This is a genomic window from Bradyrhizobium sp. SZCCHNR1002 (genome assembly GCF_032381435.1).
GTDB classification, from domain to species: Bacteria; Pseudomonadota; Alphaproteobacteria; order Rhizobiales; family Xanthobacteraceae; genus Bradyrhizobium; species Bradyrhizobium aeschynomenes.
In genome coordinates this window covers 2,424,942-2,478,314 of sequence record NZ_JAUHIS010000001.1, presented here as the reverse complement: position 1 = coordinate 2,478,314, position 53,373 = coordinate 2,424,942, and the positions used below count along the sequence as shown (strand labels likewise).

At 65.1% G+C, this 53,373-nt stretch carries 65 protein-coding genes (2 of these 65 running past the window's edge); 39 read left to right on the top strand and 26 right to left on the bottom strand.

Going from position 1 to position 53,373, the window contains the following annotated elements; genetic code table 11:
• The 3 genes in view from QX108_RS11170 to QX108_RS11160 are tightly spaced (at most 25 nt apart) and all read right to left on the bottom strand, a layout consistent with a single transcriptional unit that may run on beyond the window.
• A protein-coding gene (locus QX108_RS11170) for a transporter substrate-binding domain-containing protein (protein ID WP_315721368.1) crosses the window boundary here: on the bottom strand, nt 1–654 show its 5' portion. 282 nt of this gene lie to the left of the window's left edge; only the first 654 of its 936 coding nucleotides appear in the window; its start codon is at nt 652–654; its stop codon lies off the left edge, out of view.
• Entirely contained in the window at nt 654–995 is a 342-nt protein-coding gene (locus QX108_RS11165; protein ID WP_315781868.1) for a cytochrome c, read from the bottom strand. Before QX108_RS11165 ends, QX108_RS11170 begins: the two co-directional genes overlap by 1 nt.
• 25 nt (nt 996–1,020) lie before the next feature.
• Nucleotides 1,021–2,685, bottom strand: coding sequence for a methanol/ethanol family PQQ-dependent dehydrogenase (locus tag QX108_RS11160; RefSeq protein ID WP_172181721.1), 1,665 nt, complete (start codon nt 2,683–2,685; stop codon nt 1,021–1,023).
• Nucleotides 2,686–3,066: 381 nt separating this feature from the next.
• Here QX108_RS11160 and QX108_RS11155 point away from each other — a divergent pair, with 381 nt between their 5' ends.
• On the top strand, nt 3,067–3,339 hold the full coding sequence (locus QX108_RS11155) for a hypothetical protein (protein ID WP_315781866.1): 273 nt from the start codon (nt 3,067–3,069) through the stop codon (nt 3,337–3,339).
• A 224-nt stretch (nt 3,340–3,563) separates the two neighbouring features.
• Complete coding sequence (pqqA, locus tag QX108_RS11150) at nt 3,564–3,644, top strand: pyrroloquinoline quinone precursor peptide PqqA (RefSeq protein ID WP_009031067.1); 81 nt, start codon at nt 3,564–3,566, stop codon at nt 3,642–3,644.
• A gap of 135 nt (nt 3,645–3,779) precedes the next feature.
• Here pqqA and QX108_RS11145 read toward each other — a convergent pair whose 3' ends face one another.
• Nucleotides 3,780–4,088 (bottom strand): EthD family reductase, encoded by a 309-nt coding sequence (locus tag QX108_RS11145; protein ID WP_315721365.1) that lies wholly within the window; start codon nt 4,086–4,088, stop codon nt 3,780–3,782.
• 216 nt (nt 4,089–4,304) lie between these two features.
• Between QX108_RS11145 and QX108_RS11140 the strand changes: the two genes are divergently transcribed.
• Nucleotides 4,305–4,517, top strand: a complete 213-nt coding sequence (locus QX108_RS11140; RefSeq protein ID WP_315721364.1) for a hypothetical protein — start codon at nt 4,305–4,307, stop codon at nt 4,515–4,517.
• A gap of 13 nt (nt 4,518–4,530) precedes the next feature.
• Here the strand turns inward: QX108_RS11140 and QX108_RS11135 are convergent, their stop codons facing one another.
• From QX108_RS11135 to QX108_RS11120, 4 genes are read right to left on the bottom strand one after another with little or no spacing between them, the layout of a single operon-like run.
• Nucleotides 4,531–4,878: a hypothetical protein gene (locus tag QX108_RS11135; RefSeq protein ID WP_315781864.1), complete on the bottom strand. Its 348-nt coding sequence runs from the start codon at nt 4,876–4,878 to the stop codon at nt 4,531–4,533.
• Nucleotides 4,879–4,917: 39 nt separating this feature from the next.
• Complete coding sequence (locus tag QX108_RS11130) at nt 4,918–5,628, bottom strand: ABC transporter ATP-binding protein (RefSeq protein ID WP_315781862.1); 711 nt, start codon at nt 5,626–5,628, stop codon at nt 4,918–4,920.
• Nucleotides 5,618–6,355 (bottom strand): ABC transporter permease, encoded by a 738-nt coding sequence (locus tag QX108_RS11125; protein WP_315781860.1) that lies wholly within the window; start codon nt 6,353–6,355, stop codon nt 5,618–5,620. Before QX108_RS11125 ends, QX108_RS11130 begins: the two co-directional genes overlap by 11 nt.
• Nucleotides 6,355–7,335 (bottom strand): ABC transporter substrate-binding protein, encoded by a 981-nt coding sequence (locus QX108_RS11120; protein WP_315781858.1) that lies wholly within the window; start codon nt 7,333–7,335, stop codon nt 6,355–6,357. The genes QX108_RS11125 and QX108_RS11120 overlap by 1 nt, the downstream gene beginning before the upstream one ends.
• Nucleotides 7,336–7,421: 86 nt before the next feature.
• On the opposite strand from QX108_RS11120, the gene QX108_RS11115 reads away from it, so the two are divergent.
• Nucleotides 7,422–7,781: a hypothetical protein gene (locus QX108_RS11115; protein WP_315781856.1), complete on the top strand. Its 360-nt coding sequence runs from the start codon at nt 7,422–7,424 to the stop codon at nt 7,779–7,781.
• Nucleotides 7,782–7,804: 23 nt separating this feature from the next.
• Here the strand turns inward: QX108_RS11115 and QX108_RS11110 are convergent, their stop codons facing one another.
• The gene (locus QX108_RS11110; protein WP_315781854.1) at nt 7,805–8,626 is read right to left on the bottom strand and encodes a quinoprotein dehydrogenase-associated SoxYZ-like carrier; all 822 of its coding nucleotides are present in this window, start codon (nt 8,624–8,626) and stop codon (nt 7,805–7,807) included.
• 56 nt (nt 8,627–8,682) lie between these two features.
• Nucleotides 8,683–9,609, bottom strand: a complete 927-nt coding sequence (locus QX108_RS11105; protein WP_315781852.1) for a quinoprotein relay system zinc metallohydrolase 2 — start codon at nt 9,607–9,609, stop codon at nt 8,683–8,685.
• A gap of 152 nt (nt 9,610–9,761) precedes the next feature.
• Here QX108_RS11105 and QX108_RS11100 point away from each other — a divergent pair, with 152 nt between their 5' ends.
• Both QX108_RS11100 and QX108_RS11095 read left to right on the top strand, forming a co-directional pair.
• A complete protein-coding gene (locus QX108_RS11100; RefSeq protein ID WP_315721356.1) occupies nt 9,762–10,631 on the top strand; it encodes a substrate-binding domain-containing protein in 870 nt (289 codons plus the stop codon).
• A 5-nt stretch (nt 10,632–10,636) separates the two neighbouring features.
• Nucleotides 10,637–11,200: a PQQ-dependent catabolism-associated CXXCW motif protein gene (locus QX108_RS11095; protein ID WP_315781850.1), complete on the top strand. Its 564-nt coding sequence runs from the start codon at nt 10,637–10,639 to the stop codon at nt 11,198–11,200.
• Nucleotides 11,201–11,232: 32 nt separating this feature from the next.
• On the opposite strand, the gene QX108_RS11090 is transcribed toward QX108_RS11095, so the two are convergent.
• The 5 genes from QX108_RS11090 to QX108_RS11070 all read right to left on the bottom strand — a co-directional run bounded on the left by QX108_RS11090 (nt 11,233) and on the right by QX108_RS11070 (nt 15,956).
• A complete protein-coding gene (locus tag QX108_RS11090; RefSeq protein ID WP_315781848.1) occupies nt 11,233–11,844 on the bottom strand; it encodes a hypothetical protein in 612 nt (203 codons plus the stop codon).
• Entirely contained in the window at nt 11,841–12,695 is an 855-nt protein-coding gene (locus QX108_RS11085) for an ABC transporter permease (protein ID WP_315781846.1), read from the bottom strand. The genes QX108_RS11090 and QX108_RS11085 overlap by 4 nt, the downstream gene beginning before the upstream one ends.
• The gene (locus QX108_RS11080; RefSeq protein ID WP_409998506.1) at nt 12,692–13,519 is read right to left on the bottom strand and encodes an ABC transporter ATP-binding protein; all 828 of its coding nucleotides are present in this window, start codon (nt 13,517–13,519) and stop codon (nt 12,692–12,694) included. The genes QX108_RS11085 and QX108_RS11080 overlap by 4 nt, the downstream gene beginning before the upstream one ends.
• Entirely contained in the window at nt 13,519–14,484 is a 966-nt protein-coding gene (locus tag QX108_RS11075; RefSeq protein ID WP_315781842.1) for a YVTN family beta-propeller repeat protein, read from the bottom strand. Before QX108_RS11075 ends, QX108_RS11080 begins: the two co-directional genes overlap by 1 nt.
• Before the next feature lie 263 nt (nt 14,485–14,747).
• Entirely contained in the window at nt 14,748–15,956 is a 1,209-nt protein-coding gene (locus tag QX108_RS11070; protein ID WP_315781840.1) for an ABC transporter substrate-binding protein, read from the bottom strand.
• 106 nt (nt 15,957–16,062) lie between these two features.
• On the opposite strand from QX108_RS11070, the gene QX108_RS11065 reads away from it, so the two are divergent.
• The gene (locus tag QX108_RS11065) at nt 16,063–16,578 is read left to right on the top strand and encodes a DUF3280 domain-containing protein (RefSeq protein WP_315781838.1); all 516 of its coding nucleotides are present in this window, start codon (nt 16,063–16,065) and stop codon (nt 16,576–16,578) included.
• Between the two features lie 633 nt (nt 16,579–17,211).
• Here the strand turns inward: QX108_RS11065 and fghA are convergent.
• Entirely contained in the window at nt 17,212–18,057 is an 846-nt protein-coding gene (gene fghA, locus QX108_RS11060) for an S-formylglutathione hydrolase (protein ID WP_315721349.1), read from the bottom strand.
• Nucleotides 18,058–18,143: 86 nt separating this feature from the next.
• Nucleotides 18,144–18,764, bottom strand: a complete 621-nt coding sequence (locus QX108_RS11055) for a response regulator transcription factor (RefSeq protein ID WP_315781836.1) — start codon at nt 18,762–18,764, stop codon at nt 18,144–18,146.
• 153 nt (nt 18,765–18,917) lie between these two features.
• Between QX108_RS11055 and QX108_RS11050 the strand changes: the two genes are divergently transcribed.
• From QX108_RS11050 to QX108_RS11035, 4 genes are all read left to right on the top strand, one after another.
• Nucleotides 18,918–20,267, top strand: coding sequence for a histidine kinase (locus QX108_RS11050; RefSeq protein ID WP_315781834.1), 1,350 nt, complete (start codon nt 18,918–18,920; stop codon nt 20,265–20,267).
• A gap of 125 nt (nt 20,268–20,392) precedes the next feature.
• The gene (locus tag QX108_RS11045; protein WP_315782252.1) at nt 20,393–20,737 is read left to right on the top strand and encodes a hypothetical protein; all 345 of its coding nucleotides are present in this window, start codon (nt 20,393–20,395) and stop codon (nt 20,735–20,737) included.
• A 175-nt stretch (nt 20,738–20,912) separates the two neighbouring features.
• Nucleotides 20,913–21,101: a DUF2934 domain-containing protein gene (locus QX108_RS11040; protein ID WP_315781833.1), complete on the top strand. Its 189-nt coding sequence runs from the start codon at nt 20,913–20,915 to the stop codon at nt 21,099–21,101.
• Between the two features lie 30 nt (nt 21,102–21,131).
• Nucleotides 21,132–21,287 (top strand): hypothetical protein, encoded by a 156-nt coding sequence (locus QX108_RS11035; RefSeq protein WP_008961662.1) that lies wholly within the window; start codon nt 21,132–21,134, stop codon nt 21,285–21,287.
• Nucleotides 21,288–21,671: 384 nt separating this feature from the next.
• Here QX108_RS11035 and QX108_RS11030 read toward each other — a convergent pair whose 3' ends face one another.
• Complete coding sequence (locus QX108_RS11030) at nt 21,672–21,842, bottom strand: hypothetical protein (RefSeq protein ID WP_172114179.1); 171 nt, start codon at nt 21,840–21,842, stop codon at nt 21,672–21,674.
• Between the two features lie 130 nt (nt 21,843–21,972).
• On the opposite strand from QX108_RS11030, the gene QX108_RS11025 reads away from it, so the two are divergent.
• Nucleotides 21,973–22,833 carry an SDR family oxidoreductase gene (locus tag QX108_RS11025; RefSeq protein ID WP_172133588.1) on the top strand — a complete coding sequence of 287 codons (861 nt, stop codon included), beginning with the start codon at nt 21,973–21,975 and terminating at the stop codon, nt 22,831–22,833.
• Between the two features lie 160 nt (nt 22,834–22,993).
• Here the strand turns inward: QX108_RS11025 and QX108_RS11020 are convergent, their stop codons facing one another.
• Complete coding sequence (locus QX108_RS11020; protein ID WP_172114181.1) at nt 22,994–23,236, bottom strand: bacterioferritin-associated ferredoxin; 243 nt, start codon at nt 23,234–23,236, stop codon at nt 22,994–22,996.
• A gap of 105 nt (nt 23,237–23,341) precedes the next feature.
• Complete coding sequence (locus QX108_RS11015; protein ID WP_315781829.1) at nt 23,342–24,175, bottom strand: xanthine dehydrogenase; 834 nt, start codon at nt 24,173–24,175, stop codon at nt 23,342–23,344.
• 362 nt (nt 24,176–24,537) lie between these two features.
• Here QX108_RS11015 and QX108_RS11010 point away from each other — a divergent pair, with 362 nt between their 5' ends.
• The 7 genes from QX108_RS11010 to QX108_RS10980 all read left to right on the top strand — a co-directional run bounded on the left by QX108_RS11010 (nt 24,538) and on the right by QX108_RS10980 (nt 33,191).
• Nucleotides 24,538–25,389: an SDR family oxidoreductase gene (locus tag QX108_RS11010; protein WP_315781827.1), complete on the top strand. Its 852-nt coding sequence runs from the start codon at nt 24,538–24,540 to the stop codon at nt 25,387–25,389.
• Between the two features lie 435 nt (nt 25,390–25,824).
• Nucleotides 25,825–27,564, top strand: coding sequence for a nif-specific transcriptional activator NifA (gene nifA / locus QX108_RS11005; protein ID WP_315721340.1), 1,740 nt, complete (start codon nt 25,825–25,827; stop codon nt 27,562–27,564).
• 488 nt (nt 27,565–28,052) lie between these two features.
• Nucleotides 28,053–28,247 (top strand): 4Fe-4S dicluster domain-containing protein, encoded by a 195-nt coding sequence (locus QX108_RS11000; protein ID WP_006609648.1) that lies wholly within the window; start codon nt 28,053–28,055, stop codon nt 28,245–28,247.
• A gap of 38 nt (nt 28,248–28,285) precedes the next feature.
• Nucleotides 28,286–29,803, top strand: coding sequence for a Fe-S cluster assembly protein SufB (gene sufB / locus QX108_RS10995; protein WP_315781824.1), 1,518 nt, complete (start codon nt 28,286–28,288; stop codon nt 29,801–29,803).
• A 38-nt stretch (nt 29,804–29,841) separates the two neighbouring features.
• Nucleotides 29,842–30,603: a Fe-S cluster assembly ATPase SufC gene (gene sufC / locus QX108_RS10990; protein ID WP_315781822.1), complete on the top strand. Its 762-nt coding sequence runs from the start codon at nt 29,842–29,844 to the stop codon at nt 30,601–30,603.
• Nucleotides 30,604–30,620: 17 nt separating this feature from the next.
• The gene (sufD, locus tag QX108_RS10985; protein WP_315781820.1) at nt 30,621–31,946 is read left to right on the top strand and encodes a Fe-S cluster assembly protein SufD; all 1,326 of its coding nucleotides are present in this window, start codon (nt 30,621–30,623) and stop codon (nt 31,944–31,946) included.
• Between the two features lie 3 nt (nt 31,947–31,949).
• Nucleotides 31,950–33,191 carry a cysteine desulfurase gene (locus QX108_RS10980; protein ID WP_315781818.1) on the top strand — a complete coding sequence of 414 codons (1,242 nt, stop codon included), beginning with the start codon at nt 31,950–31,952 and terminating at the stop codon, nt 33,189–33,191.
• A 265-nt stretch (nt 33,192–33,456) separates the two neighbouring features.
• On the opposite strand, the gene QX108_RS10975 is transcribed toward QX108_RS10980, so the two are convergent.
• A complete protein-coding gene (locus tag QX108_RS10975; protein WP_315781816.1) occupies nt 33,457–33,915 on the bottom strand; it encodes a SufE family protein in 459 nt (152 codons plus the stop codon).
• 13 nt (nt 33,916–33,928) lie between these two features.
• On the bottom strand, nt 33,929–34,345 hold the full coding sequence (locus QX108_RS10970; protein ID WP_315721334.1) for a response regulator: 417 nt from the start codon (nt 34,343–34,345) through the stop codon (nt 33,929–33,931).
• Between the two features lie 448 nt (nt 34,346–34,793).
• Between QX108_RS10970 and nifH the strand changes: the two genes are divergently transcribed.
• The 10 genes from nifH (at nt 34,794) to hspQ (ending at nt 43,891) form a co-directional block, all read left to right on the top strand.
• Entirely contained in the window at nt 34,794–35,681 is an 888-nt protein-coding gene (gene nifH / locus QX108_RS10965) for a nitrogenase iron protein (protein WP_006609655.1), read from the top strand.
• A gap of 72 nt (nt 35,682–35,753) precedes the next feature.
• A complete protein-coding gene (nifD, locus tag QX108_RS10960) occupies nt 35,754–37,256 on the top strand; it encodes a nitrogenase molybdenum-iron protein alpha chain (protein ID WP_315721333.1) in 1,503 nt (500 codons plus the stop codon).
• An 83-nt stretch (nt 37,257–37,339) separates the two neighbouring features.
• Nucleotides 37,340–38,899, top strand: a complete 1,560-nt coding sequence (gene nifK, locus QX108_RS10955; RefSeq protein ID WP_315781814.1) for a nitrogenase molybdenum-iron protein subunit beta — start codon at nt 37,340–37,342, stop codon at nt 38,897–38,899.
• A 134-nt stretch (nt 38,900–39,033) separates the two neighbouring features.
• A complete protein-coding gene (nifE, locus tag QX108_RS10950) occupies nt 39,034–40,707 on the top strand; it encodes a nitrogenase iron-molybdenum cofactor biosynthesis protein NifE (protein ID WP_315781812.1) in 1,674 nt (557 codons plus the stop codon).
• 10 nt (nt 40,708–40,717) lie between these two features.
• Complete coding sequence (nifN, locus tag QX108_RS10945; protein WP_315781810.1) at nt 40,718–42,115, top strand: nitrogenase iron-molybdenum cofactor biosynthesis protein NifN; 1,398 nt, start codon at nt 40,718–40,720, stop codon at nt 42,113–42,115.
• Nucleotides 42,116–42,140: 25 nt separating this feature from the next.
• Complete coding sequence (nifX, locus tag QX108_RS10940; RefSeq protein ID WP_172115371.1) at nt 42,141–42,536, top strand: nitrogen fixation protein NifX; 396 nt, start codon at nt 42,141–42,143, stop codon at nt 42,534–42,536.
• 10 nt (nt 42,537–42,546) lie between these two features.
• A complete protein-coding gene (locus QX108_RS10935) occupies nt 42,547–43,017 on the top strand; it encodes a NifX-associated nitrogen fixation protein (RefSeq protein ID WP_315781808.1) in 471 nt (156 codons plus the stop codon).
• Between the two features lie 16 nt (nt 43,018–43,033).
• Nucleotides 43,034–43,234 (top strand): CCE_0567 family metalloprotein, encoded by a 201-nt coding sequence (locus QX108_RS10930; RefSeq protein ID WP_009032148.1) that lies wholly within the window; start codon nt 43,034–43,036, stop codon nt 43,232–43,234.
• Between the two features lie 23 nt (nt 43,235–43,257).
• Complete coding sequence (gene fdxB, locus QX108_RS10925; protein ID WP_315721329.1) at nt 43,258–43,545, top strand: ferredoxin III, nif-specific; 288 nt, start codon at nt 43,258–43,260, stop codon at nt 43,543–43,545.
• A gap of 19 nt (nt 43,546–43,564) precedes the next feature.
• Nucleotides 43,565–43,891, top strand: coding sequence for a heat shock protein HspQ (gene hspQ / locus QX108_RS10920; protein WP_315721328.1), 327 nt, complete (start codon nt 43,565–43,567; stop codon nt 43,889–43,891).
• Between the two features lie 323 nt (nt 43,892–44,214).
• Here hspQ and QX108_RS10915 read toward each other — a convergent pair whose 3' ends face one another.
• From QX108_RS10915 to QX108_RS10905, 3 genes are read right to left on the bottom strand one after another with little or no spacing between them, the layout of a single operon-like run.
• A complete protein-coding gene (locus QX108_RS10915) occupies nt 44,215–44,532 on the bottom strand; it encodes a hypothetical protein (RefSeq protein WP_008965769.1) in 318 nt (105 codons plus the stop codon).
• 30 nt (nt 44,533–44,562) lie between these two features.
• On the bottom strand, nt 44,563–45,414 hold the full coding sequence (locus tag QX108_RS10910; RefSeq protein ID WP_315781804.1) for a sulfurtransferase: 852 nt from the start codon (nt 45,412–45,414) through the stop codon (nt 44,563–44,565).
• Between the two features lie 48 nt (nt 45,415–45,462).
• A complete protein-coding gene (locus QX108_RS10905) occupies nt 45,463–45,921 on the bottom strand; it encodes a hypothetical protein (RefSeq protein WP_315721326.1) in 459 nt (152 codons plus the stop codon).
• Between the two features lie 198 nt (nt 45,922–46,119).
• On the opposite strand from QX108_RS10905, the gene QX108_RS10900 reads away from it, so the two are divergent.
• Complete coding sequence (locus QX108_RS10900; protein ID WP_035654868.1) at nt 46,120–46,542, top strand: Rieske (2Fe-2S) protein; 423 nt, start codon at nt 46,120–46,122, stop codon at nt 46,540–46,542.
• 215 nt (nt 46,543–46,757) lie between these two features.
• Here the strand turns inward: QX108_RS10900 and QX108_RS10895 are convergent, their stop codons facing one another.
• Complete coding sequence (locus QX108_RS10895) at nt 46,758–47,366, bottom strand: hypothetical protein (RefSeq protein ID WP_315781801.1); 609 nt, start codon at nt 47,364–47,366, stop codon at nt 46,758–46,760.
• Between the two features lie 325 nt (nt 47,367–47,691).
• On the opposite strand from QX108_RS10895, the gene QX108_RS10890 reads away from it, so the two are divergent.
• From QX108_RS10890 to QX108_RS10850, 9 genes are all read left to right on the top strand, one after another.
• Nucleotides 47,692–48,012 carry a HesB/IscA family protein gene (locus tag QX108_RS10890; protein ID WP_008960276.1) on the top strand — a complete coding sequence of 107 codons (321 nt, stop codon included), beginning with the start codon at nt 47,692–47,694 and terminating at the stop codon, nt 48,010–48,012.
• 39 nt (nt 48,013–48,051) lie between these two features.
• The gene (locus tag QX108_RS10885) at nt 48,052–48,342 is read left to right on the top strand and encodes a NifU family protein (RefSeq protein ID WP_315781799.1); all 291 of its coding nucleotides are present in this window, start codon (nt 48,052–48,054) and stop codon (nt 48,340–48,342) included.
• Nucleotides 48,343–48,351: 9 nt separating this feature from the next.
• The gene (nifS, locus tag QX108_RS10880) at nt 48,352–49,566 is read left to right on the top strand and encodes a cysteine desulfurase NifS (RefSeq protein WP_315781797.1); all 1,215 of its coding nucleotides are present in this window, start codon (nt 48,352–48,354) and stop codon (nt 49,564–49,566) included.
• On the top strand, nt 49,563–49,784 hold the full coding sequence (gene nifT, locus QX108_RS10875) for a putative nitrogen fixation protein NifT (RefSeq protein WP_006609673.1): 222 nt from the start codon (nt 49,563–49,565) through the stop codon (nt 49,782–49,784). Before nifS ends, nifT begins: the two co-directional genes overlap by 4 nt.
• Nucleotides 49,784–50,650: an SIR2 family protein gene (locus QX108_RS10870; RefSeq protein ID WP_315721321.1), complete on the top strand. Its 867-nt coding sequence runs from the start codon at nt 49,784–49,786 to the stop codon at nt 50,648–50,650. Before nifT ends, QX108_RS10870 begins: the two co-directional genes overlap by 1 nt.
• A 259-nt stretch (nt 50,651–50,909) precedes the next feature.
• The gene (gene nifB, locus QX108_RS10865; RefSeq protein ID WP_008960281.1) at nt 50,910–52,472 is read left to right on the top strand and encodes a nitrogenase cofactor biosynthesis protein NifB; all 1,563 of its coding nucleotides are present in this window, start codon (nt 50,910–50,912) and stop codon (nt 52,470–52,472) included.
• Nucleotides 52,473–52,527: 55 nt separating this feature from the next.
• Nucleotides 52,528–52,752 (top strand): YfhL family 4Fe-4S dicluster ferredoxin, encoded by a 225-nt coding sequence (locus QX108_RS10860; protein WP_006609676.1) that lies wholly within the window; start codon nt 52,528–52,530, stop codon nt 52,750–52,752.
• Between the two features lie 10 nt (nt 52,753–52,762).
• Entirely contained in the window at nt 52,763–53,092 is a 330-nt protein-coding gene (locus tag QX108_RS10855) for an iron-sulfur cluster assembly accessory protein (protein WP_315721320.1), read from the top strand.
• Nucleotides 53,093–53,103: 11 nt separating this feature from the next.
• Nucleotides 53,104–53,373 carry the 5' portion of a hypothetical protein gene (locus QX108_RS10850; protein ID WP_315781793.1) on the top strand. 264 nt of this gene lie beyond the right edge of the window, so the window shows 270 of its 534 coding nt (coding positions 1–270); the start codon lies at nt 53,104–53,106; its stop codon lies beyond the right edge, outside the window.

The window sequence follows — 53,373 nt, the reverse complement described above, 5'->3', positions numbered from 1 at the left end:
CGTTGCTTCGAACTTTCCCTGTTCCAGAGCGCCGAGCAGATCATCCCGCGTCGGAATCAGATGAGTGATGTCGTCGATCAGGCGGCCCTTGTCGAACGTCATCAGGATCGCGTCCGCCAACGTGCCGCTTTCGATCGCGAGCCGCAGCCCGGCCAGATCGCCGATATCACTGATCCGACGCGCTTTGGCGGCCGGGCCGAGAACGACGGTCAAGCTCGAGAACAGGTAAGGCCTGCTCGGCATCAGCTTGTCGAGCGCAACGCGGCGCCGGCGATCGTCGCGCGTCGCGCCATCGAAATCCGGTAACTTCGCCGTTTTGACCCCAGGCGCGACCAGCCCGTCCTGCGTGAAGGGATAGCTCCCCAGCAGTGAACAGCGTCCGTCCGACAGCAGCGCGTTCGCTTCCAGTGCCGGAGATGAGTCCTCGTCCAGCTTGCTCTCGAACCACTGGATTTCGAGCGTCCTGCCGAGACGGTCAGCGATTGCCTGGCCCAGCAGGACGTCAAAGCCGCTGCCGGGTTTGCCGCGATGATGGAGCGACAGCGGCGGAAGATTTTCGTCGAGGCAGAGTCGGAGGACATCGTCAGTGGCCTTGGCCGCTGTCGATGCCGTCAACATCATGAATGCCGCCACGCAATAGACGAGACGGTGCATCACTGCGCTCTCCGGCTCGAGACATAGGCCCAAAGCGCGGTGATCTCGTCATCGCTGAGAATGTCACCCCAGGGGGGCATGCGGCCGTTCTTGCCTTGCTTTACCGTGGTGACGAAACGCGGCTGATCGTCGGGAAAGCGGCGCAGGTCGGGAGTGACCGTGCCGGAGGTCACCATGTTCGGGCCATGGCAATGCGAGCATTTCTGCGCGAATGTCGTCTTGCCGAGGTCGATCGGGCTGTGAGCGGCGGTGCCGTCCTGCTGCTGAGCGAAGGCGGCCGCGGAAAGCACGGCCGACGTCGCCACGACGGCGGCGAAGGTCGCCGCCGTTCTCATGAACATGTTCTGTCTCACGGGCAATCCGCACTCAGTTCTTGACCGCGAAGACCCAGAGCGAGCCGCCAGCGGGAACGTTGGCGAGGCGCTCGTCACCTGAGAACAGCGAGTATACGCCGCCATAGCCGGAGGTCACGGCGACATATTGAACGCCGTCCTGCTGCCAGGTGACGGGCTGGCCTTCGATGCCGGAGCCGGTCTGGAACTGCCAGAGCTTCTTGCCGCTGTCGGCGTCGAACGCCTCGAACTCGCCGGTCAGCTTGCCCGAGAACACCACGCCGCCCGCGGTCGACAGCACACCGGAGAAGCGCGGGATGTCGCTCGGCTGCTCCCATTTGGTCTTGCCGGTCATCGGATCGATGGCCTTGAGCTGACCGCGCGGACCTTCCGGCCAATCCCAGAGGTCAGTCAGATCCATGCCGAGGTACCACTCGCCGGCCTTATAGGTCGCCGGCTCGGTCTTGTAGTGGCCGCCGAACACCAGCGTGTTGGCGTAAGCCAAGCCGGTCTGCGGATTGAACGACATCGGCTCCCAGTTCTTGCCGCCGAGAATCGAGGGGTAAACGGTGACCTTCTTGCCCTCGCGCGCATCACGCGTGACATCGGTCTCGACCGGCTTGCCGGTCTTCATGTCGATGCTGGAGGCCCAGTTCACCTTCACATAGGGGTTGGCGGCGAGCAGCTTGCCGTTGGTGCGATCGAGCACGTAGAAGAAGCCGTTACGGTTGGCGTTCATCAGCACCTTGGTCGGCTTGCCTTCGACGTTCATGTCGGCAAGCACCATCTCGGCGACGGCGTCATAGTCGAACGGATTGTTCGGCGAGAACTGGAAGTGCCATTTGATCTTGCCGGTCTTCGGATCGAGCGCGAGCACCGAGCAGGTGTAGAGATTGTCGCCCGGGCGCACTGCCGCGTTGAATGGGCCGGGGTTGCCGACGCCCCAGAACACGGTGTTCTGCTCGGGGTCGTACGATCCCGTGATCCAGGTCGAGCCGCCACCGAGCTTCCAGGTGTCGCCCTTCCAGGTGTCGCCGCCGGGCTCGTCCGGGCTCGGAACGGTGTGGGTTCGCCACAGATGCTTGCCGGTCGCCGGATCCCAGCCATCGATGAAGCCACGCGTGCCGAACTCGGCGCCAGAGATGCCGGTCAGCACGACGCCATTGGCGACGAGCGGCGCGACCGTCATCGAATAGCCTTCCTTGATATCCGCGGCCTTCTGTCGCCACAGCTCCTTGCCGGTCTTGGCATCGAGCGCGATCACGTTGGCATCGAGCGTCGTTCGGAACAGCTTACCGTCGTACAGCGCGGCGCCACGGTTGATGATGCCGCAGCAGACCACGCGCGGCGTCTCTGCCGGATATTCGATCTTGCTCTTCCAGATCTGCTTGCCGGTCTTGGCGTCGACCGCCATCGTCGCATTGTGGGTCGTGACGTAGAGCACGCCCTGGTACACCAGCGGCTGCGATTCCTCACTGCGGTCATCGGCAAAGCTGTAGTTCCAGACCGGAACGAGATTCTTGGCGTTGTCCTTGTTGATCTGCGTGAGCGAGCTGAACCGCTGCAGATTGTAGCCCATGCCGTAATTGAGGACGTTCGCCGTATCAGTTGCACCCTTGATCAACTGATCGGCACTCTGCGCGCTTGCACCATGTGATGCAAAAATGGCGAGGCCTGCGGCCAGCGCGATCCGCTTCATTCATTTCCTCCAAGATTTTTATGCGCGCCTATCCTGACGCTGCGGGAACAACACTCCGCTCGAAATCGGGAAGCGTCAATACGAAAAGCTGGCAGTCAGCACCGCTCGATCGGGACATCATCCCAGTCAGCCCGAGCTGGGCAGTCAGGCCATTGTGCCTGCAGCGCGCTTGCGAGCTGCAGGATCTCATCTCGTTCATGCTGCTTTGCGGCATGAACATTGCTTCGTTGCAGCATGCCGGGCTAACATGAGGAGTGGCGGATGACACGAACCATCCTTTGGCTCGGCATGCTTTGTTGCCTCTGGGTGAGTGCGAGTGCGCGTGATGTCGGGCAATGGGGAGCAGCCGATCCGGCGTTGCGCCAATGGTACGAAGCCCTGATGCAGCCCGACGCGCCGACGTCGTCGTGTTGCGGTGAGGCTGACGCGTATTTTGCCGACGAGATCCATGTGCGGGATGGCAAGACCTATGTGGTCATCACCGATGACAGGCCCGATGCACCACGTGGGCGTCCGCACGTCGATATCGGCACCGAAATCGAGGTCCCTGATCACAAGCTGAAATGGGACAAGGGAAATCCCACAGGTCACGGCATCATCTTCCTGAGCCGCAACCGATATGTGTTCTGCTACGTGCAGCCGGGCGGCGCGTGAGCGGCAGAAACCCTGACAGGGCGGGGATTGTCGCGATCTCGTGTGAGAAATGAGGCGGAACGCCGTCACGTCCGGCCGTGGGCGTTCGCTTCGTTCAAGCAAGCGACTAGCAACCGGACGCGCTCCGGGCCGTCGAGCCTTGCGTTCTCTCGGACGCGGTCCTAGCTTCGGCGTTGGCGCGAGCGAAGCGCCAGTCAATGATAGTCTGAATTTGGGAGCTCGAAATGGCCTGGAAGACACCGAAGATCGTCGAAGTGCCGGTGGGCATGGAAATCAACATGTATGCCTGCGCGGCGCGCAAGTAGCGACTAGCGATCTGCCAAGCCACCCGAGCGACGTCTGCTTCGGGCTGGCTTGGCGGATCCATTGTCGGGGCCGACCGGCGCATCGGCCGATCGGACGTAACGGCGAGCCGTCGAACGAATGCGATCGTCGATCGCTCAGACGTCCTGCGTGTCGAAGATATAGAGGTCCACGCCGCCGTCGGCGAAATTGGGCAGATCCCCCGCTGCCGCCTTGCCCTCGGCCGAGCCCATCCCCGCCTGCAGCGCCTGCATCGAGTCAAACACCAGGGTGGCGACGAGGTGGATGTTGGTGGGACCTGCCGGCCCATTCACCGGGCCGCGGCTGATGTCGTAGCTCTTCAGGCCCGGAATCTTCTTTGCCAAGGGGACATGGACATTCATGTAGTGCTTGTCGAACGCCTCGGCGCTCTTCGGCGTCTTGTAGAGTACGAGAACCTTGGGCATCTGCTTCCTCCGCATGCGCTTTTTTAAAGGTCGATCGACCACGGACATTGCAGCCGATCTGCCGGTCCGGATCAAGCGTCTGGACTCGATGGGCCGGATGATGGTCGTTTCCGACCGGTTCCACCATAATCTGGTGTGGACCGGGAAACCGATGCAGCCCGTCGTCGTAGTTTGAGATAGTCTGTCGTCGTCAGGCTTATCGAAGGACACTGAGCCATGAGCCCCATCGATCTCGTCATCACCGTCTGCGCGGTCCTGTCGCCATCCAACTGCGAAGAGCGGCATCTCGTTTTCGCCGATGGCGGAGCTTCATTGCAGCAATGTGCGATGAAGGCGCCGCCCTATATCGCCCGATGGGTCGGCGAGCACCCGAAATGGACGGCGGTGCGGTGGCGCTGCGAGTACCCCCATAGCAACGACAAGGCCTGAGTCGCTTCGCGGCTTAGTTCGTGCACTCCTTGAGGTCCTTGTCCGCGACCTGGATGATGGCGTCGGGCTTGACGTCGAGGTCGCGGACGATGCATTGGCGGTCGCCGGAATAGCTCACTTTGGCATCGTAGCGTCCGGGCTCGATCCCGGTCAGCTTCAACCGCTCGTCGTGATCGAGCTCCTTGTCCTTGTCGTTCAAGGTCTGGTTCGGTCCCCAATTGTTCTGGCCGGCCGGCGACAGCTGGAAGCCGGTCATCGTCGCGGTGGTCAGATTCCACAGCCGGATGCCTTTGCCCTGCGCGAAGCTGGTGGTCGGCAGGGCCGACAGAAGGATGGCCGTCACGGCAAAGGCGAGTCTCATGGCATGTCCCGAGCGTCCGATGTCCATCGATTGCCATGACTATGACACGGAAAAATCCAATCGCGCCAGATCGGCCTTGAGCGCAGCGACATCCGCGTTGCTGCGCTGCGCGCGCGGCACGTCGATCGTGACCGCGTGAAGCAGGCGGGCAGGGCGCGAGGACAACAGGAAGATGCGATCCCCGAGCCGCACGGCGTCGTCCATGCTGTGCGTGACGAGGAGCGTGATCATCGGCCGCGAAGCGACCAGCGTCGCGATCTCCTCGCGCAGCCGCGCGGCCAGCGCGTCGTCGAGCGAAGCCAGTGGCTCATCCAGGATGAGGAAGTCCGGCTCGACGGCAAAGGCCCGCGCCAGAGCCACGCGGCGGGCGAGGCCGAGCGACAGCTCTCCTGGAAAATGCGTGCGGTGGGCTCCGAGCTCGAGCACGCCGAAGATCGCGGCCAGCCGGTCCTCCGCCACATCGGGCGCCGCGAGCCTGACGTTGTCCTCCACGGATCGCCACGGCAACAATCGCGGCTCCTGAAACACCATCGCCAGCCGCGCGCCGGCGGGTTGCGACACCTGGCCTTGATAGTCGAGGTCGAGCCCGGCAAGGATTCGCAGCATCGTGCTCTTGCCGCAGCCGGACGGGCCGACGACGACGCCGACCTCGCCCCTTTGCAGCGCAAACGCGATGCCGCTGATCACCTCCTGGCGCTTGCCATTGGCGCTGGTGTAGCTCTTCGATCTGATATCGACCTCAAGCCGCACGGAGCCGCCACCTTGATGCGCGCTGCTCGAACGGCTGGACGATGACGGCTTCGATCACGAGCACCACGGCGGCGAAGCTGAGCGAGTAGGCGAGCAGCAGCGGGATGTCGAACAGCTGGAAAGCGACGCCGATCTCGAAGCCGATGCCGTTGGGCCGACCAAGCAGTTCGGCCACCAGCACGATCTTCCAGACCAGCGACAGGCCCGAACGCGCGGCAGCCGCGATATAAGGCGCAAGCTGCGGCAGCAGGACATGGCGCAGGATTCGGCCGCGCGGGAAGGCGAACACCTTCGCCATCTCATCCAGCGACGGATCGAGCGCGCGGGCGCCCTCGCGCAAGGTCACGACGGCCGTCGGCAGCTTGTTGATCGCGATCGCGGCGATGGCGGCGACCTCGGTGAGGCCGGCCCAGATATAAGCGAGCACGATCACCACCAGCGCCGGCAGATTGAGCAGCAGGATCAGCCAGGGATCGCCGAGGCGGTTGGCGAGCCGGCTGCGCCCCATCCAGTAGCCGAGCGCCGACCCGATCGCCATCGAGAGCGTGAAGGCCAGCGCGACACGGGCGAGCGTGGCGCCGAGATGCAGAAACAGCGCGCCAGACCTGGCCTCCGCCACTGCAACCGCCAGCACGGCCGAGGGGGGCGGCAGCTTGGTGCTGCCGGCGACGGTCGCGGCCACCCACCAGGTGGCCAGCAGAAGCGCAAAGGACAACAGCCGCAGCACTAATCCCTCGCATTCGCCCTGTAATAGGTGCCGGGGCTGAGCTCAGCGGCGGGGCCGACCAGATCGCGACCGCCGATCGCGGCGAGCACGCCATAGAGAATGCGGGCGTCGGCCTCTTCCTCCGCAACTGAGCGGCGCGGAATGCCCTCGCGGTACCGATTGCGATAGGCGCGCAATGTGGCCTCGTCCGGCGCGCCGGTCAGAGGCGCGATGGTCTGCCAGTCGGCGTCCGACTTGGCCAGGATCTCCTTGGCCTTGGCCGTGACGGACAGAAAGCGTGCAACGAGATCGCGATGTTTGCCGGCCCAGTCCTCGTCGAACACGTAGCCGATCATCGCCGTGCGGCCCTTGGCGCCGAACGGCGGCAGCAGATCCTCGACACCAGCGAGGCGGCGGAAGCCCTTGGCCTCGAGCGCCGCGCAGAAATTCCAGTAGTTCAAGCCGGCGTCCATTTCGCCGTCGGCGAGCTTGGCGGCGAGCAGCGGCGGCGCGCCATAGGTGATAGTCGCCTGCGACTTCAATTCGACGCCGTCGCGCTTCAGAGCGGCTTGCAGCAACAGCCAGCTCTTGTCCAGCGGGCCGCCGGCCACTGCGAGCTTGCGTCCCTTGAGATCGGCGAGTGTCTTGAGCGGCGAATTGGCCGGCACCATCACGGCGCCGAGCGCGCTCGAATAGGGGAAGAAGGTCAGCTTGGCGCCGAGCGTGCGCTCGCGCGAGACCCAGAGCCAGTCCGACACCATGATGTCGGCATTGCCGGCGCGCAACGCGATCTTGCCGGCCTCGGGACTTGCGAGCTCGACCGCATCGATCGCGATATCCGCCTGCTTGTCGAGCTGGTGCGCGCGGATGACAGCCAGTTCCCAGGCGAATGTGCCGGTCTTCTGCACTGCAACCCGGACGGTCTCGGCGGCGCAGCATGCCGAAACCGGCAGCACGGCGCAGGCGAATAGTGCGATCAACAAGCGACCGATCCGCATCATGAGCCCGTCTGCGTTTCCTCGAGGAGTGTTCTTTTCAGCCTCATTCCCTTAGCATAGCTTCGGCTGCGATGCCGCGGAGGACTGTGATGCGTTGTGCTGTTTCGGTAGGACCGATTGTCGCCTTTTGTGTCGCCATGATCGGCACGAGTGCTCCGTCTCGTGCCGAGGATCTCAACGACTATCCGACCTCGGCCCGGGCCGAATATGTGTTCGGCTGCATGAAGGCGAATGGCGAGTCCCGCCAGTCGATCGCGCGATGCTCCTGCTCGATCGACGTGATCGCCTCGATCATTCCCTATGAGCGCTATGTCACGGCTGAGACCGTGCTCAGCATGTCCCAGGTGAAGAGCAATCTCGGCACCCAGTTCCGCACCTCCGAGCAGGCCGCCAACGCGCTGAACGATCTCCGCCGCGCGCAGGCCGAGGCCGAAGTGAGATGCTTCTGATGCCGTTCGGCCTTGCCCCTCCATCAGGTGCCTGAACCCTCCGCCGGCCACTCGCGCTCGAACACGTGGCCCTGCGTATCCCGGGCCTCGGCACGGAAGTGCTTGGCGCCGTTGGATACATAGGTGAAGCGGATGTTCGGATCCTCCGAGATCGAAATGCCGCCCTCGACCGACAGCACGAGGCTGCCGTCCTGCGACAGCGTCAGCTGATCGACGAAGAAGGCGGGGATGTACAGCTGCGTCAACTGGTCCATCTGCAGTCCGGAATTGTTCGGATGGCCAACCATCACCTGCGCTTCACGCATGCCGCTGGTGGCGCCTTCGCCGGCTTGCGCGAACTGCCTGTAACGCATCTGGCCGATCCGCGCCTTGGCCTCGTCCGGATTCTTCGCCGCCGGCGCCGAGCAGCCGCCGGAGGCCTTCACGAACGTCTTCACGACGTAGAGCTGGCCGTCGGTCAGCTCGGCCACGGCATGGACATCCGTGTAGTTGTTGACGCGGACGCGGGTCGAGATCGCGCTCACGTTGGCATCGGGGCCGAGCGTGAACTTGGCCGCCATCGGCGCCGGATTCTGGTCGATCACCAGCGTGATGGTCCTGATGCGGCGCCCGTCGGCCGGCGACAGCTTGCTGCGCAGGGTGACCGGAACCACCGAGGCATCCTCGGCGCGCGTCGGCATCTCGATCGACAGCACATTGGCGCCGTCCTGCATCGCCTTGTTGTTGAAGATGTCCTGGACCAGTCCCGGCCAGGGATCGTAGCCATCGGCGGCTTTCGCAGGTGCGAAGGCGAATGCGAGGCATACCCCGAGAAGCAATGTGGACGGCAGGCGGAGCCGGATCATGGCGCAGTCCTCCAAAAGCGTTCTGGCAGGTTGAAGATCATAGCGCGTCCCCGAGGTCATTCCCATTCCAATTCCGAGAATGCCGCCGTGGCGTTGCGCGCATTATAGTCGCCAAACAGCTCCCATTTGTCCCGTTCCGACCTGGCGGCTCCCGCCGCATCCGCAATTGGCTTGCCCGCCTTGATCAGCTCGCGAACGTCGCTGGCCAATGTGTCGAGGTAGCGCTGCTCATCGCTGAGCGCCAGGGGCCATTCGCTGACGGGTCCATGACCCGGCACCACGCGCGCGGCGGGGATCGTCGCGAGCCCCGCAAGGTCCGCAATCCAGCCACGCAGGCTGCCATCCATCACGGGGATGTGGCGCAGGAACACGAGATCGCCGGCAAACAGAGTCTGGCTCCGGTCATCATAGACGGTGAGATCGCAGTCGCTATGTGCGGTGCTCCAGGCCTTCAGCGTGAGCGCGCGGCCGCCCAGGTCGAGCACCGTCTGGTCATCGACGAGGATCGCGGGGGCGACGAGGCGCACCTCGTCGATCAACTCGGCGCCCATCAGCCGTCGGAACGCCTCGATATAATGTGGTCCGCGCACGGCGAGCGCGCGGGGCAGGTTCTTGGCGCCGACGAAGCTTGCTCCCTCGCCCTCGAAGGCGGCGTTCCCGAACACGTGATCCGGGTGAGCATGGGTGTTGATGACATAGCGGACCGGCTTGGTGGTGCGGGCGCGGATCGCGGCGAGCAGAGCGCGTCCTTCCCGGACGCTGCCGCCGGTGTCGATGACGGCGACCGCGTCGTTGCCGATGACGAAGCCCACATTGGCGATGGCGCCTTCGTTCTCTGCGTTCATCAGCGCCGTCTGGCCGATATGCACGAACACGCCGGGCGCAATCTCGCTGACCTCGAGTTGTGACGCCCCCGCATCGGCCGAGCTGCCGATCGCAACGGCGCCCCATGCGGCGATGGCGAGAATGAGTTGCTTCATCATCGGCTCGCCTTGCTCATGTGCGACAACCCGCAGGCGCTGCGGCGCAACAGACGGTCAACTCTTCGCGATGACAGCAGCTGTTGCGCCCGCGAGGCAGGCGGCCTAGCATTTTCAAAAATACCTCGATGCGCTCCATAGGGATGGAAATAAGAATGACGAAGCGTCGCACTGTTGTCTGCTCGCTGGCCGTTGCCGCGGGGCTTAGTCTGCTCGGACCGGCCGCCTGTTACGCCCAGAGCAATGACGGCCTGGACCTGTCGATCGAGCTGGTCGATCCCAAGGTGCTGAGGGTCTGCGCCGACCCCCGCAACCTGCCGTTCTCCAACGAGAAGGGCGAGGGCTTCGAGAACAAGCTGGCCGATTTCCTGGCCGCCAAGCTGCAGAAGAAGGTCGACTATACGTTCTTTCCGCAGGCCACCGGCTTCGTGCGCATGACGCTCGGGTCGCATCGCTGTGACGTCATCATGGGCTTCCCGCAAGGGGACGATCTGGTGCAGAGCACGAGTCCCTACTACCGGACGGCCTACGCGATCGTGACGAAGCCGGGCTCCGAGCTTGCCGACGTGACGACCTTGGAGGACGCGAAGCTCAAGGGCAAGCACATCGGTATCGTGGCGGGGACGCCGCCCGCGACCAACATGGCGCTCGCCGGGCTGATGCCGACGGCGAAGCCCTATCCCCTGATGGTCGATACGCGCGTGGATTCCTCGGCCGAGGCGATGATCAACGATCTGAAGTCCGGCGAGATCGATGCCGGCGTGCTGTGGGGGCCGATGGCCGGCTACTATGCGAAACAGGCGAGCCCGCAACTCCGCGTGACGCCGCTGGTCAAGGAGACGTCGGGGCCGAAGCTGATCTACCGGATCGCGATGGGCGTGCGCGGCGCGGACCAGAACTGGCGCCGGCAACTCAACAAGCTGATCCAGGAGAACCAGAGCGAGATCAACAAGATCCTGCTCGACTACGGCGTGCCGCTGCTGGATGAGAGCAATCATCTGATCACCGCGGAGGCTGCCAAGTAGGCATCATGCTCGTTCGGCTCACCGCAGCTGTCCTGGCCGGCGTGCTGCTGCTGATCGCGGCGGCCGCGTGGGCTGATGAGCTCGTGGTCGAGCCGGACAGCTATCGGACCGAGAACTACCGCGCGCCGGTGCCGACCACGCTGGCCGGCGCGCGTGTGCTGTCGACGCAGGAGACCGAAGCCATCTGGCACGCCAGGTCCGCAGCCTTCATCGACGTGCTGCCGCGGCCGCCCAAGCCGAAGAACCTGCCGGCCGGAACGGTGTGGCGCGAGCAGCCGCGCCTCGACATTCCCGGCAGCATCTGGCTGCCTGACACCGGCTATGGCGTGCTGGCGGCGCCGACGGAGGACTACCTGAAGCGAGGACTGGCACGCGCGTCCGACGGCGATCTGGGTCGCTTGCTCGTGTTCTACTGCCTCGAAGACTGCTGGATGTCGTGGAACGCCGCCAAGCGCGCGCTGACCTACGGCTACCGCAACGTCGCCTGGTACCCCGACGGCACTGATGGCTGGGCTCGCGCCGACCTGCCGCTGCAGCAGACGCAGCCAGAGCCGCGGCCGGAGGAGTGAGCGATCGGGTCGCGGGTAGGACATCCGCAGAGCTACTCCATGTCCTGCTGGATCTCGCGGGCGAGCGCGAAGAGGCGCTGGTCGATCGCGGTCGGGACCTCGCAGACGAACTTCATCACGCTCCGGCGGTCCTCGAAGATCCGCGTCTCCCAGTTCAGCTGGTTGGTCATCTCCTCGATCTTGGCCTGATCCGGCGAGGCGCTGCTGTGCATTCCCTGGAGCGCGATGGTGTCGCCGCGCACCTTGTCGACGGCCTCGCGCTGCTTGCGCATCACACGTTCGAGCCCATTCATGACCGAGGTCCGCTGGGCGTTGAGGGTGTCGAACAGGCCGGCGAACAGCAGCTTGCCCTTGCGGGTCTTCTCGTCGGCCGTGCCGGTGAGGAAATCGGCGACGTCCTTCTGCGCCTGCTCCAGCGGGATGCGGCGTGCGGCGAGCTTCGCGACGAGCGCGGCAATCTTGGCATCGTCCTTCCAGCTCGTGCCGACATCGTCGATCGGGGGGCCGGCCCAGACCGCTGCAATCGAGATCTCCGGCACCTTGGCCTGCGGGCAGGGCCAGTCGGGATAGCGCGGATCGGCCGCTTGCGCGGTGGCGGCCGATGCGATCAGGCCGATGGCCAGCAAACTCGATCTCACCCTCATGCCTCGCCTCCGGGACCCCGCCTGACAAACCCGCGCGACGGATCGTAGGCCAGAATCGCGCCGATCATGAACACGGCGGTGCAGCCGCCGACCACCGCGAGCGACACCCAGTTCAGCTTGCCGTACAGCGCAAACCGAATGAGCTCGACCGCGTGGGTGAAGGGATTGGCTTCGCAGAGATACGCAAGCCACGGGCTGCCTTCCTCGACGCGCCACAAGGGGTAGAGCGCCGACGAGGCGAAGAACATCGGGAAGATCACGAAGTTCATGACGCCGGCAAAGTTCTCCAGCTGCTTGATGCCGGAGGAGATCAGCATGCCCAGCGCGCCGAGCATCAAGCCGGACAGGATCAGGGCCGGCAGCACGGTGAGATAGCCCATCGGCGGCGGCGTGATGTCCCAGAACCAGGCGATGACCAGGAAGGCGTAGACCTGGAGCACGGAGACGGCGGTGCCGGCGAGGAGCTTGCAGAACAGCAGATAGCCGCGCGGCAGCGGGCTCACCAAGAGGGTGCGCATGTTGCCCATCTCGCGGTCGTAGACCATCGACAGCGACGACTGCATGCCGTTGAACAGCTGGATCATCGCCATCAGGCCGGGCGCGATATAGACCTCGTAGAGAATGTAGGTCTCGTAGGGCGGGATGATCGAGATGCCTAGCACCTGGCGGAAGCCGGCGGCGAAGATGAACAGCCACACCAGCGGCCGCACCAGCGCCGACACGAAGCGTTCGCGCTGATGCAGGAAGCGCAGCCCCTCGCGCCAGACGATGCCGATGAGGCAGGTGATGTATTCGCCGGCCGAGAAGCCGCTTCGTGCGGGCGCGGGTGAGTGGACGGTCGTGACGGTCATGACTCTGCGCTCCGCAGTGGAGAAGCGCTGGACTGGCTGGGCTGTGTCGTCAACCGCGCAAACGCGGCATTCACGTCGGAGGCGCCGGCCTCGGCGATCACCTGCGGCACGAGACCGCGCGCCAGCACGCGGCCCTGATGCAGGACCACGAGATCATCCGTCGCGGCGATCTCGTCGAACAGATGCGTCGCCCAGAGTACGCCGATGCCCTGCTCGGTGACGAGCTGGCGGACATGACCGACGATGTCGGCACGGGCCTTGACGTCGAGCCCGACGGTGGCCTCGTCGAGCAGCAGCAGGCGCGGCCGGTGCAGCAGCGCGCGGGCGATCTCCAGGCGGCGCATCTGGCCGCCCGACAGGTCGCGCACCTTGTTGCCGGCGCGGTCGGCAAGGCCGATGCGGGCCAGCAGCTCCTCGCTCCGGGCAAGCGCCTCGCGGCGCGCAATGCCGTGCAGCGCGGCGTGGTAGAGCAGGTTCTGCCGCAGCGACAGATCGAGATCGACCGTACGCGGCTGGAACACGACGCCGAGCAGCCGCAGCGCCTCGCCCGGCGTGCGGCCGATGTCATGGCCGAAGATGTTGATCTGTCCGGACTGAACTGCGAACAGCCGCGTGATCAGCGAGAACAGCGTGCTCTTGCCGGCGCCGTTGAGGCCGAGCAGGGCGGTGAAGCTCGCGGGCTTCACGGTGAAGCTGACGTCTTTGAGCGCCTTGCGTGCGCCATAGGAATGGCTGACGCCGGCAACCGAGAGCGCCGGCACCTGATCGGACGCCGGCTGCGGCCTTGGGCCCGTCGCGTCGAGGGCGGGTGCGTTCTGCGTCATCATGGCTGTGCAATCGTGATGCCCCAGGGCAGCTCGCCGACCTGGATCGTCTTGATCACCTTCTGCGCGGCGACGTCGATCACCGAGACGTCGTTGGAGACGCCGTTGGTGACGAGCAGATATTTCTCATCCGGCGTGAACTCCATGTGCCAGACGCGCTGTCCGACCAGCAGATATTTCTTCACCTCGTGGGTCGTTCCGTCGACGACGGCGACCCGGTTGGCCGGGCCGAGCGCGACGAAGCCGGTCTTGCCGTCCTTGGTCAGGGCGATGCCGACGGGCTGGATGGCCTCGCTGCGCAGGCCGGGCACGGCGAACTTGATCTTGCCGGTCACCTCGCGCTTGGCGGGATCGATGATCGAGACGGTGCCGCCGATCTCGGCCGACACCCACAGCTCGGAGCCGTCGGTCTTGAACTCGGCGTAGCGCGGCCGCGCATCGACCAGCACATTCGCCACGATCTTTCGCGTCGCCGTGTCGATGAAATGCGCCATATTGGTGGTCTCGGACGTGCATATCAGGATCTTGCCGTCGGGGCTCAGCATCATGCCCTCCGGCTCGACGCCCACCTGGACGTCGCCGATACGGATGCGCTTCTCGAGGTCGAGCACGGTGACAGTGTTGTCGTTCTCATTGGCGACATAGAGCGTCTTGCCCTGGGCATCCTGCGCGAACAGCTCGGGATCGGGGCCGGAGGGCAGGGTGTCGACCACCTCCATCTTCTTGGCATCGATCACCTGGATGGTGTCGTCGTCGCCGACCGCCACCATCACGAACTTGCCGTCCCGGGTGAACGCAATCCCGCGTGGGCGCTGGCCGACCTTGATGGTCTTGGTCACGGTCCAGCTGTCGGTGTCGATGACGGAGACCGTGTTGCCCTTTTCGTTCGAGACGAAGGCGACGTAGGCGGAGGCGGGGGCGATGGTGGCCAGCGAGAGTGCGGCGGTGAGCAGTAATGCTGCCATGCCGACACACCTGCGAAGCTGCGGCCGTCCTTCGAGACGCCCGCCTTTGGCGGGCTCCTCAGGACGAGGGTGGTGTATGTGGCGAAATCCGGGACTTCCTTCGTCGCCCCGTTCGCGCTCAAGACCCTCACGGTGAGGAGCGCCGTAGGCGCGTTCAGGCGCTGCGTTCGCATCGCCTCGAGAACCATGAGGCCACGGAGCTGCTACCGCTTTGGCCTGATCTGTCGGACCAACCATCTCCATCAACATCATCCAATCCGACATCATTGCAGCTTGCACTTGGTTTCGGGGCGGTCGACACCGAGCGTGTCGAGCTCGGAGACCTGGTGCAGGAAACCCTCCTGCGGGGAGACCGAGACGATCATGCGGCCGTCGGCGAGCAGGATCGGCTGGCGGAGTTGCAGGTTCCAGTCGCGCAAGGAGAGCCGCGTGCCCTTGAAGGCGGCGATGGTGAAGTTCGGGCCCTTGAGATAGTCGCTCATCGCCTTGGCGTCGCCGGAGTTGGTGCGGGAGGCGGCTTCGCCGACCATGCGCACGGCCATCCAGGCCTGCATGTCCAAAGCGTCCATCCGGCGTGAGGCCAGCTTCATGAAGCGGTTCTGCAACTGCGTGGCGCCCCATTGGTCCTGTGCCGGGTCCCAGCTCGTCGGCCGCAGGCCTGCGGAGCCCGCGACGGGACGCGCATCCCAGGTGCGATAGGGCAGATAGTTGGCGAACACCTCGCTCTCGTCGGCCGCGACCAGCACATCGTAGGCCGGCGCCTTTTGCGTGAACACCGGCATCTGCCGCTGGATCAAGGTCACGCCGGAGTCGGTGCGGCGCGCCCCGCCGGTGTCCTCGAAGGTGCGCTCCTCCACGATCTTGGCACCGAAGCGCGTCGCGGCGCGGCGCAGCGCATCGGCGAACAGCTTGTCCTTGTCATGCGAGCCGGTGACGAGCAGCCAGCGCTTCCACTGCTTCCACACCAGATATTGCGCGAGGCCGTCGGCGAGCATCGAGCGCGTTGGGGCGACGTGGATGACATTGGCGCGGCAGTCCTGCTCGCGCAGCCGGTCGTCGGTGGCGCCGACGTTGAGCAGCGTGATGCCACGGCCGCGCAGGCTGTCGGCGACCTTCAGCAACGCATCCGCCGGCAGATCCGCCAGGATGAAGCCCGTCTTTGCGGCGAGCTCGTTGGCGGCCTGGGCTGCGTCCTCATCGTCCTTGACCTTGCGGTCGATCAGCGTGAAGCGCTGGTTGAGGAATTTGCCGGTGGTGTTGTTGTCCTCGATCGCGAGCTTCGCGCCGGCCACGCCGTCATCGGCCGCCGGCTGGTCGAGCGGCGACAAGGTCTGCGGCACGCCCGCACGGCCGAGATAGCCGATCGCAATGTCGATCGGCTCCGCGGCGCGGCCTGCTGTTGCGGCGGCCACGAGGCCGACCGCGCCGATCAGGGATCGGGCCAGAACTCCAAGGACCACATGTCCTCCCATTGTTCCCTCGTCGTTTTTCGGCGAGGTTTCATCTTGCAAGATGAACGAATTGGCCTAGCTTTCAACCCCACTTTTGGCCGCTGCGGCGTCATTTCGGATCACGACCTTGAAAGCTGCTGTTCTCCTCGCGTTCCTCATCCTGACGTTGACGACATCTGCACGCGCCGAGCCGCCCAAGGTGGCGGTGTTCGATTTCGAGCTGATCGACACCAGCCTGCAAGGCGAGGTGCAGGGCCCGCGCAAGGACGAACAGGCCCGGCTGATGCACGCCGCCGAGCAGCTGCGGTCGGCGCTGCAGGAGTCCGGCAGATTTCGCGTGCTCGACATCGCGCCTGTCAACGATGCGGCGCACCACAGCAATCTGCAGGCCTGCGGCGGCTGCGACGTCAAGCTGGCTGGCGACATCGGCGCCGATCTCGCCATCACCGGGACCGTGCAGAAAGTCTCCAATCTCATCCTCAACATGAACATCTATCTGCGCGACGCCCACACCGGAAAGCCGGTCGCGGCGATGACCGCGGACATGCGCGGCAACACCGACGAGTCCTGGACCCGCACCATGGCCTGGCTGATCCGCAACCGCCTGCTGGCGCCGAACTACGGCGCTCCGCAGGCGCAGTAGTTGTCGAGACATGATAGTGCACTCTCGCGGCCGCTGACGCCCGAGCTTTGCGTGTCGATGGCCTCTCGGAAAACACAAGAGGCGCAGGGAAGGCCGGGAGCCTGCCGCCCCCATGGCCCGCCTGCAGAAGAAAATGCAGGCGGCAGGTACCACAGGTTCGGCTGGGACATCCCGGCCCTCCCTGCGCGATGGTTTTCACGGTTGCTTCGCGTTCTCCCCGGTGCGCCGGGCTTTCTGGTCACCGTGCGCAACGACACGCTTCTCGCGCGCCGCCGCGGGGGCATCGGCATCGGGATGCCAGGACCACGCGACTTGGCCGTACGCCGTGACGCGTTCGTCGGCACACTCTCACGAGCATGCTGCGCGCCGCCGGCGTCCACCGCACCCCACCTCCACGTTCGTGACGACCGCGATACGCCCTCTCGACGAGGCGGGATGGGGCTACTCAATCACAAGTTCTGGAAAAGAGAAACGAGATTCTTTTTCGCGCCGGGACTGGACAGGGGTGATGGCCTTGCGCCGTCAGCGGAAATCGGTCCGCGCGCGCACGCTATGACCGGACCGTGGCGACGGCGACATCGCCGCCGCATGGGCGTCATCGCGCCCGCCGGGCAAATCAGGCTGCGGCTGACGTCAGCGTCCCAGACGCGCGGCGTGCCAGCGCAGATGATCGGCCATGTAGGTGGAGATGAAGTAGTAGCTGTGGTCGTAGCCGTCCTGCTTGCGCAGCAGCAGCGGGATGTTGGCCTTCTCGCAGGCGGCCTTGAGCAGCTCCGGCCGCAGCTGTTGCGTCAGGAACTGGTCGGCGGTTCCGACATCGACCAGCAGGTCGGAGACCCGGGCGCCGTCCTCGATCAGCGCCACCGCATCGTGCTTGCGCCAGGCCGCCTTGTCGGAACCGAGATAGCCGCCCAATGCCTTCTCGCCCCACGGCACCTGCGACGGCGCCACGATCGGCGAGAACGCGCTGGCCGCGCGATAGCGGTCCGGGTTGCGCAGCGCCACCGTGAGCGCGCCATGGCCGCCCATCGAATGGCCCATCACCGACTGCCGGCGCGGGTCGACCGGGAAGTTCGCCGCCACTACGCTCGGCAGCTCCTCGGTGACATAGCTCCACATCCGGTAGTTCTTTGCGAATGGTGCCTCGGTCGCATCGACATAGAAGCCGGCGCCGAGGCCGAAATCATAGGCATTGTTGGGATCGCCGGGCACGCCGTCGCCGCGCGGCGAGGTGTCGGGCGCGACGAAGACGAGGCCGAGCTCGGCGCAGGCGGCGCGGAACTCGCCCTTCTCGGTGACATTGGCGTGGGTGCAGGTGAGGCCCGACAGATACCAGACGACCGGCAGCTTGGCGCCGTCGGCATGCGGCGGCACGAACACCGAGAACGTCATCTCGGTCTTGGTCTCCTGGCTGGCGTGGCGATAGACGCCCTGGACGCCGCCATGGGACTTGTTCTGCGAGACGGTCGTGAGCGTCATGGGATCACCTGTGCGGCAATGATGTCTGGGCGGTCGGCGAACGTGTCGCCAACGTGCTCTACGCTGCGTCGTTCAGTCAACGCCAATCAGGCCACGCCGTTCTCGATCGCCAGACGCACCAGCTCGCCGGACGTTCGCACGCCGAGCTTCTGGCGGATGATCGAGGAGGTGTTGGCGACGGTCTTGTAGGACGAGTGGATCAGCCAGGCAATCTCGGACAGGCTCTTGCCGGCGCTGAGCAGCCGGAGGATCTCCAGCTCGCGCGACGTCAGTTTCGCCAGCGGGCTCTGCGCCACCGCGGAGCCGGCGAAGGCGATGCTGCGGGCGATCGCCGGCGGCAGGTAGCTGCCGCCGCGCGCGACCTCGCGGATCGCCTCGGCGAGATCGTTCGGATCGCCGCTCTTCGACACATAGCCCTTGGCGCCGATGTCGATGGCGCGCGCTGCGAACACCGGGTCGTCGTTCATGCTGAACATGATCAGCCGGGCATTGGCATCGCGGCCGAGGATGCGGCGCGCCAGCTCGAAACCGGACACGGTCGGCAGGTTGATGTCGACGACGCAGACGTCCGGCCGGCGCGCGATGAAGCTCGCTTCACCGCTCTCGGCATCCGCCGCCTCGATCAGCTCCAGCTCCGGGTCGGTCGAGAGCAGGGCCCGGCAGCCGGATGCCACAATGGGATGGTCATCGACGATCAGAACGCGCATGCCTTGGGGTCCCGGACTTCCATCTCGCGTCATTATTGCAATGCATCATGGATGCGAGCAGCGCGATGTTGCATCATGTTGCAATTAGATCGCTGGCGGATTTGTCTGTCAATGTAAGTGCGCGTGAAACACGGTGGCTTTGAGGCGGAGATAATGTGGCAGAATTGGTCGTTGCGCAGGCGCATCAACGTGCTGCTCGCGCTGGTGCTGACGCTGGGTCTCGCCGTCAACATCGGCCGGCTGGTGCTCGAGGCGGCGCCGCGCGTGCTGGCCGAGGATCAGAGCGTGATCCGCCTCGCGCGTGCCTTCGTCGAGACCATCATGGACGAGGTCAATGACGCGCCGGACCCGGAGTCCCGCCTGAACCGCATCGTCAGCGATCTCGGGCAGCTGCGGCATGTCAGCGTCGTCAGGCAGGCCCTGCCGGCTCAGCGCGAGCGGTCGTCCAGCGCCGGGGACCGGGCCGCGCCGGGGTGGTTCATCGCGCTCGTGCATCCGGACAAGACGTCGGTCAGCATGCCCGTGGTCGTGGCGGGCAAGCCCGATACGCTGGTGATCACGTCGCATCCCGACGACGAGATCGCCGAGATCTGGGACGGCATCGTCACCCAGCTCGTCGTCGGCTCGGCGATTGCGATGGCGATTTTCGGGATCACCATGCTCGTCGTCGGCCGCGCGCTGGCGCCGCTGGCAGATTTGTCCGAGGCGATGAGCCGGATCGAGGCCGGCGCCTATGACGCCCGGGTCAAGCCGGGCGGCGCGCCCGAGCTTGCCGCGCTCTGCGCCAAGCTCAATCATCTCGCCGGCGCGCTCGGCGAGGCCGTAGAGGAGAAGCGCCGTCTGGCGGAGCGCACCGTCTCGCTGCAGGACATCGAGCGCAAGGAGATCGCGCGCGAGCTGCACGACGAGTTCGGGCCGCATCTGTTCGCGCTGCGCGCGCATGCCAGCGCCCTGATGCGGCTGCCGGAGGCGAAGACGATCGATGTCGCCGCGATGCGCCGGCACGGCCAGGCCATCCTCGACCAGGTCAATGCCGTGCAGCAGTTCAACCGCCGCATCCTGGAGCGGCTGCGCCCCGTCGGTCTCGCCGAGCTTGGCCTGCGCGAGGCGCTCGGCGCCTTGGTGCGGCTGTGGCGGGAGTCGCGGCCGGAGGTGGCGATCGCGACGACGTTCGCCGATGATCTCGTGCGCAGCAACGAGACCTCGGAGCTGACGATCTATCGCGTCGTGCAGGAGGCGCTGACCAACGTGTTCCGCCATGCCGAGGCGACTGCGGTCGACGTCACCATCGAGCCGCTGCAGCAGACCATGGCCGGGCACCGCCGCAACTACACGCGGGTGTGCGTGCGTGATGACGGACACGGGCTCAAGCCCGAGCACAAGCTCGGATTCGGGCTGACCGGCATGCGCGAACGGCTGCTGGCGCTCGGCGGCACGTTGACGGTCGCCTCGAGCGGCACGGGTGTCACGATCGAGGCCATGGTGCCCGCGGATGCGGCGTGAGCCGGGCCTAGGAACCGACGATCGGACGGCGCGTTCAACGAGCTACTTGCGACGGGCGTGAGCCGCAGTCCGGAGCACGCGCCGGTAGCTTGCGGTGATCAGATGTCCAGAACTCTGCCAGAACTCTGCCTGTGCTGAGCAGCGCAGCCTTGCTGGCTGCGCTGCCGTTCCACAACGCCGTCGCACGTGACGACGGCCGCTATGCCAACTCGCCACTCAAGGGCTGGTTCGACAGCCTCAGGAGCGGACGCGGCCCGTGCTGCTCGGACGCCGACGGCTTCGCTGTCTCCGATCCGGATTGGGATCTGGAAGGCACGCACTATCGGGTGCGGCTCGACGGCCAATGGATCGTCGTGCCGGACGATGCCGTGATCACCGAGCCCAATCGCGCCGGCCGCACGATGGTGTGGCCGATCAAGGGCTCGCTCGGCACCTCGATCCGCTGCTTCCTGCCGGGTAATCTGAGCTGAGCGCGACCGATCGAGGCCTTCGTGACGCGCAATGCGGCTGCGGCGCATGGTCCCGCGCGCACCCGCGCTGGAACTTCGTCTCCGCTGCCTGATTGCTACCAGGTCATGCAGTCGATGAGACCTGCGCGGCTTCCCGCTCATCGCGGCAGGGGGCTCCAGCCTGGCGAGGATCACCATGGAACAGACCGACGATGCACATCTGCAGCAGCGCATCCGGGAGCGCGCGCATGCGCTGTGGGAGCAGTCCGGGCGGCCGGAGGGCCGTGAGGATGAGTTCTGGTATCAGGCCGAACGCGACGTCCGCAACATGGAGCAGTTGCACGACGAAGCGACCGCTCCTCCGCCAACGATGCTGCCGACCTGAACGCCACGCCACCAACCGAAGGAAGACCAGATGAGCAAGGAAACACCGAAGGACGATCCGCGACAGGAGAGCGACTGGGGCTCGATGAAGCAGACCGACAAGCCCTGGGCGGAGAAGCCGGAGAAGGAGCAACGCTCCGAGGCGGCGAAGGACTTGGAGAAGTGGGGCGAGAGCAAGACGCATTGAGGTGAGGTTCGGGGTTGGGCGGCGAGAGGAGGGCGGGGGCCTTCATTGCGACTTCCCGTGTGTGGCTGCCCCTCACCCCAACCCTCTCCCCGTAAGAACGGGGAGAGGGGGCGCACTGCGCGTGCGGCGAGAGCTCGCGCTGCATCTGCCAAAACAAAGGCTGACTATCAATCGGCGGATGTTCGCCGCGTGCCCAAGACTGCCCCCGACCACGGGTCAGCGTCGAAATGCATGGCGTGCCCATTGTGAGTTCTCGTCGTCGCCTGATCGGCGCTGCGCTCCCTCTCCCCGTTCTTCACGGGGAGAGGGTCGGGGTGAGGGGCAGCGGCACGGGTGGCGAGAGTGGTAGACCTCGATCGCTTCACTCGCCTCGCGTCAACACCCTCACGCCGTATGTCCGGGATCGACATCATCCGGCGTCTTCTTCTCACGTTGCGGCGTCATCTTCGCCGGGTCCTTCGCGCCGGGCACGCCGCGCGGGCCGAGCTGATTGCGCTGGATGTCGTCTTCGGAGCGGTCGGGCTCGCGTCCGTTGATGGGGAGGTCGTTTGCCATTGCCTGATCCTTCCGACTGTTCGGTCGAGGCAATGCGCGGGCTGGTGCTGACGTTCCCCCGCGGGCCGCGTTGCAGGAACAGCCGTCCGATCCTGCGATTGAAGCTGCAGCAACCGTCAGGAGAACAGTCATGTCCGACCACCACCCCGCGCCGCCGTTCCCGCCGCAGCAGCAAGCCATGCCAGGCACGACGGCGGCGATGCGGCCGAGGCCCGACCACGGTGAGACCAGTTACAGGGGCTCCGGCAGGCTGGCCGGCAAGAAGGCTGTGATCACCGGCGGCGACAGCGGCATCGGCCGCGCGGTCGCGATCGCCTATGCACGCGAGGGGGCCGACGTGCTGATCGCCTATCTCGCGGAGCATGAGGACGCTCGGGAGGTGCAGCAGCTGATCGAAAAGGAAGGACGCAAGGCGGTGCTGATGCCGGGCGACATCCAGGACGCATCGCACTGCAAGGCGATCATCCAGCGCGCCGTCGACGAGCTCGGCGGCATCGACATCCTCGTCAACAACGCCGCGCACCAGGCCACCTTCAGCGACATCGGCGACATCTCGGACGACGAATGGGAGATGACGTTCCGCACCAACATTCACGCCATGTTCTATCTCACGAAAGCGGCGGTGCCGCACATGAAGCCGGGCAGCGCCATCGTCAACACCGCCTCCGTCAATTCCGACATGCCCAATCCGAGCCTGCTCGCCTACGCCACCACAAAAGGCGCGATCCAGAATTTCACCGGCGGCCTTGCCCAGATGCTCGCCGAGAAGGGCATCCGCGCCAATGCCGTGGCGCCCGGGCCGATCTGGACGCCGCTGATCCCCTCGACCATGCCGGAGGAGAAGGTGACGAGCTTCGGCCAGCAGGTCCCGATGAAGCGGGCCGGCCAGCCGGCGGAGCTCGCGACGGCCTATGTGATGCTGGCGGACCCGCTGTCGAGCTACACGTCGGGAACGACGGTCGCGGTCACCGGCGGCAAGCCGTTCATCTGAGGCGTCGACGGTGCGGTTCGGCCGCGACCGGCATCTTGGTTCAGACGGCGCTGCGGCCTCCTCACCGGGGAGGACCGAAACCAGCGCTGCTCCGGCAATTGGTGTCGGATTGTCCGACATCCGACAGCGCGCGATGCGACACGCGCGCGTTGTTGTCGCCTCACGCCACCGACATCAGCTCGCACGGCGCGGGCTCGGCGTGCACCGGCCAGACCCTCGCGGTGGCGGTTTCGCCCTGCCGTTCGTCGAGAATCCGTTTCACCGAGCGCGAGCAGAGGCCGCATTGGACCGAGCAGCCCAGGCAATCATACACTTGCGCCGGCGAGCCGAAGATGGTGTCGGCCGTCGTGACGACGTCACGAATGGCGGTGTCGCTGATGACGTTGCAGGAACAAATGATCATGGCTGTTGCTCGCTCCTGCCAACGATAAGCAACGGCGATGCCAAGCCGGTTGCGAAGGCCGAGGCCGTCCGGGCGGGCTAGTCAGAATCGTTCAAAGCGGCGGTATCAGCGCGGGCTGGCGGCGCTTGCACGGACACCACCGGCCGTGTGTTTGCGGATCGCGGCGATGGCGGCCTGCGCCAGCGCCTGTCCCTGGGTGTCGATGCCGGTCCATTGCGCGTGCCGGCCGCGCGGATCGATCTCGGCCAGCGCAACGCCAGCCGTCACATCGCTGCCGTCGCGGACGATGCCGCGTAGGATGCCATCATAGGGCGCGGTGATCGCGATGCCGGAGAGATGGCCGATGACGAAGCCCTTGTAGATCCGGGTGCCGATCTCGACCGGCGTGTGCCAGCGGCCCTCGTGAGGTGAGCGCACCAGCCGCTCGGCGCCGATGCCGCCGAGCTGGCAGGCGTCGTCCTTGGCCAGCGTCCAGCCGTCGCGCACGATCTGCGCGAGCCGATCCGGCCGGGTCTCGATCGCGACGTCGCAATTGACCGACGGTGAGAAGCCCGGGCCGATGCCGATCGAGAAGCGCGTCATGCCGCGCAGATTCGGCGTCACCTCCCGCGTCTGCATCCGCGCATCGATCAGCACGTCGATGCCGCGCACCGGCAGCAGATCGAGCAGGCCGAGCCAGGTGACCAGGACGTGCTGCGGGCCGGCCAGCGCCTTGAACACGTCCATCGTGCTCTCGACGCGCGCGCCGATCACATTCTCGACGCGGGCGGCGTCGCCGAACAGCGCGTCGTGGAACGCCATCTTGCGCCGGAGCACGGGCGGGTTCGGGTCATGCGACAGCACCACGCAGTAGCCTTCGCGGTGAAGATGGACGCCGATCGCCGAAGCAATTTCATTCGTGCCAAGGACCACGGCGAAGCGCACTGCATTCGTCCCCATGTCCCGGTCCATACGGTGTTGGCGTCTCGTGGCTGTCCATTGGTCAGACTGGAAAGCCCGCTTCCATTTCGACCGTGCAGTCCGTTGAGCAAGAGTTGGACCATCACCCTCCATCTTGAAAAAGGCTGCGGATTGAGAGGCTTGCCCGAGGCACGGGGGAAAGCCGACGCTGGCACTGTCCTGAAGCCGCCAATCTGTCGCGAACGCGACAGGAATGAGCGGCTTTGCGCGCGGTTTTCGCTGGCCCGGAATCTGCACAACCGCAGCATGGCAATACCGCGGACCGATCCGCGGCTGCCGCGCCCCGCCCGGTTGGTCGGCAGCCGGATGGCATCGCGGCGTGATGATCAGGACAGCATGAGGTGAGCCTCGATCTCGACCAGGATGTTCGCGAGTCGGCCGCGGATGACGCCGCGGCAAGCGCTGCGTCATGTCCGTTCCATCGGGACGTCGCGGCCGTTGAACGTTCTCGGCGCAGCGAGCAGAAGACGCTGGTGCTGACCGGCGGCTCGCGCGGCATTGGTCACGCGACGGCCCGGCTGTTCTCCGATGCCGGCTGGCGCATCATCACCTGCTCGCGCCAGCCGTTCGACGGCGTCCGCTGTCCCTGGGATGCCGGGCCGGACAATCATGTCCAGTTCGACCTCAGCGATCGCAAGGCGATCCCGCGCGCCATCGCCGACATCAAGGAAAGGCTCGACGGCGCGCCGCTGCACGCGCTCATCAACAATGCCGCAATCTCGCCGAAGGCCGAGGATGGCGGCCGGCTCGACTCGCTGTCGACCTCGGTCGAGACCTGGATGACCGTCTTCCATGTCAACTTCCTCGGTCCGATCCTGCTGGCCCGCGGCCTGTTCGAGGAGCTGAAGCGCGGGCAGGGGGCGGTGGTCAACGTGACGTCGATCGTCGGCACGCGCGTCCATCCGTTTGCGGGCACAGCCTATGCGACCTCCAAGGCGGCGCTCGCCTGCCTGACCCGCGAGATGGCGCACGACTTCGCGCCGCACGGCATTCGCGTCAACGCCATCGCGCCGGGCGAGATCAAGACCGAGATGGTGTCGCCCGAGACGGAGGCGCGGTTCTCGCCGCTGATTCCGATGCGCCGGATCGGCGCGCCGGAGGAGGTGGCGAAGGTGCTGTTCTTCCTGTGCTCGGATGCTGCCAGCTACGTGACCGGCGAGGAGATCCAGATCAATGGAGGTCAGCACCTGTAGGTTGATCGCCGCATGGTGCGGACGACACGGTGATGTGAAGAGAGATGTGAAGAAAACAGGCCGCGGGCTGGCAGCCGGGGGCCGCGAGTGCCACGGCGGGCGTGGAAAGTTGGTGTTCAGGTCCGCTCGATTCAAGCCGATCGCGCGCGGCGTCTAGGTCGGCAAATATCAGGCGTCGGGAAGACAACGCGAATTCGTGACGCGGGCGGTTTTCCGCCTCGCCGGCTCATGCAACGCACTCGCCATGCGGGGTGTAAACTAATTTGTTAACATCATGAAAGGCTGCGGCTTTTTTGCTCCATTCGTTGCACACTACTTCTGCGGCAATGCAGCAAAGTTAGGCACGACAATCATCTGCAGTTAGGGGAGGATGTTAGAACACCTACAATCACGGGCGGTCGCAATGAAGCGTCCGTGACGATCAGAGAAGCGACCATGGTCCAAACGGAAACACGTCAGGTCGAAGCTCAGGACGTCAGGTCCAACGCCGCCCCGATCCCGCTGAGCGAGATTGCCCTGACGGGAATTTTCGAGATTTCGAAAATCCTGGCCGCGCCGACGCGGCTGGAAATCACCCTCGCCAACGTCGTCAACCTGCTGCAATCCTTCATGCAGATGCGCCACGGCGTGGTGTCGCTGCTCGCCGACGACGGCATCCCGGATCTCGCCGTCGGGGCCGGGTGGAGCGAGGGCAGCGACCAGCGCTATCGCGAGCGGCTGCCGCAGAAGGCGATCGACCAGATCGTCGCGACGGCGGTGCCGCTGATCGCGGAGAACGTCGCCGATCATCCCGCCTTCAGCGCCGCCGACGCGGCTACGCTCGGGGCCGGAGCCGACACCCGCGTGTCGTTTCTCGGCGTTCCCATTCGCATCGACCAGCGCGTCGTCGGCACCTTGACGATCGATCGTGTCTGGGATGGCCGCGCCGTGTTCCGGCTCGACTCCGACGTTCGTTTCCTGACGATGGTTGCCAACCTGATTGGCCAGACCATCAAGCTGCATCGGGTCGTCGCACGCGATCGCGAGCGGCTGATGGCGGAGAGCCACCGGCTGCAGAAGGAGCTGCTCGAGCTGAAGCCGGCGCCAGCTAAGGGCAAGAAGGTGCTGGTCGACGGCATCGTCGGCGACAGCCCGGCGCTGCGCGCGCTGCTCGAGAAGATCAACGTCGTCGCCAAGTCGAACGCGCCGGTGCTGCTGCGCGGCGAATCCGGCACCGGCAAGGAGCTGGTGGCCAAGGCGATTCATGAATTGTCGAACCGCGCCAAGCGCCCCTTCATCAAGATCAACTGCGCGGCGTTGCCGGAGACGGTGCTGGAATCGGAGCTGTTCGGGCACGAGAAGGGCGCCTTCACCGGTGCGATCAATTCGCGCAAGGGCCGCTTCGAGCTCGCCGACAAGGGCACCCTGTTTCTGGACGAGATCGGCGAGATCTCGCCGGCGTTCCAGGCCAAGCTGTTGCGGGTGCTGCAGGAGCAGGAGTTCGAGCGCGTCGGTGGCAACCAGACCATCAAGGTCGACGTGCGCATCGTCACCGCGACCAACCGCAACCTGGAAGAGGCGGTGTCGCGCAACGAGTTCCGCGCCGACCTCTACTACCGGATCAGCGTCGTGCCGATCAAGCTGCCGCCGCTGCGCGAGCGCCGCAGCGACATCCCGCAGCTGGCGCGCGAGTTCCTGCGCCGCTTCAATTGCGAGAACGAGCGCGATCTCACCTTCGACGTCAGCGCCATCGAGGTGCTGATGCATTGCGGCTTCCCCGGCAATGTGCGCGAGCTGGAGAACTGCGTGCAGCGGACCGCCACCATGGCGTCGGGCTCGGCGATCGGGATGGACGATTTCGCCTGCAGCCGCAACGAGTGCATGTCGGCGATCCTGTGGAAGGGCAACACGGTGACCCCGCCGCCGCCACGCGGCCAGCCGATGGTGCCGCTGCCGATCCTGCCGCGCACCTCCGCGCCGATCGAACCGCCGGCCGACCTGCCTGCGGCTGAGGCCGACGACGGTGAGTACTCCGAGGCCATGGACGGCGGTGCCGTGCCCGAGCGCGACCGCATCGTCCAGGCGATGGAGCGCTCCGGCTGGGTCCAGGCCAAGGCCGCGCGCCTGCTCGGTCTGACGCCACGCCAGATCGGCTACGCGCTGAAGAAGCACAACATCGAGGTCAAGCGGTTCTGAGTGGATTGACTCGGCACTGAGGCTTGGAACTGAGGCCTGGAACTGAGAAAAGGGCGCGCGGATGCGCGCCCTTTCTGCTTTGATGATCCGCGCTGGACCCTGCGGGGGATTTCCAATCTCGCCGTCATTCCGGGGCGGCGCGCGAAGCGCGACGAGCCCGGAATCCATTTTTCCACCTGCTCTGCCGCCCGATGGATTCCGGGCTCGTGCTGCGCACGCCCCGGAATGACGGAGGAGAGACGCGCGCCCGCTTCAACCGCGTGGCGGAGGACAGCGCAACTTGCCGCCAGGCCACGAGTAGCTCGTTCGACCACAGCTGCTGCCGCCCTGTCGCATCTGCGACATGCTGTCGGGAGAACGACAGCTGCTGCGTCGAGCGACATTTAGAATCCTCCTTAGAAATCAACCAAATGAGCTCTGGCACGGCGCTTGAAAGATCATGCCCGAATGACATCGTCCGATGTCGCTGAGAGCGCGGGGAGCGGCACATGACCTACAAGATCATCGCCTCACAATGCACGGTCTGCGGAGCCTGTGAGTTCGAATGTCCGAATGCGGCCATCCGGCTGAAGAACGACATGTACATCATCGATCCGAAGAAGTGCACGGAGTGCGAAGGCCACTTCGACGCGCCGCAATGCGCTGCCGTCTGTCCGGTGCCGGACACCTGCGTGCCCGCCTGACGTGGGCGCCTTGTTGAGCCTTGGAAGCGGAGTGAGAGATGGCAGCGGTTCAGGAGACCATTGATCGGGTCAAGGGCATTGACGTCGATCAATATCGTTACGGGTTCGAGACGCAGATCGAATCCGAGAAGGCTCCGAAAGGGCTGTCGGAAGACACCATCCGCTTCATCTCGGCGAAGAAGAATGAGCCGGCCTGGATGCTGGAATGGCGGCTGGAGGCGTATCGCCGCTGGCTGACCATGGCCGAGCCGACCTGGGCCCGCGTCGGATATCCAAAGATCGACTATCAGGATCTCTATTACTATTCGGCGCCGAAGCCGAAGAAGAAGGTCTCCTCGCTCGACGAGATCGACCCCGAAATTCTCAAGACCTATGAGAAGCTCGGCATTCCCCTGCGTGAGGTCGAGATCCTCGAAGGCGTCGAGCGCCCCGCCGCCGCCGTGGAGACCGAGGACGGCGAGGCGGCCGCGCCGCGCACCAAGATCGCGGTCGATGCCGTGTTCGATTCGGTATCGGTGGCCACGACCTTCAAGGAGGAGCTGAAGAAGGCCGGCGTGATCTTCATGCCGATCTCCGAGGCGCTGCGCGAGCATCCGGACCTGGTGCAGAAATATCTCGGCACGGTGGTGCCGACCACCGACAACTATTTTGCCACGCTCAATTCGGCTGTGTTCTCCGACGGCTCGTTCGTCTACATCCCGCCGGGCGTCCGTTGCCCGATGGAGCTGTCGACCTATTTCCGCATCAACGAGCGCAACACCGGCCAGTTCGAGCGCACCCTGATCATCGCCGACAAGGGCGCCTACGTCTCCTATCTCGAAGGCTGCACGGCGCCGCAGCGCGACGAGAACCAGCTTCATGCGGCCGTCGTCGAGCTGGTCGCGCTGGATGATGCCGAGATCAAGTATTCGACGGTGCAGAACTGGTACCCCGGCAATTCCGAGGGCGTCGGCGGCATCTACAATTTCGTCACCAAGCGCGGTGACTGCCGCGGCGCGAATTCGAAGATCTCCTGGACCCAGGTCGAGACGGGATCGGCGATCACCTGGAAATATCCGAGCTGCATCCTGCGCGGCGATAACTCCAGCGGCGAGTTCTACTCGATCGCGATCTCCAACGGCTTCCAGCAGGTCGACTCTGGCACCAAGATGATCCATCTCGGCAAGAACACGTCGAGCCGCATCATCTCCAAGGGCATCGCAGCCGGCAAATCGCAGAACACCTATCGCGGCCTCGTCAGCGCCCACCGCAAGGCCTCCGGCGCGCGCAACTTCACCGCCTGCGACTCGCTGCTGATCGGCGACAAATGCGGCGCGCACACCGTGCCCTACATCGAGGCCAAGAATTCCTCGGCGGTGTTCGAGCACGAGGCCACGACCTCGAAGATCTCCGAGGACGTGCTGTTCTACTGCATCCAGCGCGGCCTCAGCCAGGAGGAGGCGGTCGGCCTGGTCGTCAACGGCTTCGTCAAGGACGTGCTGCAGCAGCTGCCGATGGAGTTCGCGGTCGAGGCGCAGAAGCTGATCTCGATCAGCCTCGAAGGTTCAGTCGGATAAGGACGTCGCGCGCGGCGACAACAGATGAGGAGTGTTCGATGACGGCCTTGCTCGAAATCAAGGGGCTTCATGCCGAGATCTCCGGTGGTCGCAAGATCATCCAGGGCCTGGACCTGACCGTGAACAAGGGCGAGATCCACGCCATCATGGGCCCGAACGGCGCCGGCAAGTCGACGCTCTCCTATGTGCTCGCCGGCAAGCCCGGCTATGAGATCACCGCCGGTGAGGTCTATCTCAACGGCGAGGACCTGCTGGCGATGTCGGCCGACGAGCGCGCCGCCAAGGGCGTGTTCCTCGCGTTCCAATATCCGCTGGAGATCCCGGGCGTCGCGACTCTGACGTTCTTGCGTGCTGCCTTCAACGCCCAGCGCAAGGCGCGCGGCGAGGAGGAGCTGTCGTCGCCCGACCTGATCAAGCGCGTGCGCGAGATCGCCAAGACCCTGAACATCGACGCCGACATGCTCAAGCGGCCGCTCAATGTCGGCTTCTCCGGCGGCGAGAAGAAGCGCAACGAGACCCTGCAGATGGCGCTGCTGCAGCCCTCGCTTTGCGTGCTCGACGAGACCGATTCGGGCCTCGACATCGACGCGCTGAAGGTGGTCGCGAACGGCGTCAACGCGCTGCGCTCGGCGGAGCGCGGCATGATCGTGATCACCCACTATCAGCGGCTGCTCGATTACATCGTCCCGGACATCGTCCACGTCTTCGCGGCGGGCCGCATCGTCCGCACCGGCGGCGCGGATCTCGCGCGCGAGCTCGAGGCGACCGGCTACGCCCAGTACCAGAGCGAAGCCGCGTAAGGCAGGGGAGCAAGGATATGGGCGTCGCGATCCGCAAGACCAAGGCCGAGCTCGGACTGGCCGACCTGTACCAGGGCGCCCGCCGCTATCTGCCCGGGGGCGAGGAGATCACGGCGGTGCGCGCCGCCGCCTTCGATCGCTTCAATGCGGTCGGCCTGCCGCACCGTCGCGTCGAGGCGTGGCGCTACACCGATCTGCGCACCCAGATGAAGGAGGCGAAGCGGCTCGCCTCGCTGCCGGACGACGCCGCCAAGGCGAAGGCGCGCGAGGCGCGCGACTTGTTTGCCGGCGCCGGCTTCCGCAAGCTGATGGTCGTCGACGGCGCCTTCGTGCCGGAGTTGTCGGATCTCGCCGATCTCGAGCCGGGCCTCACCATCCAGCCGATGTCCGATGCGCTCGCCGCCGACAAGCCGCTGCTGTCGCAGCGTCTCGGTCCCGTCGTGCCGGACGACGATCCGGCGCTGGCGCTCAACACCGCGCTGGCGGCCAATGGCGTCGTCATCCTGGTCGCCCCGGGGACCGCATTGAGCCGGCCGATCCATGTCGCCTTCGTCACGACCAACTGGGTCGCGACCTCGATGTTCACCCGCTCGCTGGTGAACATCGGCGCCGGCGCCAGCGCGACGATCGTCGAGTCGCATCTGGGGCCCGATGGCAGCGAGTATCAGGTCAACACGGCAATGCAGCTCGTCGTTGGTGACGAGGCGCGGATCGACCACATCAAGGTGGTCGGTGAGGGCAACGGCGCGCTGCACATCGGCTCGCTGCTCGCCAACATCGGGGCGCGCGCGACCTTCAATCAGCTCGGCTTCGTCGCCGGCGGCAGCCTGATCCGCAACCAGCTGTTCGTCCGCCTGGCGGGCGAGGGCACCGTCGCCGACATCCGCGGCGGCGCGCTGCTGTCGGGCACGCAGCATGCCGACACCACGCTTGCGATCGAGCATGCCGCCGAGAACGGCCAGAGCCGCGAGACCTTCAAGGCTGTCGTCGGCGACACCGCCCGCGCGGTGTTCCAGGGCAAGATCACGGTCGCCCCCGGTGCGCAGAAGACCGACGCCAAGATGATGTCGCGGGCGCTGCTGCTGTCCGACGAGGCCGAGGCCGACAGCAAGCCGGAGCTCGAAATCTTCGCCGACGACGTCCAGTGCGGCCACGGCACCACGACCGGGGCGATCGACGACGAGCTGCTGTTCTATCTGATGGCCCGCGGCATTCCGCCGGCGGAAGCGAAAGCGCTGCTGATTCAGGCCTTCATCGGCGAGATCATCGAGGGCGCAGCCAATGAAAACGTGCGGGCGGCGCTGACGGAGGCGATGCTGGGCTGGCTCGGGCGACGGGAGTAGATGATGCATGCAGCGGTGAGCGGAAGCGGCTACGACGTCGGCCGCATCCGGGCGGATTTCCCCATCCTCGGCATGCAGGTGCACGGCAAGCCGCTGGTCTATCTCGACAACGCTGCGTCAGCGCAGAAGCCGCAGTCTGTGCTCGACCGGATGAACCAGGTCTACACGTCCGAATACGCCAACGTGCATCGCGGGCTGCATTATCTCGCGAACGCCGCCACCGAAGCCTATGAGGGCGCCCGGGCCAAGGTGGCGACCTTCCTCAATGCCGAGAGCCCCGAGCAGATCATCTTTACGCGGGGTGCGACCGAGGCGGTGAACCTCGTTGCCCAGACCTTCGGCCGCGAGCGCATCGGACCGGGCGACGAGATCGTGCTCTCGATCATGGAGCACCATGCCAACATCATCCCCTGGCATTTCCTCAGGGAGCGCCAGGGCGCCGTCATCAAATGGGCTCCGGTCGATGACGACGGCAACTTCCTGCTCGACGAGTTCGAGAAGCTGCTGAGCCCGCGCACCAAGATGGTGGCGATGACGCAGATGTCGAACGTGCTCGGCACTGTCGTGCCGGTGAAGGAGGTCATCCGCATCGCGCATGACCGCGGCATTCCGGTGCTGATCGACGGCTCGCAGGCCGCCGTGCACATGGAGGTCGACGTCCGCGATCTCGACGCCGACTTCTACTGTATCACCGGGCACAAGATCTACGGCCCGACCGGGATCGGCGCGCTCTATGGCAAGCGCGAGCTCTTGGCATCGATGCCGCCGTTCAACGGCGGCGGCGAGATGATCCGCGAGGTGTCGCGGGACTTCGTCACCTATGGCGACCCGCCGCACCGCTTCGAGGCCGGCACGCCGCCGATCGTCGAAGCCGCCGGTCTCGGCGCCGCCATCGACTACGTCGCCTCGATCGGCAAGCAGCGGATCGCCGCGCACGAGCATGACCTCGTCGCCTATGCCACCGAGCAGCTGCGCGAGATCAACTCGCTGCGCATCATCGGCAACGCCGCCGACAAGGGCGCCATCGTCTCGTTCGAGATGCAGGGTGCCCACGCCCACGACTTTGCCACCGTCATCGACCGCGCCGGCGTCGCGGTGCGCGCCGGCACCCATTGCGCGATGCCGTTGCTGGAGAGGTTCGGCGTCACGGCGACCTGCCGGGCGTCGTTCGCGATGTACAACACGCGAGAAGAGGTCGACGTGCTCGTGCGCGCGCTGAGGAAGGCGCAGGAGTTTTTCTCGTAAGGCGGATCTTTCGGCCGCCATTGTTGCGAAGAAGCGGTGCCCATGACTGCGCCCTCTCCCGTTGTGGGAGAGGGCTACACCGCGATCAGCTCCGGACACACTCGGGTGAGGGGTTGTCTCCGCGAGTCACGACCGTCTGAGTACGCGAAGAGAACCCCTCACCGGGCGGCCTTCGGCCGCCACCCTCTTCCACAAGGGGAGGGGGTGCACCGAGTATGGCGCGCTATAAGGGCTCGATCAAACCAGCAAACCAGCCAATCAAAACCTACGCCGCAGCCATCGCCGCCTGCGCATCCGTCTTGATCCGGCTCACCATCGAGCGGAAGCCGTTCGATCGTTGCGGCGTCAGGTGCTCGCGCAGGCCGAGCTTCTCGAACAGGGCGATCGGATCGGCGGCGAGGATCTCCGGCGCGGTGCGGCCGGACACCATCGCGAGCAGGATCGCAACCAGGCCGCGCACGATGTGGGCATCGCTGTCGCCGACGAAGTCGAGGACTGGCGCAGCACTGCCATGCCGCACCGATGTCGCGACCCAGACCTGGCTCGTGCAGCCCGGGACCTTGTTGCCGTCGTTGCGGTCGGCGTCGGGCAGGGGCGTCAGGCCGCGGCCGAGCTCGATGACGTAGCGGTAGCGGTCGTCCCAGTCGTCGAGCAGGGTGAAGTTCTCGACGATGTCCTCGATGTCCGGTGTTCCCGGCGTCGGGGCCTGGGTCATCTTCAACATGATTCTCTCCTGGTCATCTGCTGATTTCCACCACCACCGGCCGCGTTGCCGCTGGCTCCGTTCCGCGTCGGGCCAGCACCGAATCCACCGCATGCGTCACACCGTCGAAGGTGATCGGCTTGGCAATGATCGCCTCGGCTCCCTGGCGCAGGCCCGCCAGCGCCAGCGGCGACTTGGTCGACCCCGCCACGACGATGATGCCGGCCTGATGCAGCTTGCGGGCGAGCATGCCGACGGTCTCGGCACCGTCGTCCTCGAGGATGCTGCTCCCGACCAGCACGGCATCGGGCGTGGCGCGGTTCGCCTTGGTGAGTGCATCCGCGGTCTCTGCAAAGGTGAAGGTCTCGTGACGCTCGCTGAGGATATAGCCGAGCGCCGAGCGGATCACCTGATCGGCTTCAATGACAAAGACGCACGTCCTGCTCGACATCGGAATACTCCTTCTGGCCCGTTCGGAGGCGGGTTTGATCTACATCAAGCAAACTCCGTACCGCGCCCTGAGCAGGCCTCACGCATCGCTGTCGCAGGATGTTTGCCGGCGCGCTGCGTGGAGCCTGCGGCGACATGTGTCGTTTCGGACAGCACGTCGTGGGAGCGTCGGGTGAAAAGCCCCGATGTCGGGTTTGCAACAAGTACATCCTAGTGCCGAGCTTGGCCGCATCTCTTTCAAAACATGGCCTTTTTAACGATTCCAAAGCTCTGGCACAGCCGTTGCAAAACTCTGTTCAGGCAAAGGTTGAGGGCTGAGTGCACGCCGACGCTTCGGACGAGCGATGCTCTCCTTCCCAATAACCCGTCTGCCGGTTCTGGAGAGAGGACGCGGTCCTGGTCATGCAAGGCGCATGCGGGACATTGGCAATCGGTTGATGGAGAGCAGAATGTCATCACTTCGACAAATCGCATTTTACGGCAAGGGCGGCATCGGCAAGTCGACGACGTCGCAGAACACGCTGGCCGCGCTGGCCGAGATGGGTCACCGGATCCTGATCGTCGGCTGCGACCCCAAGGCGGATTCCACCCGCCTGATCCTGCACGCCAAGGCGCAGGACACCATCCTGAGCCTGGCCGCTGCCGCCGGCAGCGTCGAGGACCTCGAGATCGAAGAGGTCATGAAGGTCGGCTATCGCGACATCCGCTGCGTCGAGTCCGGCGGTCCGGAGCCGGGCGTCGGCTGCGCTGGCCGCGGCGTCATCACCTCGATCAACTTCCTGGAAGAGAACGGCGCCTATGAGGACATCGACTACGTGTCCTACGACGTGCTCGGCGACGTGGTCTGCGGCGGCTTCGCGATGCCGATCCGCGAGAACAAGGCGCAGGAGATCTACATCGTGATGTCCGGCGAGATGATGGCGATGTATGCCGCCAACAACATCTCCAAGGGCATTCTGAAGTATGCGAACTCCGGCGGCGTGCGCCTGGGCGGCCTGGTCTGCAACGAGCGCCAGACCGACAAGGAGCTGGAGCTGGCTGAGGCTCTCGCCAAGAAGCTCGGCACGCAGCTGATCTACTTCGTGCCGCGCGACAACATCGTGCAGCACGCCGAGCTCCGCCGCATGACCGTGCTGGAATATGCGCCGGAGTCGGTCCAGGCCAACCACTACCGCAACCTGGCGACCAAGATCCACGGCAATGCCGGCAAGGGCATCATCCCGACTCCGATCACGATGGACGAGCTCGAGGACATGCTGATGGAGCACGGCATCATGAAGGCGGTCGACGAGAGCCAGATCGGCAAGACCGCCGCCGAGCTCGCCGCCACGGCATAACCGCCACCGGTCGCCCGGTCCTTCATCGGAAGGGCCGGGTGACCCCCGCAACCGATCATCGAGGAAAGCCAGATGAGCGTTACCGAGAAACAAAGCGTCGCCGAGATCAAGGCGCGCAACAAGGAACTGATCGCCGAGGTTCTGAAGGTCTATCCGGAGAAGACCGCCAAGCGCCGCGCCAAGCATCTCAACGTGCATGAGAACGGCAAGTCGGACTGCGGCGTCAAGTCGAACATCAAGTCGATCCCCGGCGTCATGACCATCCGTGGCTGCGCCTACGCCGGCTCGAAGGGCGTGGTGTGGGGCCCGATCAAGGACATGATCCACATCAGCCACGGCCCGGTCGGCTGCGGCCAGTATTCCTGGGCGGCACGCCGCAACTACTATATCGGCACGACCGGCATCGACACCTTCGTGACGATGCAGTTCACCTCCGATTTCCAGGAAAAGGACATCGTCTTCGGCGGCGACAAGAAGCTCGCCAAGATCATGGACGAAATCCAGGAGCTGTTCCCGCTCAACAACGGCATCACCGTGCAGTCGGAATGCCCGATCGGCCTGATCGGCGACGACATCGAGGCGGTCTCCAAGGTCAAGTCCAAGGAGTATGACGGCAAGACCATCGTCCCCGTCCGCTGCGAAGGGTTCCGCGGCGTTTCCCAGTCGCTCGGTCACCACATCGCAAACGACGCGATCCGGGATTGGGTGTTCGACAAGCTGCCGGCCGATGCCGCGCCGCGCTTCGAGCCGTCGGATTACGACGTCGCGATCATCGGCGACTACAACATCGGCGGCGACGCCTGGTCCTCGCGCATCCTGCTCGAGGAGATGGGCCTGCGCGTGATCGCCCAGTGGTCGGGCGACGGTTCGCTAGCGGAGCTCGAGGCGACGCCGAAGGCGAAGCTGAACGTGCTGCACTGCTACCGCTCGATGAACTACATCTCGCGTCACATGGAAGAGAAGTACAATATTCCGTGGTGCGAGTACAACTTCTTCGGGCCGAGCAAGATCGCCGAGTCGCTGCGCAAGATCGCCAGCTATTTCGACGACAAGATCAAGGAAGGTGCCGAGCGCGTCATCGCCAAGTACCAGCCCCTGATGGATGCCGTGATCGCCAAGTATCGGCCGCGCCTCGAAGGCAAGACCGTGATGCTGTTCGTCGGCGGCCTGCGTCCGCGCCACGTGATCGGCGCCTATGAGGACCTCGGCATGGAGGTCGTCGGCACCGGTTACGAGTTCGGTCACAATGACGACTATCAGCGCACCGCCCAGCACTACGTCAAGGACGGCACGCTGATCTATGACGACGTCACCGGCTACGAGTTCGAGAAGTTCGTCGAGAAGGTCCAGCCGGACCTGGTCGGCTCGGGCATCAAGGAAAAGTACGTGTTCCAGAAGATGGGCGTGCCGTTCCGCCAGATGCACTCGTGGGACTACTCGGGTCCCTACCATGGCTATGACGGGTTCGCGATCTTCGCCCGCGACATGGACATGGCCATCAACTCGCCGGTCTGGAAGATGGCAAAGGCTCCCTGGAAGCAGGCGCCCAAGCCGTTGCTTCAGGCAGCCGAGTAATCACCACCACCCACGGCCTGGCTCTCCTTCGGCGGAGAGCCAGCGCTCCCTGATCGACACAGGAAAATAGAGAGGGTTATCCCATGACGCAGTCTGCCGAACATGTGCTCGATCACTTCGAGCTTTTCCGTGGTCCCGAATACCAGCAGATGCTGGCCAACAAGAAGAAGATGTTCGAAAATCCGCGCGATCCCGCGGAAGTCGAGCGTATCAGAGAATGGGCCAAGACGCCCGAATACCGCGAGAAGAATTTTGCCCGCGAGGCGCTGACCGTCAACCCGGCCAAGGCCTGCCAGCCGCTCGGCGCGGTGTTCGTCGCGGTCGGCTTCGAGAAGACGCTGCCGTTCGTGCACGGCTCGCAGGGCTGCGTCGCCTATTATCGCAGCCATCTGTCGCGCCACTTCAAGGAGCCGAGCTCCTGCGTGTCGTCGTCGATGACCGAGGACGCGGCTGTGTTCGGCGGCCTGAACAACATGATCGACGGCCTCGCCAACGCCTACAACATGTACAAGCCGTCGATGATCGCGGTCTCCACCACCTGCATGGCGGAAGTCATCGGTGACGACCTCAACGCCTTCATCAAGACGTCCAAGGAGAAGGGCTCGGTTCCCGCCGAATTCGATGTGCCGTTCGCTCATACGCCCGCCTTCGTCGGCAGCCATGTCACCGGCTACGACAATGCGATGAAGGGCATTCTCGAGCACTTCTGGGACGGCAAGGCCGGCACCGCGCCGAAGCTGGAGCGCGTTCCGAACGAGAAGATCAACTTCATCGGCGGTTTCGATGGCTACACCGTCGGCAACATCAAGGAAGTGAAGCACATCTTCGAGGCGATGGGGATCGAGTACACCATCCTCGGCGACAATTCGAACGTGTTCGACACCCCGACCGACGGCGAGTTCCGCATGTATGACGGCGGCACGACCTTGGAGGATGCGGCCAATGCGATCCACGCCAAGGCGACCATCTCGATGCAGGAATACTGCACCGAGAAGACGCTGCCCTTCATCGGCAACCACGGCCAGGAAGTCGTCGCCTTCAACCATCCGGTCGGCGTGACCGGCACCGACGCGTTCGTGATGGCGCTGTCCCGGATCACCGGCAAGGAGATCCCGGAATCGCTCGCGCTGGAGCGCGGCCGCCTGGTCGACGCCATCGCCGACTCCAGCGCGCACATCCATGGCAAGAAGTTCGCGATCTATGGCGATCCGGATCTCTGCCTCGGCCTCGCTGCGTTCCTGCTGGAACTGGGCGCCGAGCCGACCCACGTGCTCGCCACCAACGGCAACAAGCACTGGGCCGAGAAGGTGCAGGCGGTGTTCGACAGCTCGCCGTTCGGCAAGAACTGCAATGTGTATCCCGGCAAGGATCTCTGGCACATGCGGTCGCTGCTGTTCACCGAGCCGGTCGACTTCCTGATCGGCAACACCTACGGCAAGTATCTGGAGCGCGACACCGGCACGCCGCTGATCCGCATCGGCTTCCCGATCTTCGATCGCCACCACAAGCACCGCTATCCGGTGTGGGGTTATCAAGGCGGCCTGAACGTGCTGGTCACGATCCTCGACAAGATCTTCGACGAGATCGACCGCAACACCAACGTGCCGGCCAAGTCGGACTACAGCTTCGACATCATCCGCTAAGTCACGGCGCGCGGCGGTCCTTCAAGGGCCGCCGCGCTTCGATCGGGACGATGAGGCTCAGGGGAAGGTCGGAAACGGCCGGAGCCTCCTCTCCAAGAAGAGACGCGCAGAAGGTCCGCCAACAGGAGAAGCCGATGAGCTCGCTGTCTGCCACGATCCAGAACGTCTTCAACGAGCCGGGTTGCGGCAAGAACGCCAACAAGTCCGAGGCCGAGCGCAAGAAGGGTTGCACCAAGCAGCTGCAGCCGGGCGGCGCGGCCGGCGGCTGCGCCTTCGACGGCGCCAAGGTCGCGTTGCAGCCGCTGACCGACGTCGCGCATCTCGTGCACGGACCGATCGCCTGCGAAGGCAATTCCTGGGACAACCGCGGTGCGGCATCGTCGGGCTCGCAGATCTGGCGCACCGGTTTCACCACCGACATCAATGAGACCGACGTCGTGTTCGGCGGCGAGAAGCGCCTCTACAAGGCGATCAAGGAAATCATCGAGAAATACGATCCGCCGGCGGTCTTCGTCTACCAGACCTGCGTGCCCGCCATGACCGGCGACGACATCAACGCGGTCTGCAAGGCGGCCTCGGCCAAGTTCGGCAAGCCCTGCATTCCCGTCAATTCGCCCGGCTTCGTCGGCCCGAAGAATCTCGGCAACAAGCTCGCCGGCGAGGCGCTGCTCGATCACGTCATCGGCACCGTCGAGCCGGAGGTCACGACGCCCTACGATCTCAACATCATCGGCGAATACAATCTGTCCGGCGAGCTCTGGCAGGTGAAGCCGCTGTTCGACGAGCTCGGCATCCGCATCTCCGCCTGCATCTCCGGCGACGGCCGCTACAAGGAGGTGGCGTCGTCGCACCGCGCCCGCGCGGCGATGATGGTGTGCTCCAAGGCGATGATCAACGTCGCCCGCAAGATGGAGGAGCGCTATGGCATTCCGTTCTTCGAAGGCTCGTTCTACGGCATCCAGGACTCCTCGGACTCGCTGCGCGAGATCGCGCGTCTGCTGGTCGAGCGCGGCGCGCCGTCCGATTTGCTGGACCGCACCGAGGCCGTGATCGCGCGCGAGGAGGCCAAGGCCTGGGCGGCGATCGAGCCGTTCAAGAAGCGGCTCACCGGCAAGAAGGTGCTGCTGATCACCGGCGGCGTGAAGTCGTGGTCGGTGGTGGCGGCGCTGCAGGAGGCCGGCATGGAACTGGTCGGCACCTCCGTCAAGAAGTCCACCAAGGAGGACAAGGAGCGCATCAAGGAGCTGATGGGTCAGGACGCGCATATGATCGACGATATGGCGCCCCGCGAGATGTACAAGATGCTCAAGGACGCCAAGGCCGACATCATGCTGTCGGGCGGCAAGTCGCAATTCGTGGCGCTGAAGGCCGCGATGCCCTGGCTCGACATCAACCAGGAACGCTCGCACGCCTTCATGGGCTACATTGGCATGGTGAAGCTGGTCGCCGAGATCGACAAGGCGATCTACAACCCGATGTGGGAGCAGCTGCGCAAGCGGGCGCCCTGGGAGACCGCCAGCAACAATTGGCAGGCCAAGGCGATTGCGCAGGCCGATGCGGAAGCTGCTGCGCTCGCGGCTGATCCCGTGGCGGCGGAAGCCGCGCGCCGCGCCAAGAAGATCTGCCACTGCAAGTCGGTCGATCTCGGCACCATCGAAGATGCGATCAAGGCGCATGGCCTGACCGACGTCGCCGGCGTCCGGACCCACACCAACGCGTCGGGCGGCTGCGGTGCCTGCGCCGGTCGGGTCGAAGACATTCTTACGGCGCAGAAGGCGCCGGCGGAACTGCTGCAGGCGGCGGAATAGGGTGGCGCTCATGGCCAAGGTCACCATCGGAAAGAAGGCCTGCGCGGTCAATCCGCTGAAGATGAGCCAGCCGATCGGCGGCTCGTTCGCCTTCCTCGGCCTGCGTGGCGCGATGCCGCTGCTGCACGGCTCGCAGGGCTGCACCTCGTTCGGCCTGACGCTGTTCGTGCGCCACTTCAAGGAAGCGGTGCCGATGCAGACGACGGCCATGAGCGAGGTCGCCACCGTGCTCGGCGGCTACGAGAATGTCGAGCAGGCGATCCTCAACATCTACAAGAAGCAGAAGCCGGAGATCATCGGCATCTGCTCGACCGGAGTCACCGAGACCAAGGGCGACGACGTCGACGGCTATATCAAGCTGATCCGCGAGAAGCACCCGGAGCTCGCCAATTATCCGCTGGTCTACGTCTCGACACCGGACTTCAAGGATGCGTTCCAGGATGGTTGGGACAAGACGGTTGCCAAGATGGTCGAGGTGCTCGTCGACAAGCCGACCTCGACGCGACGCGATCCAGCGCGGGTCAACGTGCTGCCCGGCTGCCATCTGACGCCGGGCGATATCGAAGAGCTCCGCACCATCTTCGAGGATTTCGGCCTGGAGCCCTCGTTCCTGCCGGATATCGGTGGCTCGCTCGACGGCCACATCCCCGACGAGTTCACGCCGACGACGATCGGCGGCATCGGACTGGAAGAGATCGCGACCATGGGCAGCGCGAGCTGGACGATCGCGATCGGGGCGCAGATGAAGCGCGCGGCGGAGGCGATGCAGGCCAGGACCGGTGTGCCGTACCGGCTGTTCGAGCGGCTCTGCGGCCTGCTGCCGAACGATGAGTTCATGTCGTTCCTCAGCGAGATCTCGGGGCGTCCGGTGCCGGCGAAGTATCGCCGCCAGCGCGGCCAGCTCGCGGATGCGATGCTGGATGCGCATTTCCACATCGGCGGCCGCAAGCTCGCCATCGGCGCCGAGCCGGATCTGCTGTTCGACGTCGCGAGCATGCTGCACGACATGGGCGCCGAGATCTCCGTCGCCATCACCACCACGCAATCACCGGTGCTCGAGCGCATGCCGTGCGAGGAGGTGCTGATCGGCGATCTCGAGGATCTGGAGACGCGTGCGAAGGAGCGCGACTGCGGGCTGATGATGACGCATTCGCATGGCCGCCAGGCGGCCGCGCGGCTGAAGATCCCGTTCTATCGGATCGGCTTTCCGATGTTCGACCGCCTGGGCGCAGGGCATCTGCTGACGGTCGGCTATCGCGGCACCCGCGATCTCATCTTCGCGCTCGCCAATCTGATCATCGCCGACCGGGAGGACAACCATCAGCCGACACCGGACACCTGGATCGATCCCTGGAAGGATTTCCAGCAGGCGACGCCCGAGTCCGCGGTCGTGGCACCCTTGCATTGACGCGTCAGGAGAAAGGACCGACGACATGAAAGTCGCATTCGCTACCCAGGATCTGAAACGCGTCGACGCCCATTTCGGCTGGGCCAAGAATATCGCGATCTACGATCTCGATCCCGAGGGCTACCGCTTCCTCGAGGCCGTCGAGTTCGATGGCGATCTCAAGGAGGACGGCAACGAGGACAAGCTGGCGCCGAAGATCGAGGCGATCAAGGACTGCGCGATCCTCTATGTCGCGGCGATCGGCGGCTCCGGCGCGGCCCGCGTCGTCGCCAACAACATCCATCCGATGAAGGTCACCCAGCCCGAGGAGATCACCGATCTGCTCGGCAAGCTGCAGGCGGTGCTGAAGGGCACGCCGCCGCCGTGGCTGCGCAAAGCTTTGGCCAAAGGTCAGGAACGCGCGCTCGATTTCGAGGAATGAGGAAACGCACATGTCTGATACCGCAGTCGTAGAAGAAGTCGTCCCTGCCGAGCAGCGCCCTTTCGTCAAGGAGCTGATCAAGGTCTGGCGCGCCCAGGACACCCATGGCGCGTGGGAAGGCAAGAAGGATGTCGAGCTGCTCGAGCCCTACATCCTGGACAAGGAGAAGCGGCGCGCGCTGCCCATCATCGGCGATCCCGATCCCGAGACGATCTGGCGGCTGGAGCTGTTCTTCAACGCGATCGCGCTGTCGATCGAGAAGGCCACCGGCGTGATGATCTCGCCGATGCTGAAGATGAGCCATGAAGGCTTCGGCCGCATGGTGCTGATCGGCGGCCGGCTGATCGTGGTCAACAAGCAGCTGCGCGACGTGCACCGTTTCGGCTTCGACAATCTCGGCAAGCTGGCCGACGAGGGCGACAAGTTCGTCAAGTCCGGCGTCGAGATGATCGAGAAGTTCAAGGACGTCGCGAATTACTGAAGGCGAGGATGAGACGATGAGCGACCTGGATACATTGAAGGCCGAGATCAAGAAGCTGTCGGCCCGCGCCATGGATGCCAAGATGAACCTGCACGATCTGTCGGAGGAGCTGCCCGTCAACTGGGACCAGATCCTGCCGACCGCGCAGAAGGCACACGAGGCATTTGCCGAGCTGGAGAAGAAGCGGGCCGAGCTGAAGAAGCTCGAGGCCGCGTAAAGCCCGCACAAGGACCTGCCACCATGTCCAATTCAACCCGCGACGGCCGCGACTGGCGGCCGGACTATCTGGTCGCGATCGACCCGGCCAAATGCATCGGCTGCGGCCGCTGCTACAAGGTCTGCGGCCGCGAGGTCATGACCCTGAAGGGCATCAACGACGAGGGCGAGTTCGTCGAGCTCGACGACGACGAGGATGACGAGGTCGAGAAGAAGATCATGGTCATGCACGACACCGGCGCCTGCATCGGCTGCGGCGCCTGCGCCCGGGTCTGCCCGACCAACTGCCAGACCCATTCGCCGGCGGCGTGATCCTATCGGGCGTGCGGCCATGCTGCGGATGGAAGCAAAGTTCACGATCGGCCAGGTGACCCGGCACCGCGTCTACGATCTGCGCGGCGTCGTGTTCGACGTCGATTTGTCGTTTTCCGAGGAAGAGGGCTGGCGCGCCATTACCATGGACGCCAGGCTCGACAAGAAGCAGCCGTTCTACTATCTGCTCGCCGAATGCGGCGACAGCAGCTACATCGCCTACGTGCCGGAGCAGAACCTGGTGGCGGACGTGTCAGGCGAGCCTGTGAAGCATCCGGACATCGGCGAGCTGTTCGATGTGGACGACGGTGGCAGCTACCATTACCGCGGGCGGATCTTCCAATAGTCGGCCGGATATCCACGGCCGTCCCAGAGTCCAAGCACCGCCCTGGATCGCCTCGCTGCGCTCGCGATGACGGCAGCAGCACTCAGCGTCTCCCGGAACTACCGCCATCAGATATAAGGCAATGTCCGTCCACCGGTCATTCCGGGGCGCGCGCAGCGCGAGCCCGGAATCCATAACCACGAACGGCGGTTGTCCGGGAGGACGAGCGCCACGGACATCTCGTGCCTCATGACCGCCTGTGGCTATGGATTCCGGGCTCGCGCTGCGCGCGCCCCGGAATGACGGCGGATGGAGGCGGGATACTCCAAAAGCCAGCTCGGGACCTACTCGATCCCCTGTTCCCGTGCCTTCCACATCGCTGCGATCCGGAAGCGTTCGTTGATCGCGGCGGGGCTGGCGAGGATCTCGGACTGCGCGCCGGCGAAGGCGCCCTCGACGATCGCCGCCTCCTCCTTCGTCAGCGTGATCCGGCCGGCCATGTGGGTGGCATCGGGCGCGGCCTCCCAGATCTTGCGACGGTTCGGATGCAGCTTGACCTCGACCAGCTCGAACGCCTCGAGCTCACCGTCGAGGCAGATCGCGAGGCCGATCACCTCGACCTTGCGGCCGTCCTGCGTGGTCTTCACCAGGGTCTTTGCCATGCGTGTGCTCCCGTCATTGAGGTCCTGAGGTCACGCCGCCGCCGGCGTGTCGTCGAGCTGGCTCCATTCCGCCCAGGCGCCGTCATGCACGGCGACGGTGGGAACGCCGAGCCGGTACAGCGCCAGCGCCAGCATGCACGAGGTGATGCCCGAGGCGCAGGTGGTGACGATCGGCTTCGCCAAGTCGATGCCGGCGGCCGCGAAGCGCGCGGCGAGCGCGTCGGGCGGCAGCAGCACACCCGTATCGGGATCGACCAGATCGGCCCAGGGCAGGTTGATGGCGCCGGGAATGTGGCCCTGGCGCTTGAAGGTGAAGACGTCCGGCTGCGTCCCGTCGAACTTGCCGGGGCCGCGGGCGTCGACGAGCTGGGCGCCACTCTGCAGCGCCTCCTGAACCTGCGCCGAGGTCGCGACCAGCTCTGGCCGGACGCTCGCCGTGAAGCTCGCCGGCGCCGGGCGGACCGGGGTCATCTCGGCGGGCTGCTTCTCCTTGGTCCATTTGCCGAAGCCGCCATCGAGCAGGGCAACGTTATCGTGGCCGAAGACGCGGAACATCCACCACACCCGGCCCGCGGCCGAGCCGCCATAGTGGCGGTCATAGACGATGACGCGGTCTGAATTGCTGATGCCGAGCAGCCCGACCTTGTGAGCAAAGTCCTCCGCCGTCGGCAGCATGTGCGGCAGCGGGTTGGTCTTGTCGGCGACCTGGTCGATGTCGAAATGCACCGAGCCCGGCAGGTGCCGGCCGCGATATTGCGTGCGGCCGTCGAGATTGGTGCTCGGATGATGCCAGGTGCAGTCGAGGATCTTGATGCCGGGATCGGCGAGATGCTGCGCCAGCCATTCGGAGCTGACCAGGGCGTCGGAAGGATCTCTGCTCATGCATGCGCTCTCGATGAGGGGCCAATCTGGCTGACGCGTGTCTGCGCGTCAGAGCGTCTTCGGCATCGCATAGCCCGGGCGCGGATGGCTATCGTAGTACTCGGGACGCTCCGGCCAGCCGCCATCGGCGATGATCTTGAAGGTCGCGACCGTGACCGGCGCGCCGGGCGAGCAGGACACTTCGGTGAACTTGATTTCGCGCTCGCCAGGGCCGGCGGAAAAATCGGCGACCGTGGTGCCGTCGGCCTTGCGGGCGCGGGCAAAGCCGGGCGTGCCGACGGTAGCGGCGGGCACCGCCGCGGCGACGAAGTTCGGCTGCTCCAGGCCGTCGACCGAGGGCCCGAACGCGGGCGAGCCGAAGGTGAAGGTCGCGAGCACGCCACTGCGATCGACCGCCTTGTCGGCGGTGATCGGCCGCGCCACCGAGTAGACGGTCAGCGTGCCGCCGTCGAGAGCCGCCTTGATGTCGTCGAGTGAGCTTTCGACGAAGTCCAGTGTCACGTTCATGTCGATCTCCTTACAAAGAGAGGCCTTTGCAGGAGAAATTTTCAAGTTCTGTGCCAGTCTCTCGCAACAGCGAGAAGGGACGGTCGGCGGCGGAGTTGCGCGAATCTTGCAACGCGGTTCCTCAGCGAGCCGACCGCCGCTCTCATCGCACTGAAAGCGGCAATGTCGGACATGCGCCAGACATCGATGAGGCCTGACATGACGACCGACGTCGCCTACGCCATCTGCAGCTTCAACGACATCCCGAGCCGCCGTGCCATGGGCTTCCAGCTCATGATCGTGGCGGAGGACGGCAGCCATCGCCCCTGGCCGATCTTCGTGATCCGCTGGGGCAAGCAGGTGTTCGGCTATCTGAACATGTGCCCGCACGACAAGGTGAATCTGGACTGGGAGCGCAACCAGTTCATGGACGGCAACGGCCTGCGCATCCTCTGCGGCAAGCACGGCTCGCTGTTCGAGATCGGCACCGGCATGTGCGTCGACGGACCCTGCAAGGGCGAGAGCCTGACGCCGGTGGCGCTGTCGGTCATCGACGGCGACATCTGCGTCACCGGCGTGACCCTGGTCGAGGATGACGAGGACGACGAGGAAGAGGCGGGTATGCAGTGTGAGGAAGGCTGAGATCTCAAATGAAGCTCCGGCGCGAGGGCCGGGACTTCACGTTGCTTGAGGCGCTTCTAACGTCTTGGCACCTCAAGTTATGTAACCCCGACTGTCATCGTCCGCGAAGGCGGACGATCCAGTACGCCGTGACACCTCGGTTCAACATCGTATGCCGCGGCGTACTGGATGCCCGCCTGCGCGGGCATGACAGCTGTGGAGATGGTAAGAAAACCTCAGACCGGCCGGTTTTCATTGCGGTTCTTCACCGGCTCCATCTTGGCCAGCGCGTCGGCATAGGCGATGACCTCGTAGCTCTCGCTGAACTTCACCGCTGCGTCGAGCACGTAGTCGAGCTTGCCGGCGGTGTCGAGCTTCTTGATGTCGTTCTTGTCGATGCCCAGGAGATCCATCATCTCCTTCCAGACCGTCGATTCGTCGCAGGGCAGGACGTAGAACGTGACGTCGCCCATCTTGATGCGGTACTTCGCCAGCAGGTCGATGTTGTTGCAGAACATGAAGTAGCTGCCGTCCGGCTTCAGCAGGCCTTTGAGCACCTCGACCGCCGTCTCGAGATAGGCGAGCGAATGGATGTAGCCGACCAGCACCGGGATGGTCGGCTCGCCGTCATTGACGATCGTCAGCACCTGCTCGATCGAGAAATCCGGCGGACGCTTCTCGTCCGCGACCTGGGTCTGGAATTTCAACGCGATGTCGCCGCGGAAGCCGAACCGTCCGGGCTTCGTGGTCGGCGCCTTCAGCACGGCGTTGAGCAGCCGTCCTTCCTTGTCGAGCTGCGCGAGCGCGGTGGTCTCGATCGCAACCGTCTTCTCCAATGTCGTCATCAGCAATCCCCTCGCATGTCCTTCATGAGCCGTTCGCCGCACGGCGCGGTCAAAAGGGCGGTGATGCAAGTTGTCTGCCGATGTGTGTTGTGCGTTGATTTGCCTGGAATTTCTGCCCGTCGGGCCCGTCGATTGTCGGGTTTGCGCCGCGACACCGCGGCGTCGCGGGCGCGACACGACGCGAGGCGCGCCTGTCGCAAAGCCGACACGCGTCGGAAACGCCACAGCGACATCGCGAAAAGCCCTGTTCTTTCAGGCGATTGATGCATGGCACGAGACTTGCCAATTCCGTTCGCAACAGCCGAATGGGAAAGGCCAGACGATGATGATCAACCTGACCGACAGTGCCATCAACGCGGTGCGCAACGCGATCACGACCTCCGACAAGCCGGTCGACGGCCTCCGGATCATGGTCGAGGCCGGCGGCTGCGCCGGGCTCAAATACAACATGGGTCTCGTCAGCGGCAGCGAGCCGGAGGACACCGTGATCGAACGCGAGGGTGTGCGCGTGCTCGTCGATCACAAGAGCCTCGAATATCTCGAGGGCACCACGATCGATTTCGTCGTCGCGCTGGAAGGCTCCGGCTTCACCTTCGAGAACCCCAACGCCAAGTCGAGCTGCGGCTGCGGCAAGTCCTTCGCTTAAATCCTTCGCTTGATCCATCAACACGAGAGAAGTGACATCATGCTGGTCGAAACCCAGGGCATCGTCGAAGCGCCGGCTCAGATGAGCGAGCGCGAGCGGGTCATCCGGGCCGTGATCGAGGAGGTCCGCCCGAACCTCAAGCGCGACGGCGGCGATTGCGAGCTCGTCGAGATCGACGGCAACAAAATCATGGTCAAGCTCGCGGGCGCCTGCATCTTCTGCAAGCTCGCCAGCGCGACCCTGGAAGGCATCCAGGCCCGCATGATCGAGAAGCTCGGCGAATTCGTCCGTCTCGTTCCGGTGGCCGGCGCTGCGAAGGCGCGGCATTAAGGAGCGGCCGTGCGTCCGGTGTACCTCGACAACAACGCCACGACGCGCGTCGACCCCGAGGTCGTCGCGGCGATGTTGCCGTTCTTCACGGACCAGTTCGGCAACGCGTCGTCCTCGCATGCCTTCGGCAGCGAGGTCGCGGGCGCCGTCCGCCAGGCGCGCAAGAGCCTGCAGGCGCTGCTGGGCGCCGCGTTCGACCACGAGATCGTCTACACGTCGGGCGGGACGGAATCCGACAATACCGCGATCCTCTCGGCGCTGGAGACGCAAGACGGCCGCGACGAGATCGTTACGACGGCGGTGGAGCATCCAGCGATTCTGTCGCTGGTCGAGCATCTCCGGGACAAGCGTGGAGTATCGGTGCACTTGATCGGTGTCGATGCCGCCGGGCGGCTCGATATCGACGCCTACAAGCGCGCGCTTGGGCCGCGCACCGCGATCGCCTCGGTGATGTGGGCCAACAACGAGACCGGTACTCTGAATCCAATTCAGGAACTGGCGAAGCTCGCACATGATGCCGGCGCGCTGTTCCATACGGATGCCGTGCAGGCCGTCGGCAAGCTCGCCATCGATCTGAAGTCCGCCGGCGTCGACATGCTGTCGCTGTCCGGACACAAGCTGCACGGGCCGAAGGGCATCGGTGCGCTGTATGTCAGGAAGGGCACGCCGTTCGCGCCGCTGGTGCGTGGTGGCCCGCAGGAGCGCCGCCGGCGTGGCGGCACCGAGAACGTGCCCGCCATCATCGGCCTCGGCAAGGCGGCCGAACTCGCCGCACAACATCTCGCCGACGAGCAGGGCCGGGTGCGCGCGCTGCGCGACCGGCTGGAGCAGGGCATCATCCAGGGCGTCGGCCATTGCGCCGTGCTCGGCGACGTTGCGCAGCGACTCCCGAACACCGCCAATATCGCGTTCCAGCATCTCGAAGGCGAGCCGATCGTGATGCGGCTGAACCAGGCCGGCATCGCCGCCTCGCTGGGCTCTGCCTGCGCCTCCGGCTCGATGGAGCCGTCGCATGTGCTCAGGGCGATGAGCGTGCCGCCGGATCTGCTGCGCGGCGCCGTCCGGTTTTCGCTGTCGCGCGACACCACCGACGACGACATCACGCGTGTGCTGGCCGTGCTGCCCGACATCGTCGGCCGTCTCCGCGAGACCTCGCCGTCCTGGCTGCAACATCATCCGTCAACCGCGGCGGACGCCCTTCGTCCCACGGAGCTCACGCAATGAAAGTCATGATCCGCCGCTCGCCGGAAACCGGCCTCTCCATCTACGTCCCCAAGAAGGACCTGGAGGAGCCGATCGTCGAGTCCGAGCACGAGACCCTGTGGGGCGGCTGGATCCGCATCGCCAATGGCTGGGTGCTCGAGCTGCCGCAGATGGCCGCTGACACGCGGCTGCCGATCACGATCAATGCGCGCAAGCGCGGTGGAGAAGGGGACGAGTGATGAATGCGCCGCTTCCTCATATCGACATCATCAAGCAGGCCGACGCCGAGGCGTTGCTGAAGGACGTCGTCGCCAAGCTCAAGGCGGGCAAGGTCGTTCCGTTCCTGGGGCCGGCCGTGTCGGAACAGTCCGGCGCTGCCGTGCCGATGAATCCGGAAGCCCTGGCTGCGTTCTTCGGCACCAAGGTGGCGCTGCCGCGCCGCGCCAAGGGCAACGCCTGGGCCTCGGCGCAGCACATCGAGAGCACGCGCCACCGCTCGACGGTCACGGCGCTGATGGCGGAGGCGTTCGCAGCTCCCGTTGCGCCGACGCCGCTGCAGCAGCATCTGGCGTCGCTGCCGCTACCGATGATCGTCGACAGCTGGTATGACGGCGCGATGCGCACTGCGCTGGCCGGCCGCAGCGACTGGGGCGAGGTTCAGGGCATCACCCGCGCCCATATCGGCGAAGACCGCTGGTATCGCTTCTACGACGCCGCGGGCGGCGAGAGCGATCGTGAGAAGGCCAATGGCTGGACCACGCTGCTGTACAAGCCGCATGGCGGCATCACTCCGGCCAAGAACTTCCTGATCACCGACGCCGACTATGTCGAGGTCCTGACCGACATCGACATTCAGACGCCGATTCCCGACACCGTGAAGGATCGCCGCACCGATCGCGGCTTCCTGTTCATCGGCTGCCGCTTCAACGACCAGCTGCTGCGGACCTATGGCCGTCAGGTCATCAAGCGCTCGGGCACCGAGCACTACGTCCTGGTTGAGCCGGACACGCTGTCGAAGAACGAGCTGAAGTTCTTCATCGCCGAGCGGCTGACGCCGATCGCGATCCCGCTGGCGCGGGCGACCGAGATCATTATCGGCGGCTGAACGCGGGCTGTCACTGGCAAAACAGCGCGGCTGCAAGCCGCGCTGTTTTGCTGTGCGTCGTCTGCTCGATCCGAGTCTGTAACGTTTCTAACAACGCATCAAACGAGAGGCTTTCGCATGTTGGCAAGGCGACAGCCGCAATGAATTTGCTAAGGCGTTGATAGTTCGCAGGAATGATCTTGTCCGCGGCGTGGCACGCGAGTTGCTGAACTCCTTTCCAAGGCGGTTTGCGGCTCGCCAGCAACGTTAAGGAGCGGACATGGACGCGTCAGTGCAGCACGAACAGGCGACGATACCGGACGGCGACAAGCTGAGCTCGGTGATGCAGACCATCGCAGAACACAAGGGCTGCGGCACCTCGGGCGGCAGCGGCAAGGCGAGCTGCGGCTCCGGCGCCGGCGAGAACGACCTCCCGCCGGAGATCTGGGAGAAGGTGAAGAACCATCCCTGTTACAGCGAAGAGGCGCATCATCACTACGCGCGCATGCATGTCGCCGTGGCGCCCGCCTGCAACATCCAGTGCAACTACTGCAACCGCAAATATGACTGCGCCAACGAGTCGCGTCCGGGCGTCGTCAGCGAGAAGCTCTCGCCGGAGCAGGCCGCCAAGAAGGTGCTCGCCGTCGCCTCGACCATTCCGCAGATGACCGTGCTCGGCATCGCCGGCCCCGGCGATCCGCTCGCCAACCCCGAGAAGACGTTCAAGACCTTCGAGCTGATCGCGCGCACCGCGCCCGACATCAAGCTCTGCCTGTCGACCAACGGTCTCGCGCTGCCCGACCATGTCGACACCATCGCCGGCTTCAACGTCGACCACGTCACGATCACCATCAACATGGTCGACCCCGAGATCGGCGCCAAGATCTATCCCTGGGTGTTCTGGAAGCACAAGCGCTACACCGGCGTCGAGGCGGCCAAGCTGCTCACCGACCGCCAGCTGCAGGGCCTGGAGATGCTGACCGAGCGCGGCATCCTGTGCAAGGTCAACTCGGTGATGATCCCGGGCGTCAACGACAAGCACCTCGTCGAGGTCAACAAGGCGGTGAAGTCGCGCGGCGCCTTCCTGCACAACATCATGCCGCTGATCTCCTCGCCCGAGCACGGCACCGTGTTCGGCCTGACCGGCCAGCGCGGCCCGACCGCGCAGGAGCTGAAGGCGCTGCAGGACGAGTGCGAAGGCGAGATGAACATGATGCGGCACTGCCGCCAGTGCCGCGCCGACGCCGTCGGCCTGCTCGGCGAGGACCGCTCCGCGGAGTTCACCACCGACAAGATCATGGCGATGGAGGTGAACTACGACATCGACAGCCGCAAGGCCTACCAGGAGGCAGTCGAGAGCGAGCGCGTCGCCAAGGTCGTCGCCCGCCAGGAGGAGCTCGCCTCGCTCGCCGGCCAGTCCAGCGACATCAAGCTGCTGGTCGCGGTGGCGACCAAGGGCTCGGGCCTGATCAACGAGCATTTCGGCCACGCCAAGGAGTTCCAGGTCTACGAACTCTCCACGGCCGGTGCGAAGTTCGTCGGTCACCGCCGCGTCGATTTGTACTGCCAGGGCGGCTATGGCGACGAGGACAGCCTGGAGACCGTGATCCGCGCCATCAACGACTGCCATGCGGTGTTCGTGGCCAAGATCGGCGGCTGCCCGAAGAGCGACCTGCAGGCCGCCGGCATCGAGCCGGTCGACCAGTTCGCCCACGAGTTCATCGAGAAGTCGGCGATCGCCTGGTTCAAGAGCTACCTCGACAAGGTCAACAGCGGCGAGATCCAGCACGTCGTGCGCGGCGACGCCGAGATCCGCCAGGGCGCCCTGACCTCGGCGGCGTGAGATCCGATCCCGGCGGCGCTCCGGCGCCGCCGGCCCCTTTCGACAGGAGCGTTTCATGACTTTGAAGATCATTGCTTCGCAATGCACGAGCTGCTCGGCCTGCGAGCCCGAATGCCCGAACGTGGCGATCTCCGAGAAGAACGGCACCTTCGTGATCGACCCCAAGAAGTGCACCGAGTGCATCGGCCATTTCGACGAGCCGCAATGCGCCGCGGTGTGCCCGGTCGACAACACCTGCGTCATCGACAATTCGTTCCCGCGCTATCAGCCGCCGGCCTGAGGAGACCCCGATGAACTTTACGCTCACGCCAGCTGCGCAGAAATTCATGCGCATGATGCTGCGGGCCGACGGCGGCGCCGGCGCCGGCTTCCGCCTCGCGGTGTCGCCCGGCGGCTGCTCGGGTCTCGCCGCGGACATCAGCGTGCTCGCGACGCCGCTCGCCGGCGACGCCGTGGTCGAGCGCGACGGCGTCAAGCTGTTCCTGCCGGCCGAGAGCCGCCTGCTGCTCGACGGCGTCACCATCGATTTCGCGGATACCGCGACCCAGACCGGCCTCGTGTTCCACGACCCGAAGCAGGTGTCGTGCTCCAGCCACGCGCTGAAGGCGCTGCAGGACTAGGACAACGAACAATGCCGACCGATGCCCGGCCCACCTCCCAGACTGCCATCGAGGACGCGCTGCTCGCCGACGCGCTGCTCGGTGGCGGACTGCCGGAGGAGGCCGAGCGTCAGCTGTGGCAGGCCAGTCAGAGCTATCACCTCGACGACGTCGCCGAGGCCCATCTCAAGCAGGCCGAGGCGCTGGCGCCGGATCATGCCGCAGTTCTGATCGGCTTTTACCGGTTCTATTTCTACAAGGGGCGGCTCAACGACGCGCTGCGCATCGCCAAGCGCTGCCTG

What these genes read in the sequence shown, in the direction of transcription:
- QX108_RS11075 (WP_315781842.1), bottom strand. Translation starts at nt 14,484, where the DNA reads ATGGCAGCATTACTGCTCACCGCCGCACTCTCGCTGGCCACCATCGCC.
- QX108_RS10975 (WP_315781816.1), bottom strand. Translation starts at nt 33,915, where the DNA reads ATGTTGAAGATGACCCAGGCCCCGACGCCGGGAACACCGGACATCGAG.
- QX108_RS11020 (WP_172114181.1), bottom strand. Translation starts at nt 23,236, where the DNA reads ATGATCATTTGTTCCTGCAACGTCATCAGCGACACCGCCATTCGTGAC.
- QX108_RS11040 (WP_315781833.1), top strand. Translation starts at nt 20,913, where the DNA reads ATGGAACAGACCGACGATGCACATCTGCAGCAGCGCATCCGGGAGCGC.
- fghA (WP_315721349.1), bottom strand. Translation starts at nt 18,057, where the DNA reads ATGACGCTCACGACCGTCTCGCAGAACAAGTCCCATGGCGGCGTCCAG.
- sufD (WP_315781820.1), top strand. Translation starts at nt 30,621, where the DNA reads ATGGGCGTCGCGATCCGCAAGACCAAGGCCGAGCTCGGACTGGCCGAC.
- QX108_RS10905 (WP_315721326.1), bottom strand. Translation starts at nt 45,921, where the DNA reads ATGAACGTGACACTGGACTTCGTCGAAAGCTCACTCGACGACATCAAG.
- QX108_RS11100 (WP_315721356.1), top strand. Translation starts at nt 9,762, where the DNA reads ATGACGAAGCGTCGCACTGTTGTCTGCTCGCTGGCCGTTGCCGCGGGG.
- sufB (WP_315781824.1), top strand. Translation starts at nt 28,286, where the DNA reads ATGGCAGCGGTTCAGGAGACCATTGATCGGGTCAAGGGCATTGACGTC.
- QX108_RS11135 (WP_315781864.1), bottom strand. Translation starts at nt 4,878, where the DNA reads ATGAGACTCGCCTTTGCCGTGACGGCCATCCTTCTGTCGGCCCTGCCG.
- QX108_RS11050 (WP_315781834.1), top strand. Translation starts at nt 18,918, where the DNA reads ATGTGGCAGAATTGGTCGTTGCGCAGGCGCATCAACGTGCTGCTCGCG.
- QX108_RS11145 (WP_315721365.1), bottom strand. Translation starts at nt 4,088, where the DNA reads ATGCCCAAGGTTCTCGTACTCTACAAGACGCCGAAGAGCGCCGAGGCG.
- QX108_RS11035 (WP_008961662.1), top strand. Translation starts at nt 21,132, where the DNA reads ATGAGCAAGGAAACACCGAAGGACGATCCGCGACAGGAGAGCGACTGG.
- QX108_RS11085 (WP_315781846.1), bottom strand. Translation starts at nt 12,695, where the DNA reads ATGACCGTCACGACCGTCCACTCACCCGCGCCCGCACGAAGCGGCTTC.
- QX108_RS11155 (WP_315781866.1), top strand. Translation starts at nt 3,067, where the DNA reads ATGCAGCCCGACGCGCCGACGTCGTCGTGTTGCGGTGAGGCTGACGCG.
- QX108_RS11110 (WP_315781854.1), bottom strand. Translation starts at nt 8,626, where the DNA reads ATGATCCGGCTCCGCCTGCCGTCCACATTGCTTCTCGGGGTATGCCTC.
- QX108_RS10860 (WP_006609676.1), top strand. Translation starts at nt 52,528, where the DNA reads ATGACTTTGAAGATCATTGCTTCGCAATGCACGAGCTGCTCGGCCTGC.
- QX108_RS10885 (WP_315781799.1), top strand. Translation starts at nt 48,052, where the DNA reads ATGCTGGTCGAAACCCAGGGCATCGTCGAAGCGCCGGCTCAGATGAGC.
- nifT (WP_006609673.1), top strand. Translation starts at nt 49,563, where the DNA reads ATGAAAGTCATGATCCGCCGCTCGCCGGAAACCGGCCTCTCCATCTAC.
- QX108_RS11115 (WP_315781856.1), top strand. Translation starts at nt 7,422, where the DNA reads ATGCGTTGTGCTGTTTCGGTAGGACCGATTGTCGCCTTTTGTGTCGCC.
- QX108_RS11015 (WP_315781829.1), bottom strand. Translation starts at nt 24,175, where the DNA reads ATGGGGACGAATGCAGTGCGCTTCGCCGTGGTCCTTGGCACGAATGAA.
- QX108_RS11105 (WP_315781852.1), bottom strand. Translation starts at nt 9,609, where the DNA reads ATGATGAAGCAACTCATTCTCGCCATCGCCGCATGGGGCGCCGTTGCG.
- QX108_RS11090 (WP_315781848.1), bottom strand. Translation starts at nt 11,844, where the DNA reads ATGAGGGTGAGATCGAGTTTGCTGGCCATCGGCCTGATCGCATCGGCC.
- QX108_RS11080 (WP_409998506.1), bottom strand. Translation starts at nt 13,519, where the DNA reads ATGACGCAGAACGCACCCGCCCTCGACGCGACGGGCCCAAGGCCGCAG.
- QX108_RS10870 (WP_315721321.1), top strand. Translation starts at nt 49,784, where the DNA reads ATGAATGCGCCGCTTCCTCATATCGACATCATCAAGCAGGCCGACGCC.
- nifX (WP_172115371.1), top strand. Translation starts at nt 42,141, where the DNA reads ATGAAAGTCGCATTCGCTACCCAGGATCTGAAACGCGTCGACGCCCAT.
- QX108_RS11120 (WP_315781858.1), bottom strand. Translation starts at nt 7,335, where the DNA reads ATGATGCGGATCGGTCGCTTGTTGATCGCACTATTCGCCTGCGCCGTG.
- QX108_RS10915 (WP_008965769.1), bottom strand. Translation starts at nt 44,532, where the DNA reads ATGGCAAAGACCCTGGTGAAGACCACGCAGGACGGCCGCAAGGTCGAG.
- QX108_RS10970 (WP_315721334.1), bottom strand. Translation starts at nt 34,345, where the DNA reads ATGTCGAGCAGGACGTGCGTCTTTGTCATTGAAGCCGATCAGGTGATC.
- nifK (WP_315781814.1), top strand. Translation starts at nt 37,340, where the DNA reads ATGACGCAGTCTGCCGAACATGTGCTCGATCACTTCGAGCTTTTCCGT.
- QX108_RS11095 (WP_315781850.1), top strand. Translation starts at nt 10,637, where the DNA reads ATGCTCGTTCGGCTCACCGCAGCTGTCCTGGCCGGCGTGCTGCTGCTG.
- QX108_RS11160 (WP_172181721.1), bottom strand. Translation starts at nt 2,685, where the DNA reads ATGAAGCGGATCGCGCTGGCCGCAGGCCTCGCCATTTTTGCATCACAT.
- QX108_RS10930 (WP_009032148.1), top strand. Translation starts at nt 43,034, where the DNA reads ATGAGCGACCTGGATACATTGAAGGCCGAGATCAAGAAGCTGTCGGCC.
- fdxB (WP_315721329.1), top strand. Translation starts at nt 43,258, where the DNA reads ATGTCCAATTCAACCCGCGACGGCCGCGACTGGCGGCCGGACTATCTG.
- nifA (WP_315721340.1), top strand. Translation starts at nt 25,825, where the DNA reads ATGGTCCAAACGGAAACACGTCAGGTCGAAGCTCAGGACGTCAGGTCC.
- nifB (WP_008960281.1), top strand. Translation starts at nt 50,910, where the DNA reads ATGGACGCGTCAGTGCAGCACGAACAGGCGACGATACCGGACGGCGAC.
- pqqA (WP_009031067.1), top strand. Translation starts at nt 3,564, where the DNA reads ATGGCCTGGAAGACACCGAAGATCGTCGAAGTGCCGGTGGGCATGGAA.
- QX108_RS11000 (WP_006609648.1), top strand. Translation starts at nt 28,053, where the DNA reads ATGACCTACAAGATCATCGCCTCACAATGCACGGTCTGCGGAGCCTGT.
- nifN (WP_315781810.1), top strand. Translation starts at nt 40,718, where the DNA reads ATGGCCAAGGTCACCATCGGAAAGAAGGCCTGCGCGGTCAATCCGCTG.
- QX108_RS10900 (WP_035654868.1), top strand. Translation starts at nt 46,120, where the DNA reads ATGACGACCGACGTCGCCTACGCCATCTGCAGCTTCAACGACATCCCG.
- hspQ (WP_315721328.1), top strand. Translation starts at nt 43,565, where the DNA reads ATGCTGCGGATGGAAGCAAAGTTCACGATCGGCCAGGTGACCCGGCAC.
- QX108_RS11025 (WP_172133588.1), top strand. Translation starts at nt 21,973, where the DNA reads ATGTCCGACCACCACCCCGCGCCGCCGTTCCCGCCGCAGCAGCAAGCC.
- QX108_RS11030 (WP_172114179.1), bottom strand. Translation starts at nt 21,842, where the DNA reads ATGGCAAACGACCTCCCCATCAACGGACGCGAGCCCGACCGCTCCGAA.
- QX108_RS11055 (WP_315781836.1), bottom strand. Translation starts at nt 18,764, where the DNA reads ATGCGCGTTCTGATCGTCGATGACCATCCCATTGTGGCATCCGGCTGC.
- QX108_RS10935 (WP_315781808.1), top strand. Translation starts at nt 42,547, where the DNA reads ATGTCTGATACCGCAGTCGTAGAAGAAGTCGTCCCTGCCGAGCAGCGC.
- sufC (WP_315781822.1), top strand. Translation starts at nt 29,842, where the DNA reads ATGACGGCCTTGCTCGAAATCAAGGGGCTTCATGCCGAGATCTCCGGT.
- nifD (WP_315721333.1), top strand. Translation starts at nt 35,754, where the DNA reads ATGAGCGTTACCGAGAAACAAAGCGTCGCCGAGATCAAGGCGCGCAAC.
- QX108_RS10910 (WP_315781804.1), bottom strand. Translation starts at nt 45,414, where the DNA reads ATGAGCAGAGATCCTTCCGACGCCCTGGTCAGCTCCGAATGGCTGGCG.
- QX108_RS10895 (WP_315781801.1), bottom strand. Translation starts at nt 47,366, where the DNA reads ATGACGACATTGGAGAAGACGGTTGCGATCGAGACCACCGCGCTCGCG.
- QX108_RS10855 (WP_315721320.1), top strand. Translation starts at nt 52,763, where the DNA reads ATGAACTTTACGCTCACGCCAGCTGCGCAGAAATTCATGCGCATGATG.
- nifH (WP_006609655.1), top strand. Translation starts at nt 34,794, where the DNA reads ATGTCATCACTTCGACAAATCGCATTTTACGGCAAGGGCGGCATCGGC.
- QX108_RS11140 (WP_315721364.1), top strand. Translation starts at nt 4,305, where the DNA reads ATGAGCCCCATCGATCTCGTCATCACCGTCTGCGCGGTCCTGTCGCCA.
- QX108_RS11165 (WP_315781868.1), bottom strand. Translation starts at nt 995, where the DNA reads ATGTTCATGAGAACGGCGGCGACCTTCGCCGCCGTCGTGGCGACGTCG.
- QX108_RS11070 (WP_315781840.1), bottom strand. Translation starts at nt 15,956, where the DNA reads ATGGGAGGACATGTGGTCCTTGGAGTTCTGGCCCGATCCCTGATCGGC.
- QX108_RS10980 (WP_315781818.1), top strand. Translation starts at nt 31,950, where the DNA reads ATGCATGCAGCGGTGAGCGGAAGCGGCTACGACGTCGGCCGCATCCGG.
- nifE (WP_315781812.1), top strand. Translation starts at nt 39,034, where the DNA reads ATGAGCTCGCTGTCTGCCACGATCCAGAACGTCTTCAACGAGCCGGGT.
- QX108_RS10890 (WP_008960276.1), top strand. Translation starts at nt 47,692, where the DNA reads ATGATCAACCTGACCGACAGTGCCATCAACGCGGTGCGCAACGCGATC.